Source organism: Streptomyces sp. NPDC002896 (assembly GCF_040295225.1).
In the GTDB taxonomy this organism is placed as follows: Bacteria; Actinomycetota; Actinomycetes; order Streptomycetales; family Streptomycetaceae; genus Streptomyces.
The window spans coordinates 344,531-402,201 of record NZ_JBEOVA010000009.1 but is presented as its reverse complement, the minus strand read 5'-3'; the positions used below and the strand labels follow the sequence as shown (position 1 = coordinate 402,201).

Annotated in this window: 50 protein-coding genes (2 of these 50 running past the window's edge); 23 read left to right on the top strand and 27 right to left on the bottom strand. The window is 71.3% G+C overall.

The window, feature by feature from the left end:
• Positions 1 to 666, bottom strand: partial view of an NAD-dependent formate dehydrogenase gene (locus ABT009_RS19665; protein WP_351295983.1) — the 5' portion only. The gene continues 492 nt to the left of window position 1, outside the view; 666 of the gene's 1,158 nt are visible here — the first part of the coding sequence; its start codon is at positions 664 to 666; its stop codon lies off the left edge, out of view.
• A gap of 424 nt (positions 667 to 1,090) precedes the next feature.
• Between ABT009_RS19665 and ABT009_RS19660 the strand changes: the two genes are divergently transcribed.
• The 4 genes from ABT009_RS19660 (at position 1,091) to ABT009_RS19645 (ending at position 4,909) form a co-directional block, all read left to right on the top strand.
• Positions 1,091 to 1,369 carry an FmdB family zinc ribbon protein gene (locus ABT009_RS19660; RefSeq protein WP_351295980.1) on the top strand — a complete coding sequence of 93 codons (279 nt, stop codon included), beginning with the start codon at positions 1,091 to 1,093 and terminating at the stop codon, positions 1,367 to 1,369.
• Between the two features lie 87 nt (positions 1,370 to 1,456).
• Positions 1,457 to 2,113, top strand: coding sequence for an AmiS/UreI family transporter (locus ABT009_RS19655; RefSeq protein WP_351295977.1), 657 nt, complete (start codon positions 1,457 to 1,459; stop codon positions 2,111 to 2,113).
• Positions 2,114 to 2,317: 204 nt separating this feature from the next.
• Positions 2,318 to 3,565, top strand: coding sequence for a formamidase (gene fmdA, locus ABT009_RS19650; RefSeq protein WP_351295974.1), 1,248 nt, complete (start codon positions 2,318 to 2,320; stop codon positions 3,563 to 3,565).
• Between the two features lie 285 nt (positions 3,566 to 3,850).
• Positions 3,851 to 4,909, top strand: coding sequence for a serine hydrolase (locus ABT009_RS19645; RefSeq protein WP_351295971.1), 1,059 nt, complete (start codon positions 3,851 to 3,853; stop codon positions 4,907 to 4,909).
• A gap of 37 nt (positions 4,910 to 4,946) precedes the next feature.
• Here the strand turns inward: ABT009_RS19645 and ABT009_RS19640 are convergent, their stop codons facing one another.
• From ABT009_RS19640 to ABT009_RS19600, 9 genes are all read right to left on the bottom strand, one after another.
• On the bottom strand, positions 4,947 to 6,245 hold the full coding sequence (locus ABT009_RS19640) for a glycosyltransferase family 2 protein (protein ID WP_351295968.1): 1,299 nt from the start codon (positions 6,243 to 6,245) through the stop codon (positions 4,947 to 4,949).
• Between the two features lies 1 nt (position 6,246).
• Positions 6,247 to 6,411 carry a hypothetical protein gene (locus tag ABT009_RS19635; RefSeq protein ID WP_351295964.1) on the bottom strand — a complete coding sequence of 55 codons (165 nt, stop codon included), beginning with the start codon at positions 6,409 to 6,411 and terminating at the stop codon, positions 6,247 to 6,249.
• 163 nt (positions 6,412 to 6,574) lie between these two features.
• Positions 6,575 to 7,834 (bottom strand): nucleotide sugar dehydrogenase, encoded by a 1,260-nt coding sequence (locus tag ABT009_RS19630; protein WP_351296053.1) that lies wholly within the window; start codon positions 7,832 to 7,834, stop codon positions 6,575 to 6,577.
• A 718-nt stretch (positions 7,835 to 8,552) separates the two neighbouring features.
• The gene (locus ABT009_RS19625) at positions 8,553 to 8,894 is read right to left on the bottom strand and encodes a hypothetical protein (protein WP_351295962.1); all 342 of its coding nucleotides are present in this window, start codon (positions 8,892 to 8,894) and stop codon (positions 8,553 to 8,555) included.
• 303 nt (positions 8,895 to 9,197) lie between these two features.
• Complete coding sequence (locus ABT009_RS19620) at positions 9,198 to 9,929, bottom strand: alpha/beta fold hydrolase (RefSeq protein ID WP_351295959.1); 732 nt, start codon at positions 9,927 to 9,929, stop codon at positions 9,198 to 9,200.
• A gap of 52 nt (positions 9,930 to 9,981) precedes the next feature.
• Positions 9,982 to 11,655: a (2,3-dihydroxybenzoyl)adenylate synthase gene (locus ABT009_RS19615; RefSeq protein ID WP_351295956.1), complete on the bottom strand. Its 1,674-nt coding sequence runs from the start codon at positions 11,653 to 11,655 to the stop codon at positions 9,982 to 9,984.
• Entirely contained in the window at positions 11,642 to 13,801 is a 2,160-nt protein-coding gene (locus tag ABT009_RS19610; RefSeq protein WP_351295953.1) for an acetate--CoA ligase family protein, read from the bottom strand. Before ABT009_RS19610 ends, ABT009_RS19615 begins: the two co-directional genes overlap by 14 nt.
• The gene (locus ABT009_RS19605; RefSeq protein ID WP_351295950.1) at positions 13,798 to 15,363 is read right to left on the bottom strand and encodes an FAD-dependent monooxygenase; all 1,566 of its coding nucleotides are present in this window, start codon (positions 15,361 to 15,363) and stop codon (positions 13,798 to 13,800) included. Before ABT009_RS19605 ends, ABT009_RS19610 begins: the two co-directional genes overlap by 4 nt.
• A 112-nt stretch (positions 15,364 to 15,475) precedes the next feature.
• The gene (locus ABT009_RS19600; protein WP_351295947.1) at positions 15,476 to 16,852 is read right to left on the bottom strand and encodes an MFS transporter; all 1,377 of its coding nucleotides are present in this window, start codon (positions 16,850 to 16,852) and stop codon (positions 15,476 to 15,478) included.
• A gap of 171 nt (positions 16,853 to 17,023) precedes the next feature.
• On the opposite strand from ABT009_RS19600, the gene ABT009_RS19595 reads away from it, so the two are divergent.
• The 3 genes from ABT009_RS19595 to ABT009_RS19585 all read left to right on the top strand — a co-directional run bounded on the left by ABT009_RS19595 (position 17,024) and on the right by ABT009_RS19585 (position 19,748).
• The gene (locus ABT009_RS19595) at positions 17,024 to 17,836 is read left to right on the top strand and encodes a PaaX family transcriptional regulator (protein ID WP_351295944.1); all 813 of its coding nucleotides are present in this window, start codon (positions 17,024 to 17,026) and stop codon (positions 17,834 to 17,836) included.
• Positions 17,837 to 17,971: 135 nt separating this feature from the next.
• A complete protein-coding gene (locus tag ABT009_RS19590) occupies positions 17,972 to 18,100 on the top strand; it encodes a hypothetical protein (RefSeq protein WP_351295941.1) in 129 nt (42 codons plus the stop codon).
• Between the two features lie 151 nt (positions 18,101 to 18,251).
• Entirely contained in the window at positions 18,252 to 19,748 is a 1,497-nt protein-coding gene (locus ABT009_RS19585; RefSeq protein WP_351296050.1) for an alginate lyase family protein, read from the top strand.
• A 32-nt stretch (positions 19,749 to 19,780) separates the two neighbouring features.
• Here the strand turns inward: ABT009_RS19585 and ABT009_RS19580 are convergent, their stop codons facing one another.
• From ABT009_RS19580 to ABT009_RS19570, 3 genes are all read right to left on the bottom strand, one after another.
• A complete protein-coding gene (locus tag ABT009_RS19580; RefSeq protein ID WP_351295938.1) occupies positions 19,781 to 20,881 on the bottom strand; it encodes a helix-turn-helix domain-containing protein in 1,101 nt (366 codons plus the stop codon).
• Between the two features lie 526 nt (positions 20,882 to 21,407).
• Complete coding sequence (locus ABT009_RS19575; RefSeq protein WP_351295935.1) at positions 21,408 to 22,436, bottom strand: alpha/beta hydrolase; 1,029 nt, start codon at positions 22,434 to 22,436, stop codon at positions 21,408 to 21,410.
• 199 nt (positions 22,437 to 22,635) lie between these two features.
• The gene (locus tag ABT009_RS19570; RefSeq protein ID WP_351295932.1) at positions 22,636 to 23,868 is read right to left on the bottom strand and encodes an FAD-dependent oxidoreductase; all 1,233 of its coding nucleotides are present in this window, start codon (positions 23,866 to 23,868) and stop codon (positions 22,636 to 22,638) included.
• 158 nt (positions 23,869 to 24,026) lie between these two features.
• On the opposite strand from ABT009_RS19570, the gene ABT009_RS19565 reads away from it, so the two are divergent.
• The 3 genes from ABT009_RS19565 (at position 24,027) to ABT009_RS19550 (ending at position 27,604) form a co-directional block, all read left to right on the top strand.
• Positions 24,027 to 25,292, top strand: coding sequence for a cytochrome P450 family protein (locus tag ABT009_RS19565; RefSeq protein ID WP_351296047.1), 1,266 nt, complete (start codon positions 24,027 to 24,029; stop codon positions 25,290 to 25,292).
• Between the two features lie 557 nt (positions 25,293 to 25,849).
• Entirely contained in the window at positions 25,850 to 26,032 is a 183-nt protein-coding gene (locus ABT009_RS19555; protein ID WP_351295930.1) for a hypothetical protein, read from the top strand.
• Between the two features lie 258 nt (positions 26,033 to 26,290).
• Positions 26,291 to 27,604 carry an ABC transporter substrate-binding protein gene (locus ABT009_RS19550; protein WP_351295927.1) on the top strand — a complete coding sequence of 438 codons (1,314 nt, stop codon included), beginning with the start codon at positions 26,291 to 26,293 and terminating at the stop codon, positions 27,602 to 27,604.
• A gap of 4 nt (positions 27,605 to 27,608) precedes the next feature.
• Here ABT009_RS19550 and ABT009_RS19545 read toward each other — a convergent pair whose 3' ends face one another.
• Genes ABT009_RS19545 through ABT009_RS19530 form a run of 4 tightly spaced genes read right to left on the bottom strand, consistent with a single transcriptional unit; the run spans position 27,609 to position 31,363 of the window.
• Entirely contained in the window at positions 27,609 to 28,421 is an 813-nt protein-coding gene (locus tag ABT009_RS19545; protein WP_351295924.1) for an ABC transporter ATP-binding protein, read from the bottom strand.
• 3 nt (positions 28,422 to 28,424) lie between these two features.
• A complete protein-coding gene (locus tag ABT009_RS19540; RefSeq protein ID WP_351295922.1) occupies positions 28,425 to 29,354 on the bottom strand; it encodes an ABC transporter ATP-binding protein in 930 nt (309 codons plus the stop codon).
• Positions 29,344 to 30,336 carry a branched-chain amino acid ABC transporter permease gene (locus ABT009_RS19535; RefSeq protein ID WP_351295920.1) on the bottom strand — a complete coding sequence of 331 codons (993 nt, stop codon included), beginning with the start codon at positions 30,334 to 30,336 and terminating at the stop codon, positions 29,344 to 29,346. Before ABT009_RS19535 ends, ABT009_RS19540 begins: the two co-directional genes overlap by 11 nt.
• Positions 30,337 to 30,358: 22 nt before the next feature.
• Positions 30,359 to 31,363, bottom strand: coding sequence for a branched-chain amino acid ABC transporter permease (locus tag ABT009_RS19530; RefSeq protein ID WP_351295916.1), 1,005 nt, complete (start codon positions 31,361 to 31,363; stop codon positions 30,359 to 30,361).
• A gap of 262 nt (positions 31,364 to 31,625) precedes the next feature.
• On the opposite strand from ABT009_RS19530, the gene ABT009_RS19525 reads away from it, so the two are divergent.
• On the top strand, positions 31,626 to 33,176 hold the full coding sequence (locus tag ABT009_RS19525) for an NCS1 family nucleobase:cation symporter-1 (protein WP_351295913.1): 1,551 nt from the start codon (positions 31,626 to 31,628) through the stop codon (positions 33,174 to 33,176).
• A 59-nt stretch (positions 33,177 to 33,235) separates the two neighbouring features.
• Here the strand turns inward: ABT009_RS19525 and ABT009_RS19520 are convergent, their stop codons facing one another.
• On the bottom strand, positions 33,236 to 33,661 hold the full coding sequence (locus ABT009_RS19520; RefSeq protein WP_502989913.1) for an IclR family transcriptional regulator: 426 nt from the start codon (positions 33,659 to 33,661) through the stop codon (positions 33,236 to 33,238).
• 326 nt (positions 33,662 to 33,987) lie between these two features.
• On the opposite strand from ABT009_RS19520, the gene ABT009_RS19515 reads away from it, so the two are divergent.
• The 3 genes from ABT009_RS19515 (at position 33,988) to ABT009_RS19505 (ending at position 37,149) form a co-directional block, all read left to right on the top strand.
• A complete protein-coding gene (locus ABT009_RS19515) occupies positions 33,988 to 34,830 on the top strand; it encodes a helix-turn-helix domain-containing protein (RefSeq protein ID WP_351295907.1) in 843 nt (280 codons plus the stop codon).
• Between the two features lie 152 nt (positions 34,831 to 34,982).
• A complete protein-coding gene (locus ABT009_RS19510) occupies positions 34,983 to 36,395 on the top strand; it encodes a S1 family peptidase (RefSeq protein ID WP_351296044.1) in 1,413 nt (470 codons plus the stop codon).
• Positions 36,396 to 36,483: 88 nt separating this feature from the next.
• A complete protein-coding gene (locus tag ABT009_RS19505) occupies positions 36,484 to 37,149 on the top strand; it encodes a 4'-phosphopantetheinyl transferase family protein (protein ID WP_351295904.1) in 666 nt (221 codons plus the stop codon).
• 306 nt (positions 37,150 to 37,455) lie between these two features.
• Here the strand turns inward: ABT009_RS19505 and ku are convergent, their stop codons facing one another.
• Positions 37,456 to 38,574: a non-homologous end joining protein Ku gene (ku, locus tag ABT009_RS19500; RefSeq protein ID WP_351295901.1), complete on the bottom strand. Its 1,119-nt coding sequence runs from the start codon at positions 38,572 to 38,574 to the stop codon at positions 37,456 to 37,458.
• A 51-nt stretch (positions 38,575 to 38,625) separates the two neighbouring features.
• On the opposite strand from ku, the gene ligD reads away from it, so the two are divergent.
• Positions 38,626 to 39,507 carry a non-homologous end-joining DNA ligase gene (ligD, locus tag ABT009_RS19495; protein WP_351295898.1) on the top strand — a complete coding sequence of 294 codons (882 nt, stop codon included), beginning with the start codon at positions 38,626 to 38,628 and terminating at the stop codon, positions 39,505 to 39,507.
• Positions 39,504 to 40,427: an ATP-dependent DNA ligase gene (locus ABT009_RS19490; RefSeq protein ID WP_351295895.1), complete on the top strand. Its 924-nt coding sequence runs from the start codon at positions 39,504 to 39,506 to the stop codon at positions 40,425 to 40,427. The genes ligD and ABT009_RS19490 overlap by 4 nt, the downstream gene beginning before the upstream one ends.
• 114 nt (positions 40,428 to 40,541) lie before the next feature.
• Here ABT009_RS19490 and ABT009_RS19485 read toward each other — a convergent pair whose 3' ends face one another.
• Positions 40,542 to 41,345 carry a nuclease-related domain-containing protein gene (locus tag ABT009_RS19485; RefSeq protein ID WP_351295892.1) on the bottom strand — a complete coding sequence of 268 codons (804 nt, stop codon included), beginning with the start codon at positions 41,343 to 41,345 and terminating at the stop codon, positions 40,542 to 40,544.
• Positions 41,346 to 41,586: 241 nt separating this feature from the next.
• On the opposite strand from ABT009_RS19485, the gene ABT009_RS19480 reads away from it, so the two are divergent.
• The 3 genes from ABT009_RS19480 (at position 41,587) to ABT009_RS19470 (ending at position 44,989) form a co-directional block, all read left to right on the top strand.
• Positions 41,587 to 41,949, top strand: coding sequence for an SH3 domain-containing protein (locus ABT009_RS19480; protein WP_351295889.1), 363 nt, complete (start codon positions 41,587 to 41,589; stop codon positions 41,947 to 41,949).
• A 134-nt stretch (positions 41,950 to 42,083) separates the two neighbouring features.
• Positions 42,084 to 43,442 carry an FtsW/RodA/SpoVE family cell cycle protein gene (locus tag ABT009_RS19475; protein WP_351295886.1) on the top strand — a complete coding sequence of 453 codons (1,359 nt, stop codon included), beginning with the start codon at positions 42,084 to 42,086 and terminating at the stop codon, positions 43,440 to 43,442.
• Positions 43,439 to 44,989, top strand: coding sequence for a penicillin-binding transpeptidase domain-containing protein (locus ABT009_RS19470; RefSeq protein ID WP_351295883.1), 1,551 nt, complete (start codon positions 43,439 to 43,441; stop codon positions 44,987 to 44,989). The genes ABT009_RS19475 and ABT009_RS19470 overlap by 4 nt, the downstream gene beginning before the upstream one ends.
• Positions 44,990 to 45,119: 130 nt before the next feature.
• On the opposite strand, the gene ABT009_RS19465 is transcribed toward ABT009_RS19470, so the two are convergent.
• Both ABT009_RS19465 and ABT009_RS19460 read right to left on the bottom strand, forming a co-directional pair.
• Positions 45,120 to 47,270, bottom strand: a complete 2,151-nt coding sequence (locus tag ABT009_RS19465; RefSeq protein WP_351295880.1) for a sensor histidine kinase — start codon at positions 47,268 to 47,270, stop codon at positions 45,120 to 45,122.
• Between the two features lie 158 nt (positions 47,271 to 47,428).
• A complete protein-coding gene (locus tag ABT009_RS19460) occupies positions 47,429 to 48,535 on the bottom strand; it encodes a ferritin-like domain-containing protein (RefSeq protein ID WP_351295877.1) in 1,107 nt (368 codons plus the stop codon).
• A gap of 169 nt (positions 48,536 to 48,704) precedes the next feature.
• Here ABT009_RS19460 and ABT009_RS19455 point away from each other — a divergent pair, with 169 nt between their 5' ends.
• From ABT009_RS19455 to ABT009_RS19440, 4 genes are all read left to right on the top strand, one after another.
• Positions 48,705 to 49,634: an AurF N-oxygenase family protein gene (locus tag ABT009_RS19455; protein WP_351295874.1), complete on the top strand. Its 930-nt coding sequence runs from the start codon at positions 48,705 to 48,707 to the stop codon at positions 49,632 to 49,634.
• Between the two features lie 38 nt (positions 49,635 to 49,672).
• A complete protein-coding gene (locus ABT009_RS19450; protein WP_351295871.1) occupies positions 49,673 to 50,347 on the top strand; it encodes a TetR/AcrR family transcriptional regulator in 675 nt (224 codons plus the stop codon).
• A gap of 10 nt (positions 50,348 to 50,357) precedes the next feature.
• Positions 50,358 to 50,633, top strand: coding sequence for a DUF8847 domain-containing protein (locus ABT009_RS19445; RefSeq protein WP_351295868.1), 276 nt, complete (start codon positions 50,358 to 50,360; stop codon positions 50,631 to 50,633).
• A 204-nt stretch (positions 50,634 to 50,837) separates the two neighbouring features.
• A complete protein-coding gene (locus ABT009_RS19440; protein WP_351295865.1) occupies positions 50,838 to 52,031 on the top strand; it encodes a C40 family peptidase in 1,194 nt (397 codons plus the stop codon).
• A gap of 115 nt (positions 52,032 to 52,146) precedes the next feature.
• Here ABT009_RS19440 and ABT009_RS19435 read toward each other — a convergent pair whose 3' ends face one another.
• From ABT009_RS19435 to ABT009_RS19415, 5 genes are all read right to left on the bottom strand, one after another.
• Positions 52,147 to 53,400 (bottom strand): styrene monooxygenase/indole monooxygenase family protein, encoded by a 1,254-nt coding sequence (locus ABT009_RS19435; RefSeq protein ID WP_351295862.1) that lies wholly within the window; start codon positions 53,398 to 53,400, stop codon positions 52,147 to 52,149.
• A gap of 101 nt (positions 53,401 to 53,501) precedes the next feature.
• Entirely contained in the window at positions 53,502 to 54,146 is a 645-nt protein-coding gene (locus ABT009_RS19430) for a GTP-binding protein (RefSeq protein ID WP_351295859.1), read from the bottom strand.
• Positions 54,127 to 54,525: a DUF742 domain-containing protein gene (locus tag ABT009_RS19425; protein WP_351295856.1), complete on the bottom strand. Its 399-nt coding sequence runs from the start codon at positions 54,523 to 54,525 to the stop codon at positions 54,127 to 54,129. Before ABT009_RS19425 ends, ABT009_RS19430 begins: the two co-directional genes overlap by 20 nt.
• Positions 54,522 to 55,007, bottom strand: a complete 486-nt coding sequence (locus ABT009_RS19420; RefSeq protein WP_351296041.1) for a roadblock/LC7 domain-containing protein — start codon at positions 55,005 to 55,007, stop codon at positions 54,522 to 54,524. The genes ABT009_RS19425 and ABT009_RS19420 overlap by 4 nt, the downstream gene beginning before the upstream one ends.
• Before the next feature lie 77 nt (positions 55,008 to 55,084).
• A protein-coding gene (locus ABT009_RS19415) for a sensor histidine kinase (RefSeq protein WP_351295853.1) crosses the window boundary here: on the bottom strand, positions 55,085 to 57,671 show its 3' portion. It continues 524 nt past the right edge of the window; the window shows 2,587 of its 3,111 coding nt (coding positions 525–3,111); its start codon lies off the right edge, out of view; it ends in the stop codon at positions 55,085 to 55,087.

Sequence of the window (57,671 nt, the reverse complement as noted above, 5' to 3'; positions counted from 1 at the left end):
GTTGTAGTGCAGCTTCAAGTCGAACGGCTTGAGCCGACGGAGCACCGCCAGGCCGATCCGTCCGGCACCGAAGACGCCGACGTCCATGCCCTCCAGGTCGTAGTTCCGCGAGACGCAGTCGGCGACGTTCCACCCTCTGCGGGTGGTGACCCACTCGTGGGCCGGCAGGTAGTTGTGGACGAGGGCGAGAATGTACATGACTGCGTGCTCGGACACGCTGATGCTGTTGCTGTAGGTGATCTCCGCAACGGTGATGTCGTGCTCGATGGCGCTGGGAAGGTCCACGTGGTCCGAACCGATCCCGGCTGTGATCGACAGCTTCAGACGCGGCGCGCGCCGGATGCGGTCAGGGGTGAGATAGGCGGGCCAGAACGGCTGCGAGATCACCACGTCCGCGTCGGGGAGTTCGCGCTCCAGCACGGAGTCGGGCCCCTCCTTGTCGGAGGTGACGACCAGCGTATGGCCCCGGCTCTCCAGGAACGGACGCAGACCGAGTTCGCCGGAGACGCAGCCGACCAATTCGCCCGGCTTGAAATCCAGGCCCTGGGGGGTAGGCGCCGTCTGCCCTCCGGGATAGCCGGTGATGACGGGAATCTCGTCACGGGCATACCTGGGCGGGTACCCGTCGACGGGATCCGGATAAAGTACCGTGAGGATCTTTGCCATGGCCGTCCTCCATCGCCGAAGGCCGGCACGCAGACCAGTCCGGTAGCCGTGCATGCGCTCCGGCCGACCTTCCTGTCGAGAGCCAAGTGCCCGGCTCGCCACGCATCAAACGCGCCCCGGACCGGCTGAATCCCCGCGCCGGAAATGCCCCGACCGCGCCGGGGAATTGAACGCACACGGCACGTGCACCACCGCTGCGGCCTGCGGTGCGCGCATTAGCGTCCGCGTCGCCCGGTGGTGTCCGCGTCGCACCCCACCCATTTCGCACGGCGGCACACGGCGGCGGCCGGGGCATTTCAACTCGCCTTGACACGCCGTCGCCTGAGGCGTTGCCTTGAATGAGACGTTGCTGCGGCATTCATCGGCTCGACCAGATCCGCGCCCATGGCCGAGGGTCGGGAGCGCGGCGGGGCGGAGACCACTTATGGCGACGTACGAATATTTTTGCAATCGCTGCGGATCGTTCGACGTAAAGCTGCCGATCGGCACCGCGCCCGCCGAGCAGGTCTGCCCGAAGTGCGCGAATGCGGCTCGGCGTGTCTACTCGCCCCCCGCGACGGCCTTCATTTCGCCTGCCGTCGCGGGCCTGCGCGAGCAAGAGGAGAGGTCTCGGGAAAACCCCGCGGTGGTCACGCGGGTGCCTCCCAAGGATGCCGCGCCGAGGCCGGTCCATCCGGCGATCGCCCGGCTCCCCCGGCCCTGAGAGGCCCTGGAGGCCCAGCTTTTCGGTCGTGTGACCGCCCGGCGGGCGTAGCGCTCGCGAGAGCGGAACAACGGGAGGTGTATCCCCTTGGCCAACGTCGGACTTCTCTTCGTTGGCGCGGTGCTGTTCCTGAACGGGTTGATGCTGCTGGGAAAGGTGGACAGCCGGTCAGCCGCCATATTCAACCTGTTCGTGGGTGGGCTTCAGGTCCTGACACCCATATATCTCATCATCGCCGCGAATCAGGATCCCAGAAGAATTCTGCTGGCGTCGGGCATCTTCCTCTTCGGTTTCACATACCTGTATGTCGGAGTCGGACTGCTCATGGGGCTCGATACGACAGGCGTGGGTTATTACTCGCTGTTCGTGGCCATCGTGGCTCTGGGTTATTCCTTCGTCAGCTTCCGGCTGTTCGACGACGCGCCGTTCGGAGTCATATGGCTCTACTGGGCGTTCCTCTGGTTCTTCTTCTTCCTGCTACTGGGACTGAAACGGGAGACCCTCACGCCCTATGTCGGCTGGGTGACCGCAATCGAAGGCTGGGTGACCGGCGTCATACCGGCATTCCTGCTGCTGTCCGGTTACTGGGTCGCGGAGAACTACTACGAGATCGCGATCGCGCTGGGCGCGTTCGGCGTGCTGGCCTTCGCCTCGCTGTGGTTCGTACTCCGCCGGAGGGGGCCAGGCAAGCCCGCGGAGGAGTACGGCGCCCCTGGCTACCCGGCCGCCGGCAGCCCCGGCTAGCGGCCCGCCCGGACCCGCCCGGACCTGCCCAGACGAGCCGTCCGGACGAGCCGGACCTGGCCGGACGATCGCCGCCGACACCGTCATCGGAGCGCGGGAGGTGGTTGACGAGAGGCAAGAAGCGGCATGAGGGGGCACCCGGGACGCCCCGGGCGCCATGCCACACCCGCTCACCGGTACAGAACACATGAGGAATGAGTTCACATGCCTGAAGTAATCTTCAGCGTCGACCAGTCTCGGTCGATGCGCGACCAGGATGTACCTGGACACAACAGGTGGCATCCAGACGTCCCGGTTGTCGCGATGGTCCGCCCGGGGGACGAATTCCGAGTCGAATGCCGGGAATGGACCGACGCGCAGATCGGTAACAACGACTCCGCCAACGACGTGCGCGATGTCGAATTGGATGCCACACACATGCTCAGCGGGCCGATAGGCGTCGAAGGCGCGGAGCCGGGCGATCTGCTTGTCGTGGACATCCTCGACCTCGGGCCGGTACCGCAGCAGGTCGGTGACGCGCCGGGTCAGGGCTGGGGATATACGGGCGTCTTCGCCAAGGCCAACGGTGGAGGCTTCCTGACGGACTACTTCCCGGACGCCTACAAGGCGATATGGGATTTCCACGGGCAGGTGGCGACGTCCAGGCACCTACCCGGTGTCCGCTTCACCGGCATCACCCACCCCGGTCTCTTCGGCACCGCGCCCTCAGCGGAGCTGCTGGAGAGGTGGAACAGGCGCGAGCAGGCCCTGATCGACACCGACCCCGACCGGGTCCCGCCTCTGGGACTCGCGCCCATCGCCAATGCAGCACTCGTCGGCAAGGCGACCGGATCGGAGGCCGAAGCCATCGCGCAGCAAGGGGCGCGCACCGTTCCCGCACGGGAGAACGGCGGCAACCACGACATCAAGAACTTCACTCGCGGATCGCGCGTCTTCTACCCCGTGCACGTCAAGGACGCGAAGCTGTCGGGCGGTGACCTGCACTTCAGCCAGGGAGACGGTGAGATCACCTTCTGCGGCGCCATCGAGATGGGCGGCTACATCGACTTCCACGTCGATCTGATCAAGGGCGGCATGGAGAAGTACGGTGTCAGCACCAACCCCATGTTCATGCCGGGCAACGTCGAGCCGCGGTACTCGGAGTTCCTCACCTTCATCGGGATCTCCGTAGACCACGACACCGACACCAACTACTACATGGACGCGACGGTCGCCTATCGCCGCGCCTGCCTCAACGCCGTCGAGTACCTGAAGAGGTTCGGCTACACGGGACAGCAGGCCTACCTGCTCCTCGGCGCGGCCCCCATCGAGGGACGCATCAGCGGGATCGTCGACATCCCCAACGCCTGCTGCTCCCTCTACCTCCCCACCAGTATCTTCGACTTCGAGGTCCGACCCTCCGCGGAGGGACCCAAGACCGCGGACCGCGGCCAGTGCGCGGTGACCACCTGAGGCCGACCCTACGACGTGATTGCAGGTGGGGCGGCTTTCCGAGGCGCCGGTGGGAATAGCCCACCGGCGCCGAGTGGTTCATCCGCCGCCTGTCCCCAACTCCTTCTGTGTGAGCCCGGCCCGCTCGCGAAACTTCTCTCCACCTCGCCGCTGAAGCGGTTGTCGGCGGTTCGAATCCTGAGGCCCCTATCGAGGGACACATTTTCACCTCATCGGCTGCCATGGAGAGGAGTGCCGGTAGGCCTACCGACTTACCCGACAAGCCAGGCGCATCCTCAGCTTGTAATGTCGGCACTCGCGGGCCGGATCATCCAGAAGGGAAGAGAATTGGCGCTCAGCAAGATGGCTTTAAAGGTGACCACGGGAGTCGCTGTCGTGGGGGTCTCCACTTCGGCCGCCACTCCGGCTTTCACAGGAACCGTCTCCCATGGGACGCAGGGCGTGAAATTCGCATCCCAGCGGCTCAAGGGCGGGCTGATTGAATGCGCGTCCGAAAAGACCGGGCTGGCGAGCCTTCTCACTCGGGACATAGCGAAGTCGCTGGCGAATCGCGCCAGTCATACCTCGGTGGTGCTGTACGACCGCACCACCCATACCTCCTGCAGATATGGCGCATACAAGCACTACGACTCCGCGAGCACGATCAAGCCCATAATATTGGGGGCTCTGCTCCTGAAAAGAGGCGTCCATCTGTCCGACGATGAGCGGGACATGGCCCGGCAGATGATCGTGAGCTCGGACAACGACGCGATGTACGCCCTGTGGGAGAGCGTGGGCCCCAAGAACATCCAGCGCTTCCTGGACAGGGCCGGAATGACGAACACCGTCCTCGACGAAGCAGGCTTCATGGGCCTGACCCAGATCACCGCACGGGACCAGGCCAAACTGCTTGAGCTGCTCACCGGTAAAGACAACTCCGTCCTGACTGCCGAAGAGCGCGCCTACATCCTCGGCCTCATGCGTGACGTGCAGAAGGATCAGCGGTGGGGAACTCCCGCCGGGGCTCCCAAGGGCGCTTCCGTTCAAGTCAAGAACGGGTGGCTTCAGCGTTCCGAGACCGGGGTCGAAAACCCCTGGGACCGGGGCGACTGGAAGGTCAACAGCATGAGTGCGTTCACCGGCCATGGGTACGACTACGGCCTCGTGGTCCTCACCGAGAACAACAGGGTTCCCGAAGGCGAGTCGCCGCTGGTGGGTTGGAACTACGGCACGGATACGGTTGAGCGCGTGGCCAAGGCCATACACCACGACCTGTACCCGCAGAAGACTCCCCCGGCTACCGGATCCCGGGCGCCAACGGGCGTCCATCGCGTGTCAGTACGGCGGGCTGGGCGGGCTCCGTAATCGCCTGGCCGGCTCTGGAGCCCGCCCGCTGTCGGCATCAGGTCCGTTCCGGCACCGGCGCCGGGACAGGTGCCTTACGGGTGCCCCAGTGCGTGGTGCGGGCCTGCGTCAGGGCCCAGTACATGGCAGGCCTGATGATGAGCAGATTGAGCAGGGTCACCAGAGGGGTGAGGAACAGCCAGGCGGTGATCTTCTGGCGGGCCGACAGCTCGGGCCGCATGGCCGCGTACATGCCTGTCTGCGCGTAGGTCATGATGAGCCAGTAGCCGAGCCCCTGAAGGAACAGCAGCTTGTCGTCGGTGTGGTAGGGCAGTACGAACAGGACCCAGACGTACAGGACGGGCATGGTTGCCGTGACGACCAGGCCGTAGAGGCGGAAGAACAAGGGAGCCGCTGAGAAGTTCGTCAGCTCCCAGCCGACGTACCGCCAGTACGACTTGAACCACCGGACGCGCTGGGTGAACAGTTCGTTGAGGTCGGTGGGCATCTTGCTGTAGACCCACGCCTCGTTGACGGCCACCACCTGGCCGCGCTGGAGTGCGTAGTGGGTCAGGCGCCGGTCGTCTCCCGCCGTTCCGGAGCTGACGTAGTCGTCGAGGTTCTCGAGGACCAGCTCCTTGCGGTACACCGCGAGGATGCCGGAGGTGGGGGCGACGGCCCCGACCTGGGAACGGGCCATCCGGGTGACCAGGCACCAGGTGACTATCTCGACGTCGATCACCCGGGTCAGCAGGTTGTGCGCATAGTTCGAGACGAGGGTCAGCCCGGTGCACGCCTGGACGCGGACGTCCGACATCGCCTTGAGGCAGTGCCACAGGCCCATGCGGTGCACGATCGAGTCGGAGTCGACCGTCATGATCAGGTCGTACGTCGAGGGATCGACATGGCGCAGAACGTAGGCCTGCGCTTCACGCTTGCCCGCGTTGTCCTGGCGGTGCCAGGTGACCAGGGGATGCTCGAACGGAACAACAGGATCCTTGGAGCCGTCGTCGACGACGTGGATGGCGTCGGGCGGACGCACCTGGTCGATGAGCGCCCAGACGGTCTTGTACAGGGCCTCGGGCGGCTCGTTGTACGCCGGAACGATGGCGAGCACGCGTCCGTCGCACGCGGGCAGATGGGTGAAGCTTCTGCCTTTCACCACCGCCGCGAGTGAGTAGATCAGGACTGCGGTGATGGCGCAGTAGAAGACCAGCGCGGTTCCCCAGGGCTGGGTGCTCCAGTGGATGTGGTAGACGATGGTCCAGGCGGTGGCCGCCACGGCGGCGGCCACACAGACCCAGGTCTGCCACGGAGCGTGCAGGCCCCGCTTGGACTTGCGGTGTCGCTCGGGCACGTCAGGCACGCTCTTGCTTGTGCCGGGTGACGGCCCGGTAGGTGAAGGCGCCGACCAGGATCAGCGTCACCGCGACGGCCAGTATCCAGTCCAGCGTGACGCTCACACCGAACAGGGTGAGGGCGCCTACGCCGGTTCTGGCGAGCCCTCCTTCGTCGTAACCCATGTGAATCTCCCCTCCCTGCGGCTCAGGGCCGCTTGTTCTTCTTGTGGTCCCGGCGGATGGCCGGTACGCAGTGGGCGCCGCGGCCCCTGCGTGCGATCCCCCGCCGCGGCTGTAGGGGGCGGACGCGTCGCGCGTGCCCGCCCCTGCCCGTTGTGCGTGCGTGTCAGAGCAGCTCGACGTTGGCGCCGGCGGGTACCGAACGGCGCGTGTCGAAGACGTAGGCGGCGTGCTCACGCACCATCTGCATGTCGAACTCGGGGTGGTCGGTGAGGACGATCACCGCGTCAGCCGCCGTGACCATGGCCGGGGCGAGCTTCTTGACCAGCCGGACATCGGGCAGGGAATGCCACTCCGAGACATGCGGATCCACGACGAGGAGGTCGGCTCCCTTGGCGCGCAGCAGGTGCACGACACGCTCGGCGGGGCTTTCCCGTACGTCGGATGTGCCGGCCTTGTACGTGAGGCCGAGCACGGTCACGGGGGCGCCCTTGAGCGCCTTGCCGCGGGCGTTGAGGCCGTCCTGGAGACGCTGCACCACGTAGGCCGGCTGCTGTTCGTTGACCTCGTTGGCCAGCTCGATGAACCGGAAGTTCTCGCCCAGCTCCTGCTTGACCTGCCAGGAGAGGTAGACCGGGTCGATCGGCAGGCAGTGCCCGCCCACGCCGGGTCCCGGCCGGAACGGCATGTACCCGAAGGGCTTGGTGCTCGCCAGGTCGATGGCGTCCCACACGTCCACGCCGAGGAGATGGGTGAACTTGGCCAGCTCGTTGAGCATGGCGATGTTGACGTGCCGGAAGGTGTTCTCCAGGACCTTGGCGAGTTCGGCCTCGCGCAGGCCCTTCGCCGGGATCGTCCGGTCCACGATCAGGTCGTAGAAAGCCCTGACCTTCTCCAGGCAGGCGGGGGTCAGGCCGGACACCACCTTGGGGGTGTTCCGGAAGTGCCACGTCGCGTTGCCCGGGTCGATGCGTTCCGGGCTGAAGCCGACGTGGAAGTCGGTGCCGGCGACCAGTCCTGAGCGCCGCTCGAGGATCGGGACCAGGACGTCTTCGGTCGTGCCCGGGTACGTCGTCGACTCCAGGACCACTACGGCGCCCCGGGTGATCCAGGGCCCCAGCATGTGGGCCGCGCGCTTGACGTAACTCAGGTCCGGGGTGCGGTCCTTGAGCGGTGTGGGGACGGTGATGACCGCCACGTCGAAGGCCCTGGCCTGACCCATCGAGGCCGCCGTCGAGTAGCGTCCGCTGTCCAGCGCCGCGCGGATCCGCTCGCTGGGCACGTCCTCGACGTACGAGTCCGACGCGTCCAGACGGAGTCTGCGACGGTCGTCGGGTTCCAGGCCGATGACCTGGTGACCTGCCGCCACTGCCTCCATGGCCAGCGGAAGGCCTACATATCCCTGACCGAGGACGACGACGCGCAGAGTACTGGTCGCGCACGTGTCGGGCGGCGGGGCGAGGACGGCGGCACCTGCCGGGACGCCGTCCACGGATACGAATTGAGATTGCTGCATGGGATCCCCCTAGCACCGCGCTCCGCTCCGCGAGCGGAGGCGCGGGATGCTGCCGTGCCGTGCCGGTGGGGTGCGGTCCCCGTCGACCGCCGGGCAGGACACGATGAGCCGGCCTGCGGTCAGCAGGCGGCGCGTTGGTCAAAGTGAGATGACTGGGTGCCGGCCGATGCCGTCACGGTGGTGACGCGTCAGGGCCGCCGACCCGCCAGAGGCTGATCGCGCTATCGCGGCGCGTGCAGATCGCCGCGTTCGGCCCTCGGTCCAAGGGCGCTTGCGCTGTGAAGGCGGTTCATGTGTTTCCCCCCGACTGCCGTGACGGCCCCCCGTCGCGCCGACGCTCGTGGCCCCGGTGCGACAACCGCCTCGCCTCTGACACAGGTACTCGAAGGACGCGCCTGAATCACGCCCCTCGGGTCCTTGAATGTAACCGACAATCTGAAGATTGTGGGGAGTGTGTGATGAAAATGTGAAGCTTAAAATTTGCTGTGAACGGTCACGCGGTGGTGGCGCATCACCGTCACCTCGCGCTCGTCGCCGACGAGTTGGACCGTCGCCTGGACCGGCGTGTCCCCGCTGGAGGAGCCCGCGTGCAGCACGATCTCGCCGGGCTCGACGATCCGTCGGCCGTTCAGGCCGGTGAAGGCCAGGCGGTCGGTGTGGACAGCGAAGCGGACCGTCGCCAGCCGAGGCCGTGCCGCGCGGTCCGGTCGAGGTCGCCGAGGCGCCGGAAGTCGTTGCTGCCCGGGGCCACTTCCGGGCCGGCGGGTTCGATGTCCTCCCAGGTGCTGCTCAGCTGGGCGACCTTCTCCTGCAGGGTGAGCCGGGCGAGCAGCGCCTCGACCCGCTCCGCGGTCGGCAGGGTGGGATCGGCCCAGGGGCGGTCGTCTTCTGCGGCGTCTCCGGGGCGGTCGCTTTCCGTGGCCTCTCCCGGCTGCGGGAGGTCGCCGTGGCCCGGCATGGTGGTCGTCATTCCCGGCTCCTCGGGGTGCATGGATACGCGAGGGGTTGCGGCCGGGCATCCGAGCGAGGCCGGGCGCAACCGCCCGACGGCATGCCGTTGTTGCGCCACATGCCGTCGTGCACCAGGCAGTTCGGAGAGCGGTACGAAAGACTTTCGGGTGCGCCGCCTGCGCGGCCTGCCTGTCGGGTCAGGACACTGACATGGTCGTCACGACCCCGACAAGATTGGGAAGACACCCCATTACGAAACTCTTTCGCACCGCTGAAGTGGGCCGTGCGGATCCCCCTCGGGAGCTACGGGAGCTACAAGGGCCTAACGGGACGCGCAGGCCCTGACGAAGGCGTCGGCCAGTTCGGCGGGACGGGTGAAGCAGCCCTCGTGGCTTCCCGGGGTCTCGATGACCAGCGGATTCTTCAGGCGCTGCGGGAAGCGCTCGCCCCAGGCCCATTCGTCCGGCAGTGAGACGTCCTCCGTGGACAGGATGTAGCTGGTGGGTATGTCGAGCGCCTGGAACGCGGCCGTGTCCGGCTTCTCGGTGAACGTGCCGAGCGGTTGCGGAACGAGCAGCGAGTGGACCGTCCGCTGGGCCTCCTCGCCGGCGTCCTGCATGAACGCCTGCTGCCAGACCTCCAGCGGCAGCAGCACGGTGTCGTTGCCGGATGCGGCGGCCAGGGCGTGGAACATCTCTCCGTAGTGCGGCGGGCACGCCTCGATCAGCGACTCGCCGTCCTCCGGGACGAACGCGCTCCAGAAGACCAGCCGCCGCAGCCGGGTCGCGAGGCGGGGCGCGGCGCCGGTCAGTACGTAGCCTCCCCAGCTGTGGCCGACCAGGGTGACATCGGTCAGACCTGCGTGCTCGACGTACTCGACGAGCCCGTTCACGGTGTCGGTGAGGGTCACGCCGCGAGGGTCGTCGTCGGGGCCGAGGCCGACCAGGGTGGGGGTGTGCACCTGGTGCCCGGCGGCCCGGAGCGCGGTGGCGACCGGGCGCCAGGCCCATCCACCGTGCCAGGCTCCCGTGACGAGCACGAAGGTCTCACTCATGTCGATCTCCCTTGATCGCGTGGCTTGTTCCGTGGCTTGTGCAGTGGCTTGTTCAGGCGAGGTGTTCGGAGCCGATGCGCCGTGTGATGTCCGCGCGCAGCGCCTTCTTGTCGATCTTTCCGACCTTGGTGGCGACCAGTTCGGGGACGGTCACCAGCCGGTCCGGGAACTTGAAGCGCGCGACGCCCACGCGCTCCATCACCTCGTGCACGTCGGCGAGGGTGACGGTGCGGCCGGGTTCCGGCACGACGTACAGGCAGACGCGCTCGCCCAGGTCGGCGTCCGGCATCGCCACCGCGGCGGCACGGGCGACCCCCGGCGTCTGGTACGCGAGGTTCTCGATCTCCTCGGCGGAGATGTTCTCGCCGCCGCGGATGATCATGTCCTTGTCGCGGCCCTCGACGACGAGGTTGCCGTCGGGCCGCAGCCGCACGATGTCGCCGGTGCGGTACCAGCCGTCCTCGGTGAACGCGCGGGCGTTCTGCTCCTCGGCGCGGTAGTAGCCGCGCGGCGTGTACGGACCCCGGGTGAGCAGCACCCCGGGTGTCCCGTCGGGCACCGGCTCGCCGAGTTCGTCGACGACGAGGAGCTCGTCGTCCTCGCACATGGGGCGCCCCTGCGTCGTACAGATGACGTCCTCGGAGTCGTCCAGGCGCGTGTAGTTGAGCAGCCCCTCCGCCATCCCGAACACCTGCTGCAGCGTGCAGCCGAGCTCCGGGCGCACGCGGCGGGCGACGTGGTCGGCCAGCCGCGAGCCGCCGACCTGCAGGACGCGCAGCGAGCCGAGATCGGCGCCCGGGTGGTCCTGCCGGTACTCGAGCCAGCGCTGGGCGATGGCCGGGACCACGGCGGTCGCGGTGACGCCTTCGCGATCGATGAGCGCGAACGCCTTGGCGGGGCTCGGGGAGCCGAGGACGGTACGGCCGCCGCACAGGAGCGCGCCGAGCAGCCCCGGACAGGCGAGCGGGAAGTTATGCCCGAGGGGCAGCGCCGCGAAGTACACCGTGTCCGGGCCGAAGCCGCAGATCTCGGCGCTGCGGCGGGCGTTGTAGAGGTAGTCGTCGTGGGTGCGGGCGATCAGCTTGGGCAGCCCGGTGGTGCCGCCGGAGAGCAGGAAGACCGCGATCGAGCGGCTGTCGGGGCGGTAGGCGTCCACGGCGGCCCGCGCGGCCTCGGCCGAGCCTTCTGCGGGTGGCGCGCACAGTTCCCGCAGGTCGACGGCCCCTTCGCCGATCTTGTCGCCGAGGACGAGGAGATGGCGGACGGTGGGGTGCTCGTCGGCGACGGCGGCAGCCATCCCCTGGTGGTCGAAGTCCTTCAGGACGTCCGGGACCGCGATCCCCACCGCTTCGGAGTGCCCGACGAGATGGGAGATCTCGTGCCGGCGGTGACCGGGCAGGGCCATCACCGGGATGACGCCGAGCCGCAGACAGGCGTACGTCAGGACCACGAACTCGAGGGTGTTGGGCAGCTGCACCACGAGCCGGTCGTCGGGGCGCAGGCCCAGTTCGGCGAGGCGCAGCGCGGTGGCGTCGGCCCGCTCGGCGAGTTGACGGTGTGTCACCGTCTGGTCGCCGTCGACGAGGGCGACCGCGTCGGGCGCGGCGTCCGCGACCGCCAGCAGCGCGTCACCGAGGGCTTCCCCGGTCCAGTAGCCCTTCTCGGTGTAGAGCTTGGCGTACGCGTCGGGCCAGGGCACAGCGCCGTTGCTGCTAGGCCTGGGCATGGTCGGTCTCCTTGTCGGTCTCCGGACCGGTCTCCTCACCGGTGGGCGTGGTGACGGCGCCGGTGTGCACGATGACGGCGTCCAGGGCGATCAGGCCGTCGGCGGTCAGACGCAGCGGGTTGATCTCGATCTCGGCGACGTCCGGCGGACTCGCCGCGAGGGCGTCGGCGAGCGCGGCGGCCACCCGTCCGAACTCGGCGCGGTCGAGCACCGGCCCGCCCCGCCAGCCCTCGAGCAGCGCGCGGGCGGCGAGCTCGTCGGGCATGGCCGCGGCCTCCGCCAGGGAGAGCGGTGCGAGCCGGATCGCCACGTCGGCGAGCGCCTCGGCTGCGGTTCCGCCGAGTCCGGCCAGTACGACGGGGCCGAACACGGGGTCGCGGCGGGCGCCGAGCACCAGGTCGACGCCGGGCGGGGCCATGGCCTCGACGAGGTAGCGGCGGCCGCCCGGTTCAGTGGAGTCGATCCCATCGCGGGAGCCGATGGCGTCGATCGCGTCCAGGGCCGCCTCCAGCTCGGCGGCCGTGCGGATGCCGAGCCGGACTCCGCCGATCTCCGTCTTGTGGAGGATCGCCGCGTCGAGCACCTTCACAGCGACCGACTGCCCGCCGGCAGCAAGGCGTTCGAACGCGCGGTGTGCTTCCTCGCGGGTGTCGCAGGCGGCGCGATCGGGGGTACGGATGCCGAGGGTGCTCAGGAACGTTTTGGCGCGGTCCTCGTCGAGGGGGCCTGCGGGCACCCGGATCCCGTTCGCTTCCAGGGCGCCTCCCGCCACGGCCCCGCGGGCCCGCTGCCGCGCGTCCGCGACCAGCGCCCGTACCGCGTTGGCGGCCGACGTCGGACCCGCCAGCGCGGGGATGCCCGCCTTGTGCAGCCGCGCCCGCTGCTCGGTGACGTCCTCGTGCGGGCCGCCGACCACGACCACCGCGGGCGAGTCGGCGCCGAGGCCCGCGTCCTGGGCGGCGGACGCCACGTCGACGCTGTCGGGCTCGGTCAGCGCGTACACGGCGAGCAGATCCACCGCGGGGTCGGCCGCCGTCGCGCCGAGCACGCGGGCGAAGGTCTCGCCCGGCCGTCCCGTGTCGACCGGGTTGCGCTGGTACGTCAGCGGCGGCAGCAGCCCGCCGAGCGTGTCCTGCGTGGCCTCGGTCAACTCCGGCGTCCGGATGCCGTCCGCCCCGGCCCGGTCCGCGAGCAGCAGGCCAGGGCCAGCTTGGGCGGTCACGATGCCGAGGCCCGGATCGGCGTGCGCGGGCAGCCGTACGCGCGATAGGGCGGTGATCGCGTCGACCAGTTCCCGCTCATCGTCGACGACCACGGCCCCGGCCTGCCGCAGCGCGGCCCGTGTCGTACGCCACGAGGTGGCCAGTGCACCCGTGTGCGAACGGGCGAAATCGCCGACGTCCGACCGTCCGACGACCAGCGCCACGACTGGCTTGACGGCGGCGAGCCGGCGTACGGCGGCCACCAGGCGCGGCCCGTCCGGCACCGTCTCCAGATGCAGGGCCACCGCGGCCGTACCCGCGTCCGCGACCAGGTGCTCCAGCACGTCTGCGGCCGTCACATCGAGCCCCGCGCCGATGCCCACACCCAGGCTGATGCCGTTCCCTGCGTCTGCAAGGTCGAAGGAGAGCGCGTGGTTGACGCCACCGCTGGCCGCGACCACCGCGATGTCCCCGGCGGGAAGGTGCGCCGCGGCCGGTACGAAACTGGCCGTCAGTCCCAGTTGAGGGGCGAAGAACCCCGAGGTGTTGGGCCCGAGGAGCCGGATCCTGGTCCGCTCGGCGACCCCGCGCAGGGCGTCCGCGTACTGCTCGCCCTCCGGGCCCGCCTCACCGAAGCCGCCCGCGCACACGAGCGCGGCCCGGCAGCCGGCGGCGGCCGCCTCGGCCAGGGCGTCGGCGCAGCCGGCGGCCGGTACGCACAGGACGGCCAGGTCCAGCGGCCCGTCGGTGCCCGCGGCGGCCTCGGCGACCGAGGCGTACACGCCTTCGGCCGGCTCCGGGCGGCGCGCGTTCACCAGAGCGCGCGGGCCGGGGAAGGCGGCCAGCGAACGGGCCATGGCGGCGCCGAGCTTGCCGCTCTGACGCGATGCGCCGATCACGACCACGCCCGCGGGCGCGAACATCGGCCTCAGGTTCGTGCTCACGCCCGTGCCTCCCCTTCGCCCAGCGAGCCGGCTGCACTCAGCGGGCCGACTTCTTTCGCCGAACCGACGAGATCGGCGCGGCCCGACAACAGCAGCGTCTCGGCGCGGTCGTCGTCCATGCCGTCCTCCACGATCAGGGCGGGCAACCCGTGCACCAGCCGGGCCTGCTCGGCGACCAGGGCCCGGGTCAGCGGCGTCCCGGCGTGCACGGCGACCAGCGCCGGTGCGTCCGCGCCTCCGACGGCCTCGGCCAGCCGCCCGTACGCCTCAGGCAGCCCTGCCTCCCCGTCCGGAGCGGCGAGCCACAGGCAGCCCGGATCTCCGCCCCTGAGCCTTTCGATCTCCACCCCGCTCAACCGCCGCCCGGCGAACTCCCGCTCGCCCACCCGCAGCGGTGTCTCCAGCGGGCCGCGCCCCTCGTGTCCGGCGCGCCAGTCGTGCTCCACCCGCTCGATGAACTCCGGGTCCCGGCGGGCGATCCGGGCCTTGCCGATGCTGCGCGACATGAAGTGGAAGGCGAACTGCTCGGGCTCGAACGCGTCGTGGTAGCGGCCGAAGTGCTCCCACCACGACAGGCTCGGCCGGGCGGAACCCTGGATCTTCTCCACCGAGGGCCGCCGGGTCGCCTCGTACGCCTCCAGCGCGGACGGCAGGTCGTCGCGGTGCTCGATCAGGCTGTCGGCGAGTGCGACGGCGTCCTCCATGGCCATCTTGGTTCCGGAGCCGACCGAGAAGTGGGCGGTGTGCGCGGCGTCGCCGAGCAGGGCGACGTTGCCGCTGGTCCAGCGGTGGGTGCGCCAGGTGCGGAAGTTGCCCCAGCGGGAGTTGTTGACGAGCAGCTCGTGTCCGTCGATCTGTTCGGCGAAGAGCTTCTCCAGGTACCGCCTGGTCTTCTCGTCACTCGGGCCGGGCGGCTGTGCGGTGTCGAACTCGTCGAGACCGGCCGCCCGCCACGACTGCTCGTCCGTCTCCACGATGAAGGTGCTGACGGTGTCGCTGATCGGGTAGCCGTGCACGGCGAACGTCCCGTGCGGGCCGTGCTCGTGGACGAAGGTCAGGCCGTCGAAGAGGTAACTGGTGCCGAACCAGATGAACTTGGCGGTCGCGACCTCGACCTCCGGCACCAGTACGTCGGCGAGGCGGTTGCGGAAGCCGGAGTTCGCACCGTCGGTGGCGACGATGAGGTCGTAGTCGGCCAACTGGGCGGGGTCGGACGGGATTTCGGAGCTGAACCGCAGGTCGACCCCGACCTCCGCCGCACGCCGGTGCAGCAGCTGCAGCAGGGTCTTGCGGGTGATGGCGGCCATGCCGTTGCCGCCGCAGCGGATCCGCCGGCCCTTCAGCCTGATCTCGATGTCGTCCCAGTGCCGCCCGTGGTCCGCAAGACCGGTCCGGAGCACCGGATCGGCGTCGTGGATTCCGGCCAGCGTCGCGTCGGAGAACACCACGCCGAAGCCGAACGTGTCCTCTGCCCGGTTCCGCTCGAAGACGGTGACTTCGACCGACGGATCGGCCTGCTTGACGAGGGTTGCGAAGAACAGCCCGCCGGGGCCGCCTCCCACGCAAGCGATCCGAGAAACCATGTTGTTCTGCCTCCGCATCGGGTAGGGCTCCGGACCGGTCCCAGGACCGCCCCACCCGGAGCCCAATTGTGTGTCGATCAATTCACGGGCGTCAATGATTTGTAGCGGACAACCTCCGCGCCTGCGCCGGGACCCCCCGCTCCGGGAGTCCCCGGCCCGGGAGCAGCAGCACCAGCGCGGTGGCGACGGCGGCGGGCACGGCGAAGGCGTAGAAGTTCCACGCCGTACTCACCTTGGCGTCCAGCAGGAAGCCGCCGAGCAGCGGACCGGTGATGGCGCCGAGCCGGCCAAGTCCCAGCGTGCACCCGAGAGCCGTGGCGCGGACCTCGACGGGGAAGTGCTGGGCCACATAGCCCAGGACCATGATCTGCGCGCCGATGGTGCCGAAGCCGGCCACCGCGACCAAGGCGTACATCAGCGGCGCGGCCGTCGCGAAAGCGAGCAGTGTGATGGAGACGGCGGCGGCCAGGAAGACGGCCATCGTGACCGGCTTCATGCCGAACCGGTCGCCCAGCGGGGAGATCAGCAGCGAGCCGACGACTGCGCCGAGATTCATCACCAGCAGGAACAGCAGAGAGCCGGACAGCGGGTAGCCCGCTGCGCGCATGATCTGCGGGAGCCAGGTGTTCAGGCCGTACACCAGCAGCAGCCCGAAGAAGCTGACCGCGGCGAAGAGGAGCGCGGGCCCGAGGTGCTCTCTGCCGGCGAGCTGCAGGAGCCCGGCTCGCTTCGGCTGCCCGTCGCGCTCTGCAGCAGATCCGCCGTCCGGCCCGGCATCGGGCGCAGGAAGATCGATCCCGAGTCTCGCCGCCGTGCGGGCCGCCTCCTCGTGCCGCCCCTTCGCGGTCAGGAAGGCCAGCGACTCCGGTACGTAGCGGGCCAGCAGCGGTACGAGCAGCAGCGGGGTGGCCCCCAGCGCGTACATGAACCGGAAGCCGAGTGTGGGCATCAGCGTCATGGCGAGCACGGCCGCGAGGATTCCGCCGACCGCGTACCCGGAGAACATCATCGCGTTGTTGAGGCTGCGCCGCCTGGGGTCCGCGTACTCGGCGGTCAGCGCGACGGCGGTCGGCATGACCCCGCCGAGGCCGATCCCGCCAAGCAGCCGGAAGATCCCGAACCAGGTCGCGTCCGGTGCCAGCGCGCACCCGATCATCGCGGCCGAGAACCAGCCGACCCCGGTCAGCAGCACCCTGCGCCGTCCCACCGAGTCGGTCACGGCGCCCGCGATCAGCGCGCCGATCAGCATGCCGACGAGCGCGTAGCTGCCGATGGCGCCGGCCATGGCGGGGGTCAGGGTCCAGCGGTCGTACTGCAGCAGCGTCGGGACGGTGGCGCCGTAGACGATCAGGTCGTAGCCGTCGAAGACGATCACTGCGAAGCACAGGCCGGTCACGAGGAACTCGGGACGGCGGCGGCGCCCGGCGGGCGCGGTGCGAACAGCGGGTGGAGCAGTCTCTGGCGTCATTGCCGACTCCTGGAGCTCGTCCGGCCTGGACGGCCGGAAGACGCTCGCAGTATGTGTCGTCTGAAACGCGGCCGTCAATGAGATGACACGCATTATTTCCAGTGCCTGCATGGGCTTCCTGCTGAACCGTCTCGTACTTTCGACGGCCGCCCGTGTGTCATAGTCGTGTTCGTGAAGCCTCGCTCGATCGTCTTCGACCTGTTCGGCGACTACGTCCGCTACCGCGGCGGCGCCGCCCGGCTGCGCACTCTCAGCACGCTCATGGACTGCTTCGGCGTCGGCGAGAGCACCGTGCGCGTGGTGCTCGCCAGGCTGAAGAAGGAGGGCTGGTTCGACGCACGGCGCGAGGGCCGCGAGACGCTCTACGCGCTCAACGCCCGCAGCCTCCAGCTGCTCGACGAGGGCCGGTCACGCATCTTCGAGCCGGTACGGAGCGACTGGGACCGCCACTGGTACATGGTCATCTACTCGGTGCCGGAGACCGAGCGTGGCGTGCGCGACCGCATCCGCAAGGAGCTGGCCTGGCTGGGCTTCGGCCCGCTCGCGCCCTCCACGTATGTCTCCCCGCACGACCGGCTCCAGCAGGTGAGGGAGAAGTTCGCCGACGAGCCCGCCGTACGCCTCGACACCCTGCGCTGCCAGTCCGGGGGCCTCCCCGTCGACCGCGAGATGGCGGCCCGCAGCTGGGACCTGGACGCGCTCAACGAGGACTACCGCGACCTGCTGCGCACCTATCGCGTCCGGATGCCGTCCTACCGGGCCGGGCGTCTGACACCCGAGGAAGCGCTGATCGAACGCATGCGGCTCACGTACGACTACCGCAAGTTCCCCTTCCGGGACCCCGATCTGCCGACCGAGCTGCTCCCGGCGGGCTGGGTCGGCCGCGACGCGCACGAGATGTTCATCGAGGCCCACGAACTCCTCGGTCCTCCGGCGGACACGTTCTACGACGAGGTGGCGGGGGGCCGGCCGGCGACCCGCTGACCCGGGGCGCCACAGCCGGCCTGGCGCCGGCCCGCCGGGCCCGTGCACCGGGAGCCCGACCTCGCCGTCATCATCCGGCGCCGGCGGTCGGGAGCAGTGCCAGGACCTCCCAGCGTTGGGCCGGCGCGGTCCGGCGTGCAGCTCGCCGCCGAGGGCGGCGAGATCTCCCGCCGGGCGGCGGACGGCGACCAGGTCGTCTCCCGCAACCGCGTCGAGATCGCCGCCTGGGCCTGGCAGACGGGCCATGCCCGGCCCGGTGCGTGACCGGTTCCGGTCGCCCAACTCGGCCCGCACCGCCCGCTTTTCGGTTTTCTGTTATCGGCCGGGCTCGCCCGCGTCTCCTGTGCGTACGCGTCCGTAGTCACCCGACCGTTAAGGAACCAAGCACGTGACAGCACAGATCAGTCGCCGGGGCATGCTGAGGATCGCCGGTGCGGCCGCGGGCGCCGCCGGGATCGGTGCGGCCGGCGTGACGGCTGCGGCACCGGCGTCGGCGGCCGGCGGGACCTTCGCGCACCCCGGGCTGCTGCACACGCAGGCCGACCTCGACCGCATGGCGACCGAGGTGAAGGCCGGTGCCGAGCCCTACAAGGCCGGCTTCGCGAGGCTGACCGCCAACCGGCACGCGCAGAGCGGCTGGAAGGCCAACCCCCAGGCGACCGTCTACCGTGGCTCGGGCTCGCCCCAGAACTACGTCACGCTCTACAACGACATCCACGCCGCGTACCAGAACGCCCTGCGCTGGCACATCACGGGCGACACCGCGTATGCGGACACGGCCCGCGACATCCTCAACGCCTGGTCCGCCAAGCTGACCGGTCTCGCGGGCAGCGCCGACCGGTTCCTCGCGGCAGGGCTCTACGGCTACCAGTTCGCCAACGCCGCCGAGCTCGTACGCGACTACGACGGCTTCGAACTGGCCCGCTTCCAGAAGATGATGCTCGACGTCTTCTACCCGCTGAGCGAGGACTTCCTGGCCGACCACAACGACGCCTATGTCACGAACTACTGGACCAACTGGGACCTGACCGCCATCGCCTGCGTCCTCGCCACCGGCATCCTGTGCGACGACCGCGCCAAGGTCGAGCGCGCGGTCGAGTACTTCAAGCACGGCGAGGGCATGGGCTCGATCAAGAACGCCATCCCCGTCGTCCACTCCGACGGCCTCGCCGAGTGGGCCGAGGCCGGTCGCGACCAGGGCCACGCGCTGCTCGGCGTCGGGCTGATGGGCACCATCTGCGAGATGGCCTGGAACCAGGGCATCGACCTGTACGGCTACGACGACAGCCGCTTCCTCAAGGGCGCCCAGTACGTGGCGAAGTGGAGCATGGGCGGCGACGTGCCCTTCACCCCCTTCAGCCGGAAGAAGGGCGCGATCAACGGATGGTCGGGAACGGAGACCACCTCCGGGGTGGCGGCAGCCGATCCGAACATGGTCCGCCCGATCTGGGCCATGATCGCCAACCACTACACCAAGCGCCGCGGGCTGTCCGCGTCGTACCTCACCCGTATCGCCGCCAAGGCGGCCCCCGAGGGCGGCGGCGGTGACTACGGGCCCAACAGCGGCGGGTACGACCAGCTCGGCTTCGGCACGCTGGCCTTCACCCGGCCCAAGACAGCCGGCGGCAAGACGACCGCATCGCCTTCGGCCGCAGCCTCGGCATCCCCGGCGGCGTCCTCTTCGGCGTCTGCCGCCGCGTCCGGCTCCGGTGCAGCGGCCGGGTCCGGGTCCGCCTCGCCGTCCTCGTCCGCCAGTCCGCTGGGCGGGCGCAGCGGTGACCTGGCCTCCACCGGTTCCTCCGGCTTCGTTGCCTGGACGGCCGCCACCGGCGTCACCGCCGTCGCCGGAGGGCTGCTCCTGCTCCGGCGCCGGGGGCAGGTCCGCCGTGCCGCGGGCAGCGACGGGCAGTGACGGTTGAGGGCGGCCGGCCCCCTGCTGAACCGTCACGCCGGGGGCGCCGCCTGCCCCACGCCGCTGTCTCCGGTTCGCGCGCCCGGAAGCGCGGTGCGCTGCAACTTCCTTACGGCGAGTGCCAGTTGGAGACGCAGCCTGCCCTGAGGAGAGTGCACCTCCCAGCCGAGGATGTGCTCGGACTGCGCGAGGCGCTCCTGCAGCGTCGAGTGGTGCACCGTGAGTTCGGCCGCGGCGGCCCGCAGGCTCGGTGCGGCGGCCACGGCGTACAGCGTCGCGGCCGCCCAGGGGGCCTCCGCGACCGCGCGTTCCACGGCGAGTACGTCGGGGATCGGCGGCGTGTCCGGGCCCACGGCGGCCGCGAGCAGCGTCAGGGCGCCCAGCTCCTCGGCGTACACCGTGCGCGGCCCGGGGTCCTGTGCCGTGCCCTCGGCGGTGAACCGGAGCGCGGTCCGGGCGGCCGCACACGACTGCGGCAGCTCGGCCGGCTCCACGGCCGGTCCCACACCGGCCCTCCGCACCTCGGGCAGGGGCTGTCCGTCAGGTACGACCTCCGCACCACCCCCGTGGAGGACGACCGCTCGTACGGACTGCCCCTGCCTGAGCCCCAGTTGAGCCGCGGCATGCATCCGTGTGCCCAAGGGCGCGGACGCGTCCAGCACCACCTCGACCAGTGCGGGATCGGGAGCGGGTACGGCAGCGACGGGTGCCCATCCGCGGGTCCGGTCCATGACCGCCCGTACGGCGTGTGCGGCCCGTTCGAGGATCATGGCGTGCACGCCGTCGGGCGGGCCGGACCGCTCCAGCCAGAGAGCGGCCGGGGGCTGCGGGACCGGGGCGGCTGTAGCGGCTGCGGTGGCCGGGGAGTCGACGGGTTCCAGCGGTACCCACGGCCAGGCCGGGTCGACCGGCCCGACGGAGGCGTCGCGCCGCCCGTCCGGCTCGACCCGCACCCGTACGCCGCGCCGCTCGTCGACCAGGCGAGCAGGGCATCCGGACAGGACGGCGGCGCCGCGCACGAGGGCCTCGAGACCGACCCGGCCCTCCATCAGGCGGTCGAAGTACGCGATGACCTGCAGCGCGGCTCCCGCGTCCGGGTCGAGCGCCGCCAGCCGGCCTGCCAGCTCTTTCACGCACACCATCCTGCGACCACGGCCCCGGCGTGCCAAGCACCTGGGTTCGAAGACGGCCGGGCCGGTACGAGGCCCGCGCCCGCGTCGACACCGGAAGTGATCTCGGGCGCCCATCGCCGCAGGGCCCGAGTCACAGCCCTCGCCAGCCGTGAGGCGGCTCTGGACCGCTGCCCCGACCCAGCGGGCAGACCGGCCACCGAGGTCAGCCCTGCCCGCCATTCACGCCAGGCCCACGAATCGATCAGGCCGGCGCCCGGCCGAGCGCGGGCCACCAAGAGGGTGGTCCAACCGGCCGACGGACCGGCCAACCGTCAGGGGCAACGTCTGATCCGAACCTGCGGACCGCCCCCGGTGTACAGGCCGACCGACCCGTCACCCACACCGACCGGTCTGCTCAGGCGCACCGACCAACCTGGTCAGGCGCACCGGCCCGTCGGCCCCGGCCGACGAACCGACGACCGACGGTCGACCCGGGCGGGACGGCCGCCGGGGTCGACCGCCCAGGTCGGCCCGGCGGCCGGACCCCTCACGCAGCCAGTAGCCGCCGCAGCCACCGCAACCGGGTCGCCCGGCACTCCTGGGACAGCGGGACCTGGGGGGCGAAGCCGTCGAAGCCGTGGAAGCCGCCGGGCCAGACGTGGAGTTCGGCTCGGCCGCCCGCCTGCCACAGGCGGCCCGCGTAGGCGATGTCCTCGTCGCGGAACGTCTCCGCCGAGCCCACGTCGATGAGGGCCGGGGGCAGCCCGGACAGGTCGGTCGCCCGGGCGGGGGCGGCGTACGGGGAGACGTCCGGGCCGCCGCGGGCCTCGCCGAGCAGTGCGCCCCAGCCGGACTCGTTGGCCGTGCGGTCCCAGACGCCGCGGCCGGCCATCTGGCGGGCGGACACCGAGTCGTTGCGGTCGTCCAGCATCGGGCACATCAGCATCTGGCCGATCAGCTCCGGCCCGCCGCGGTCCCGGGCCAGCAGGGCGAGGGCCGCGGCGAGTCCGCCGCCGGCGCTGGCTCCGGCGACCAGTATGCGGTCGGGGTCGACGCCGATTTCCTTGGCGTTCTCGGCCGTCCACACCAGGCCCGCGTAGCAGTCCTCGACCCCTGACGGGTACGGGTGCTCGGGGGCGAGCCGGTACTCCACCGACACCACGACCAGGCCCAGCTCCTCGGCCCAGTCGAGCGCCTCGGTCACACCGAGCCGGTTGTTGCCGAGGATCATGCCGCCGCCATGGACGTGGTAGACGGCCGGCAGCGGTCCGCTCGCAGCCGTCGGCCTGCAGATCAGCAGCGAGATGTCCGGCGCTCCGTCGGGCCCGGGCACCGCACGCTCCTCGAACTGGAAGGCTCCGTTCCTGCTCAGCTCCTCGTCCGGGACCTGGAACGCGGCCGAGCCCTCCCGCATCGCGGAGATCATCTCGGGCGTGAAACCGGGCGGGATCTGCTCGCCGATCAGCTCCAGTGCGGCGGCCAGCTCCGGGTCGAAGGGCGGCGGCGGGTACACCGGCTCGGTGTCCGCCGGTGATGCGTCGAGAGGTGCTGCGGAGGCCGTCGGCTCAGCGGTCATGGGAACTCCTCGCGTCACGGCCACGGCGGTGTGGCCAGGGCGTTCATGATGCACGGCGAGGGAACGGCCTGCGTACGCGCCGTTCGGCGGGAATCCCCCGCCGAACGGCGGGGCACCCCCTATTGCCGGTGCCGCGGTCCCGTGCCGGGCGGACTACCCGACCGCCCACCCGGCGAACCACCGGCCGGCAGGCCACCGCTCACCGCACCGCGGCGGCCGGCGGCCTCTCCCGTACGGCACCGTAGGCGAGGAAGTACGCCGGCACCCGGTTCAGCCACCGCGAGGTGGTGAGCAGCTCGGTCAGCCGCTGGGCCCGCCCGGGGTCGCCGAAGGGCGGGCGGCCCGACAGCAACGGTTCGATGACCCGTGCGTGGGCGGTCCGCTGCAGGGCCTGTGTCGCGGCCGTGGTCGGCCAGCGGCGGCGCTGCACGGCACGTACGTCGTGCAGGCCGACCGTGCCCGCGCGCAGCGGCTCGACGAGATGCCGCGCGGCGGCCACGGCGTCCTCGACGGCGAGGTTGATGCCGATGCCGAAGACCGGCGACATCGCGTGTGCAGCGTCGCCGATGCACAGCAGTCCCGGCCGGTGCCAGCGCCTGAGCCGGTCGAGGCGTACGTCGAGGAGCTTCACCTCGTCCCAGGACCGCAGCGCGTGCACGCGGTCCGCGAGCCAGGGGACGGCGGCCGTGAACTCGGCCATGAACGCCTCCAGACCGGCCGCGCGGCGGGCGCCGTCGGTGCCCTTGGGGATCAGCACGGCGCACTGCCAGTAGTCCCCGCGGTCGATCATGGCGGTGAGGAAGCGGTCGCCGGCGCCTCCCACGAGTCCGTGCGGGTCGTCGCCGCGCCGCGGCAGCCGCAACCACCATGCGTCCATGGGGCAGGTGAACTGCCGCAGCCCCAGTTCGGGCAGTGAGCGGGCCAGCGAGCCCCGGCCGTCACAGGCGACGGTGAGGGCGGCGCGCAGCTCGCCGGTGCTGCCGTCGGGGGTGCGGTACCGCACCCCCGTGACCCGGCCGCGCTCCACCAGGAAGTCCGTCGCCTCGGTGCTCATGCGTACGGAGAAGGACGGCTCGCGGCGGGCCTCGTCCGCGAGGAGGTCGAGGAGGTCCCACTGCGGCACCATCGCGATGTAGTTGTACGGGCCCGGCAGCGCACCGATGTCCCCGACGGTGACCAGCGACCGGTCCGGGCCGATCGGCAGCTGGACGGTGGTCACGCGTCGCTGCGGCAGACGCGCGAACCGTTCGGCCAGGCCCAGGTCGTCGAGCAGGGCAAGCGTCGACGGGTGCACGGTGTCGCCGCGGAAGTCGCGCAGGAAGTCGCCGTGCTTCTCCAGGACGGTGACCCCCACGCCGGCCCGGGCCAGCAGCAGGCCGAGGACCATCCCGGCGGGGCCGCCGCCCACCACGCAGCACGCGGTCCGTTCCATCGCGCCCCTCCCTTCCCTTTCGGCGACAATCACAGAGGCGACCATATCGGGGCATATACCCTCAAGATCTGCCAGGATCCACTGATCCGCCACGTGGTCGCGACGCGACTTCGGGAGGCCACGATGAGCAGCACGAGGAGGCCACGATGAGCAGCACCATGAGCCAGCAGCCGGTCCTTCTGCCCTACGCCGACCCGGCCTTCGTGGCGGACCCCTTCCCGTTGTACCGGCAGCTGCGCGAGGAAGGACCGGTGCGGCGCGCGGTCATCGCCGGCGGCCTGGAGGCGTGGCTGGTCACGCGCCACGAGGACGGCCTCGCCGCCCTCTCCGACCCGCGGCTGAGCAGCGACATCCGCGACGCGGCCGACCCCCGGCTCATTCAGCAGCTGCCCGCGTCGCAGCGCGAGTCCATGATGCGCACCATGCTCCGCGCCGACCCGCCCGACCACACCCGCCTGCGACGCCTGGTCTCGAAGGCGTTCACCGCGCGCAGGGTGGCCGAGCTGCGGCCCCGTATCCAGGACATCGCCGACCGGCTGCTCGACGCTGTGGTGCCGTCGGGCCGCGCCGACCTCGTCGCGGACTTCGCGCTGCCGCTCCCGGTCACCGTGATCAGCGAGCTGCTCGGGGTGCCGACGTCGGACCGGTACGACTTCCAGCGGTGGACCGACGACATGATCCTGCGGGGCGCGGAGCCGCCGGACCCGGCCGTAGTGGACGCGGCCTGGCAGCAGATGCGGGCGTACCTGACCAAGTTGCTGGAGACCAAGCGGGCGCAGCCCGCGGACGACCTGCTCAGCGCGCTGATCACCGCCCGCGACGAGGAGCAGCGGCTGGACGAGGACGAGCTGATCGCCATGTCGTTCCTGCTGCTTGTGGCCGGCTACATCACCACGGTCAACCTGATCAGCGGCGGCATCGCGGCACTGCTCGCCCACCCCGACCAGCTGCAGATGCTGCGGGACGACCCGGAGCTGCTGCCGGACGCGATCGAGGAGTTCCTCCGCTACGACGGGCCGGTCAACCCGGGCATCGCCCGCTTCGCGCGCGAGGACGTCGAGATCGCGGGCGTGACGATCCCGCGCGGTGCGACCGTGCTCATCGCCTCCGCCATCGCCGACCGCGACCCGGCGCGCTTCCCCGACCCCGACCGCCTGGACATCACGCGGCAGGACAACGCGCACCTGGCCTTCGGACACGGCATCCACTACTGCCTGGGCGCGCCGCTGGCGAGGCTGGAGGGCCAGGTCGCCATCGGCACCGCGCTGCGCCGCCTCCCCGGTCTCGCCCTGGCCGTACCGCCGGGCGAGCTGCGGTGGAAGCCCAGCGGCCTGCGCGGCCCCGAGCGACTGCCGGTCACCTTCACGCCCGGCACCGCCTCGAGTTCCGCCCCGGACGGTGCGGGCCCGGCCGCCTCAGCCTGATGCACGGGCCCCGCGACGCGGGGAACTCCGTGACGGCACGACGAGGACTGGAGACGACAGGGCTTCGGACGACGAGCCATCCGGAGGTGCAGGGCCGTGACTCCTCGGTCCCGTACCACCGTCGTCGTGATCACCCGCAACCGGCGGGACCAGGCGCTGCACACACCGACCGGCTGGCCGGGCTGCCGGAGCGGCCGCCCGTGATCGTCACGGACAACGCGTCGACGGACGGCACCGCCGAGCCCGTGGCCCGCCTCCACCCCCCGACGTACTCGTCCTGCGCCCGGAGCGGAACCTCGGCGCGCTCGGCCGCAAGGTCGGCGTACGCCGCGCCGGGACGCCGTACGTGGCGTTCAGCGACGACGACTCCTGGTGGGAGCCCGGCGCGCTGACGGCGGCCGAGCGGCGCGGCGGTGGAGGCCGCGGCCCGCCGTCTCGACGGCCCCACCTGCGAGGTACGGGCCGCCGACGAGCCGTACGGTGACCCACCCCCCGCTCCTCTCGCCGCAGCGCCCGAAAGGTTGCAGCATGGGGGTGGACGAGCGAAGGAGGCCGCCATGAAATCCGGAGGAGCCTCGGAGTACGACCCCTGGCTCTACTCGCACACCCCGTCGCAAGCCGAGGGCGAACGCGACGAACCGTCCGAGCGCAGTGCCATGGAGCAGCACCCGGACGTGCCCAGGACCGAGCCGTCCCAGGCGGAGGGCGAGCGGGGCGAGGACGCCAAAAAGACCAGGTGATCGCACCACTGAACGCAACTGTCGCTGCCGCTGTCGGCGATCGTTCCGCAGGGCGACGGGGGTCCCCCTGCTCGAGCGGAGCCGAGAGCTTGGGAGAGGGTGGGCACAGCCCACGACGGCGGGTGCCGTGGCGCCTTACCGCCCCGCAGGGGCACAGCGGCCATGGCCCCGCCGCAGCCTACGGCCGTACGCTCGTCACAGAAGGCGGGCGCAGGCCGGCCTGCGGCCTCCGTCAGCCTCTGCCAAGAGGAGGCGGACATGAAGGCCTCGACACGGCGCTCCACGATCTTCCTGACCGCGGCCGCCCTCCTGGCGGCGTTCGCCGGCGCGACGGCCCCGGCGACAGCCACGGCGGACCCGTCGACAGCCACGCCGGACTCGGCGACCGCCGCACCGACCCGGGACGCCCCGGCCCGCGACGCCGACGGCGAGCTCAAGTTCGGCTACGTCCTGCCGGAGACAGGCCAGCTGGCCTTCCTCGGCCCGCCGCAGATCGAGTCGGTCAAGTTCGCGATCCAGACGATCAACAACGCAGGCGGTGTCCTCGGCAGGCCGGTCCCGCCCGTGGTCTCCGGCGACGAGGCCGGTCAGGAGGCCGTCGCCGCCCAGTCCGCCGACCGGGTCCTCGCCTCGGGCGTGGACGCGATCATCGGTGCCGCGGCGTCCGGCATGTCGCTGGCGTTCATCGACCGGGTGACCGGCGCAGGCGTGGTCCAGTGCTCCGGCTCGAACACGGCCCCCACGTTCACCGACTACGACGACGGCGGGTTCTACTTCCGTACCGCGCCCAGCGACGCGCTGCAGGGCCCCGTCCTGGCGAAGACCGTCCTCGAGGACGGCCACGACCGGGTGGCGCTGCTCGCGCGGGCCGACGACTACGGGCGGGGACTGCTCGAGTCCACCAGGAAGGCCCTGGAGGCCGGCGGTGCGACCGTGCCGGTGGCCGAGACGTACGACCCGAAGGCGACGAACTTCGACCAGGCCGTGCAGCGGGTGCGGAACGCAGGCCCTGACGCCGTCGTGGTGATCTCCTTCGAGGAGGGCGCCCAGATCCTGCAGGGGCTCATCGAGGCCGGTCTCGGGCCCGACCGCGTCGGCGTGTACGGCGCCGACGGTCTGCGCAGCGAGGAACTGCCGTCCCTGGTCGCCCCGCGCGATCCCGCCCGGCTCGCCGGCATGAAGGGGACAGCGCCCGCTTCGGCGGCCAACGAGGAGTACGTGAAGCAGCTGAAGCAGTTCGCGCCCCAACTGAAGGAGCTGCAGTTCGCGCCGCAGGTCTTCGACTGCGTGACCACCATCGCGCTCGCCGCCGAGAAGGCGGGGACGGACGACCCGGGCGTCTTCGCCAAGGAGATCATCGGGATCACCAGGGACGGCGAGAAGTGCAACACGTTCGCCGTCTGCAAGGCGCTGATCCAGTCGGGCAGGGACATCGACTACGACGGCGTGAGCGGTCCGCTCGACTTCACCGACGCCGGCGAACCGGGTCAGGCCACGATCGAGGTGTACACGTACGACGACAAGGGGCAGCTGCGTACCGTCCGAACCGAGGTGAGCAGCTCCCGGCAGTGAGCGGTCAGCTGACCCGCGCGAGCGTGCCGAGGTAGCAGGCGATCACCTTCTCGTCGTGCAGCAGGTCCGTGCCCCGGCCCGTGTACGCATTGCGGCCCTGGTCCAGGACGTAGCCGCGGTGGCAGATCTGCAGGCATCTGCGGGCGTTCTGCTCGACCATGAGCACGGCGACGCCCGCGCCGTTGATCTCCCTGACCCGGTCGAACACATGGTCCTGGTGGAGCGGGGACAGGCCGGCGGACGGCTCGTCGAGCAGCAGCAGTTGCGGCTCGGCCATCAACGCACGCGCCATCGCCAGCATCTGCCGCTCGCCGCCGGACATCGAATCGGCCTTCTGCCTCCGCCGGGCGGCCAGGACGGGGAAGAGCTCCTCGACGGCCGCGGCCCGCCGCGCGTAGTCCCTGGGCCGCAGATAGATGCCCATCCGCAGGTTCTCCTCGACGGTCAGCGTGGGGAACACGTTCTGCAGTTGGGGTACGTATCCCACGCCCCGGCGGACCAGTTCGTGCGCGGGCCGGTTGGTGACGTCGTCGCCGTTCAGCCGCACGGTTCCGGCGCGTACGTGGAGCAGGCCGAAGACCGCCTTGGCCAGCGTCGACTTGCCCGCTCCGTTGGGCCCGATGACACCGACCAGCTCTCCGGGGCGCACCTCGATGCTGCAGCCGCGCAGGACGCCGACGCCCGGGAGGTACCCGGCGACGATCCCTTCGGCGGCCAGCACCGGCGGCCGCGCGTCCGGCGCTCGCTCGTTCGCCGGCTCCGGTTCGTTGGCCGGCTCCGGTTCGTTCGCCGGCTCCGGTTCTTCGTTCGCAGACATCTCCTACTCCTCCTCCCCCGTCGCCTCCGGCTCGTCGTGCCGCCTGCCCAGATAGGCGTCCACGACGGCGGGGTTGCGGCCGATCGTGTGCGGCGGGCCCTCGGCCACCAGGCGGCCGTCGGCCATGACGGCGACCCAGTCGCTGATGCCCATCACCACGTCCATGTCGTGTTCGACGAAGCACACGGTCAGCCCCTCGTCGCGCAGTTCGGTGATGTGGGCGAGCAGTGACTGGGTCAGTGCCGGGTTCACCCCGGCCACCGGCTCGTCGAGCAGCACCATGACCGGCCGGGCCATCAGCGCACGGGCCAGTTCCAGGAGCTTGCGCTGCCCCCCGGAGAGCGTGCCCGCGTGGTCGTCGCGCAGCGGCCCGAGCCGGAACCGCTCCAGCATCTCGTCGGCACGGCGCTCGATCTCCCGCTCCTGGCCGCGCCACAGCGGCGGCAGCAGCGCGGCCGACAGCCGCTCACCGAGCTGTCCGGTGGCGGCGAGCTTCAGGTTCTCCAGCACGGTGAGCCGGGCGAGGGTCCTGGTGAGCTGGAACGTACGGACGAGTCCGCCCCGTGCAACGCGGTGCGCAGGCCGTCCGGTGAGCGGGTGTCCGTCGAACCACCAGCGGCCGCCGTCGGCCCGGTCGAAGCCGCTCACCACGTTGAACAGCGTCGTCTTGCCCGCGCCGTTGGGCCCGATCAGCGCCGTGATGGCGCCCCGCTGCACCTCCAGATGGTCGACCCGTACGGCGGTGATGCCGCCGAAGGTGCGGTTGATCCGGTCCATGACGAGCAGCGGATCGGGTTTGCGTACGCCGGGCTCGGGCGCGACCCCGGCGAGCCGGCCGATGGCCGCGGCACCGACCGAACCGACCGACCCGACCGAGCCGTCCGCGCCCGCAGTGCCCGAGGCGCGCCCCGAGGACGCGCTGTCAGCGTCCACTGAGCAGCATCTCCTCCCTGCTGCCGAGAATGCCCTGCGGCCGGAACGTGATCAGCAGGATCAGGGCCAGCCCGACCAGCGCGAAGCGCACCGCGCCGATCTCCGACGTACTGATCAGGCTCGGCGACACGTACCCGGCGTCGATGGCCTGCCGCAACGCGCTGTCGAGGAAGGTCAGCACGAACCAGAACAGCACCGAGCCCACGACCGGCCCCAGGATCCGCCCGGCACCCCCGAGCACGAGCAGGGTGTAGAGGAAGAAGGTGACGGCCGGGTCGAAGCTGTCCGGATTCACCGACTGCACCTGGATGGCGCCCAGCATGCCCGCGACGGCGCCGATCACTCCGCCCAGCACGAGGCTCTGCATCTTGCAGGCGTATACGTTCTTGCCGAGGCTGCGCGCGGCGGTCTCGTCCTCGCGGATCGAGCGGATGACCCGGCCCCACGGGCTGTGGACCAGCAGGGCGAGCAGCACCCCCGTCACCGCGACCAGCGCCCACCCGACGACCAGCACCCACAAGTCCCGCGCGCTGAACCGCACCAGCCACACCCCGTACGTACCGCGCGGAATCGGGCTCAGGGCGTAGAAGTCGTTCGCGAACCGCTGCAGTCCGAACACCCCGCCGGTGACCGGCTCGGCCCAGCTGGACCGGTAGAAAAGCCGCAGCGTCTCCCCCGCGGCGATCGTGGTGATCGCGAGGTAGTCGGCGCGCAGCCGCAGCGTGGGCAGGCCGAGGAGCAGGGCCAGGACGACCGCGGAGGCGAGCCCGGCCAGGATGCCCAGCCACAACGGGCCGCCCCAGGTCGCCACGGTGACCGCGAGCCCGTAGCCGCCGACCAGCATGAAGCCGACCTGGCCGAAGTTGAGCAGCCCGGTGTAGCCGAAGTGCAGGTTCAGGCCCATGGCGGCGAGCGCGTAGACGGCGGCGATCGGGCCGATGCCGGAACGCAGGGCGTCGGAGACGATGACCGAGAAGTCCATGGCGCTGCTCCCCTGCCGTCCCTCAGCCGACGCGTTCCGCGCGGCCGAGGATGCCCTGCGGCCGCACCAGCAGGACGACGATGAGGACGAGCAGCACCCACGCGTACTGCAGGTCGACCGGGAACCACAGGGTGGACATCTGCGCGACGACGCCGATGACGAGGCTGCCCGCCATCGCGCCGTAGGCGGAGCCGAGCCCGCCCAGGATGATCCCGGCGAACATCAGCAGCAGCAGCTTGAAGCCCATGTCCCAGGTGACGGTCTCGACAAGACCGAAGAAGACCCCGCCGAGCGCGGCAAGACCGCCGCCTAGCATCCACACGAACAGCACCACCCGCTGCACGTCGATGCCCGACGCCTCCGCGAGGTCGCGGTTGGCGGAGACTGCGCGTACGGCCGTGCCGGTCCGCGTCCGCTGCAGCAGCACGGCGACGCCGACCAGCACGAGCATCGCGAGCAGGGTGACCGTGAGGTCTCGCGGGGTGATGCCGACCGGGCCGAGGTCGATCGCGCTCTGGATGTCGTACTGGACGTAGGAGCCGGGCCGGGTCCCGTACAGCACGAGCACGATGTGCCGCAGCAGCAGCGACAGCCCGATCGTGACGATGAACAGGTTGATCAGTCCTGTGCCGCGCGCCCGCAGCGGCCGCCAGACACCCCGGTCGACCGCCGCTCCCAGCAGCGCCCCGAACGCGACCGCGGCGAGGGCGGCGGGGATCAGATGCCATCCGGGCCCGGTCGGCGACGCGTTGAGGAAGAACGCGAACGTGGCGCCGATGGTCACGAACTCGCCGTGGGCGAAGTTGATCAGGTGGATCGTGCCGAAGACGAGCGAGAGCCCGACCGCGGTGATCGCGATGATGACGCCGAACTGAATGCCGTCGACCAGCGCCTGAAGGGCACGCCCGCCGAACGCGGGGCCAACGGGACCGCGCGGAGCGTCCGCGCCCTGCGCCCGCGCGGCGAGGGCGGGCAGCATCACGAGCCCCAGGGCGAGCGCCGCTGTGAACACCCGCTGACAGCGCACGACAGTTCCGAGAGTTCCGGGGTTCCGGAGGTCCGGACGACCTGCTGTCCGGGCGTTCGCGGAGTTCCGTTCCGCGAACGGCTTCTGTCACTCAGTGTAAGCGCGCATTCGGGCGGCGGCACCGGTCGTCGGGACGGCGCCGAGCGGGGGCATTGACATGTCTGTAACAGATCCGGCATCAAGGTGAAAGATGCCGCCTTTTCCCTGTACGTCATCCCGCACCCCGTACGGAGCGGTTCCGCTCAGCAAGGAGAAAGCAACGATGGCGGCGACGGAGAACACGGCCTCGGCCCCACCCCCGGCGGATCACTCACCGCGGCTCTACAACGACGACCTCGCTCCGGCCACCGAACGGAAGTGGGGCGCGTTCAGCATCTTCAACGTCTGGACCTCGGACGTACACAGTCTGTACGGCTACTTCCTGGCCGCCAGCCTGTTCCTCGTCGCCGGCAACACCTTCAAGTTCCTCATCGGCATCGGCGTCGGCTCGCTGGTCATCTACTGGCTGATGACGCTGATCGGCAAGGCGGGCGTCAGGACCGGCGTGCCGTACCCGGTCCTCGCGCGTGCGTCGTTCGGCACCTTCGGCGCCAACGTCCCGGCGCTGGTCAGGGCGGTCGTCGCCACCTTCTGGTACGGGGCGCAGACCAGCGCGGCGGCCGGTGCGATCGTCGCGTTCCTCACCCGCTACGACGGCCCGAAGCACTTCCACGAGACGACCCACCTCTTCGACCACAGCGGCCTCGAGGTGGTGTGTTACCTCGGTGTCTGGGCCGCCCAGCTGCTGATCATCAGCAAGGGCATGGAGACCGTCCGCCGGTTCCAGGACTTCGCCGGGCCCGCCGTGTGGCTGATGATGCTGGTCCTCGCCGTCGGCCTGTCGGTGAAGGCCGGTGTGCTGTCCTTCTCGGTCGACATGCCCGCCGGCGACCTCGCAACGCTCGCCAAGAGCGCCACCGGCCTCGACGTCACCCCGGGCTCGCTGGCCGCGATCGCGGCGATAGCCGCCACGTGGATCACCTACTTCGCGGCCCTCTTCCTCAACTTCGGTGACTTCGCGAGGTTCACGCCGACCGAGAAGGTGCTGCGCAAGGGCAACATATGGGGCCTGCCCGTCAACCTCATCCTCTTCTCGTTCGTCGCCGCCCTGACGACGGCCGCGGCCAGCAAGGTGTACGGCGAGGTGATCCTTGAACCCGCCAAGATCTCCGCCAAGTTCGACAGCGCCTTCCTGGTCCTGCTCGCCGCCCTGACCTTCGCGGTCGCAACGCTCGGCATCAACGTCGTCGCCAACTTCGTCAGCCCGGCCTTCGACTTCGCCAACGTCGCGCCGCGCTACGTCGACTTCCGGCGCGGCGGCTTCATCGCCGCCGTCATCGCGCTGCTGCTGTACCCGCTCCACCCGTGGGACAACGCGCCGAGCTTCGTCAACGCCATCGGCTCGACGATGGGCCCGATCTTCGGCGTGATCGTCGTGGACTACTACCTGATCCGCAAGGCACAGCTCAACATCCCCGCGCTCTACCAGGAGACCGGCGAGTTCCGCTTCCAGGGAGGCTGGAACATACGCGCCTTCGCGGCGGCCGCCGTCGGCGCCGTCTTCGCCAGCATCCTGCCGGTCTACGGCCCCTCGGGCTACGCCGAGACCCTCGGCCCGTACTCCTGGTTCATCGGCGTCATCGTCTCCGGCGTGCTCTACTTCGCCCTGAGCGGCGCGAAGAGCCGCATCGTCGGGACGGACAGCGAGGCCGCGGCCAAGGCGGAGGAGACCGGGGACGGGTCGGCGCCCGAACCCGAACCGGAGACCGCCTGAATCACGTCGGGGGCGATGGCGGACATCGCCCCCGAGATGACAGTTCCCGCTCAGCCCGGTCAGCCGGCCGGGCTGAGCGGGTGTGTGAAGCCCTGGTCGGAGATGAGCTGGGCGGCCTGGTTGAGTTCGGCGGCGAACCGTTCCACGGCCTCGTACGGGAAGCGCTGGCTGGGGCCGCTGAGCGACAGCGAGGCGATGACGGTGCCCGAGCGGCCGAGTACGGGTACGGCGACGGCGGTCAGGCCCTCGTCCCACTCGCTGCTACTGACCGCGTACCCGCGCTTGCCGGCCTCCTCGGACCGCTCCCGCAGCCGCGCCATGTGCGTCTCGCCGTGCGGTGACGTGAGGGCGACGCGCCGCAGCAGCGCGTCGGAGACGTCACGCAGCAGGATCTTCGAGGACGCTCCCGCCCACAGCGGCTGTTCGTCACCGACGTCGACGACGTGGCGCAGGGGGTGCGGGCTCTCCACGTGCGCGACGCACACACGGTGGACGTCGCTGCCGACGCCGATCGTCCCGTCGGGTGTCGCGTTCGCCGAACTCTCCTGCGCCGATGGGAGCCCGTCGCCCGGCAGGGGTAAGGAGCGGCCGACGCCCCCGTGCGGCTTGCCGCCCAGCGGGAGCGGCGGTGGTCGGCGTCGAGCCCGGAATCCGGTAACACGTCCTGAGGTTCCGCGGTAGCCCGATCGAGCGAAAGCACAACAAGCGTCAAAACCGCAGGCACCTCGCGGATCATCATCGGAAGTCAGCGGGTCCACATTCGTGACCGCCTGCCCGCCGACCGACCCCCCACTTGCCGCGGGAGGCACCGATGCAACAGAGCGATGACGTACGCCGCCGCAACCTCAGCCGCCTGTTGATCAAGCAGCGGTCCCGGCTCACACCCAAGGACGTCGGGCTGCCGCAGCAGACGACGCGTCACGACAGGGGCCTCGAGCAGGAACAGGTGGCATTCCTGTCGGGGACCACCCTCCGCTGGTACAGCGCGCTGGAGAACGGCGAGCTCAGCGAGGTCGACCCCGGGCTCCTCTCCGACGTCGCGACCGCCCTGCGCCTCAGCCCCGAGGAACGCACCGATCTGTTCTGCCTGGCCGCCCGCGTCGTCCCTCCGACCCTCAGCCACCGCAAACCCGTACCCGACCCCTGCCACCTCGCCGCGCTCGAAGCCGCCGAACCCAACCCGGCGGTCCTGACCGACCACGCATGGAACGTGCTGGCCACCAACGAGGCCGTGGCCGACTGGTTCGAGGACCCCGGCACGATCGAGCCGCACGACCGCAACGCCCTGCTCTGGCTGTTCACCGGCACGGCCGCCGCACGGATCGCGGACATCGCCGACGCCCGCCGTCTCGCCATCGCCCGGCTGCAGATCGTCTACACGATGTGCCGCGGTGAGGCCGCGCTGGACGCCCTCGTCTCGCGCATCATGGAGCACCCGGTCGCGGAACGGCTCTGGCGCGACGAACGAGCCAGCCTGGGCCCGGGCTTCTCGCTGCGCCGGGTCCGCCACCCGCAGCACGGGGAGAGCCCCGCCCTCATCACCTCGACGGATCTGCCGGGCGGTCTGCGGCTCATCGTCTGCCTGCCGCGGCACCTCCCGCGCCCCGCGACCCCGGCCGCCGCCGTCCCCGCCCCCGTCGACGCCGGGATCTGACGACCCGACGCCCGTACGTGTCGCGTGCCCGGCGGCCGCGGTGAACCGGATCGGCGACCGGCACGTACTGGAGGCGGGTCACACTCCCGTGGCCCCCGCGCGGTCCACGCCGTGCCGGACGACGGATGACGGACGACGCTTGGGGGCCGCGGATGAGGCACGTACGGCGGAGGGTCCACCGGCTGGCGCGGCTGGCGGCCGCCTGCGGGCTGGTCTGCGGCGGCGTGATGGTGTCGAGTGCCATGGCGAGCGAGAACTCCGGGCGGACGACGGCCGCCCCGGCCGGCGTCTCCGGGGCCTCGGCGTCGTCCGACCCCTCAGCGCTGGGCACGCGTATGGTCTCGCGGCTCGGTACGTCCCGTACCGCGGGCAGCTGGATCGGTTCCGACGGGCGGCCCGTCGTGGCCGTCACGGACACGGAGGCGGCGGACGAGGTGCGGCGGGCGGGGGCGCGCGCCAAGGTCGTGGCCCACAGCATGGACCGGCTCCGCTCGGCGACCGAGACGCTCAGCGCGGCGCCCCGGGTGCCCGGCACCGCGTGGGCGCTCGACTATGCGTCCAACAAGGTGGTGGTGCACGCCGACAGCACCGTCTCGGCGGCCGGCTGGTCGCGGCTCTCCGGGATCGCGAAGGGCATCGGCGGCTACGTGGAGACGGAACGGACCCGCGGCGCCTTCACGACCAGGGTGAACGGTGCCGCCCCGATCTTCGCCGCCAACGGCCGCTGCTCGGCGGGCTTCAACGTGACCGACGGCCGGGACGACTTCGTCCTCACGGCCGGGCACTGCGGGCCCGTGGGCACCACCTGGTTCCAGGACGGCCAGGGCGCCGCCCCGGTCGGCACCACCGTCGCCGGCACGTTTCCCGGCAGCGACTTCTCGCTCGTGCGGTACGAGACCGCCGGGAGCGGCACCCGCGGCGGGCCCGGCGTCGTGGACATCGGCGGGGGCCGGGCCGTACGCATCATCGGCGCAGCCGATCCGGGCGTCGGCCAGCAGGTGTTCCGCAGCGGCAGCACGACGGGGCTGCACTCCGGGAAGGTGACCGCGTTGAACGCGACGGTGAACTACCCCGAGGGCACGGTCACCGGGCTCATCGAGACGGACGTCTGCGCCGAGCCCGGGGACAGCGGCGGCCCGCTCATCGCACAGGGCCTTGCGCTCGGAGTGACCTCCGGAGGCAACGGCGACTGCCGCTCCGGGGGCACCACCTTCTTCCAGCCCGCCACCAAGGCGCTGGAGGCCCTCGGGGTGAAGCTCGCAGATCCCGCGTCCGGGACCGGTGCCGGGGACGACGACACGGCGGCCGCCCGCGGGCAATCACCGGCAGGCGCCGCGGCCGTGCCGCCGGCCGTGCCGGAGTCACCGGGACTGACGGGTTCACCAGGGGCCCAGGGAAGCGCAGGCGGACCGGCCTCGCTGAGCGAGATCGTGAACTCCCGCACGCTGGCGCCGGGATTGGCGGTCATCGCGGTGAGCCTGCTGGCCCTGCTCGCCACCCACTGGATCCGCACGAGCCAGGACCGCCGCCGCTTCCGCTCCTCCTACTCCCAGAACTGGGGCTGACCTTGGTACGCCTTCGCTAGGGTGCGACGCATCCACGACCTGCACGGATGACGGGGGCGGAAGTGACCGGAACAGCCGAGAGCCCGTCGTGATCGGCGAGTTGCTGCCGCATGCGGTGCACTCTTCGGAGACCCGCACCGACCACCCCGAGGCCGGTGCGCTCTTCCCGCAGGAGGAGTCGCTGCTGAAGAAGGCGGTGGCCAAGCGGCGCAACGAGTTCCGGACCGTACGGGTCTGCGCGCGGCTGGCCATGGCCGACCTCGGGCTGCCGCCGGTTCCGGTGCTCCGCGGACCGCGCGGCGAGCCGCAGTGGCCGGACGGAGTGGTGGGCAGCATGACGCACTGCGACGGCTACCGGGCGGCGGCCGTCGCCCGGGCCGAGGACATCCGGGCGCTCGGCATAGACGCCGAACCGCACGGGCCGCTGCCCGAGGGCGTCCTCGACGTCATCGCGCTGCCCTCCGAGCAGGCGCGGGTGGCCCGGGACCGGCGGGACGGCGGCATTCACTGGGACCGGCTGCTGTTCAGCGCGAAAGAAAGCGTGTTCAAGGCGTGGTACCCGGTGACCGGCGTCGATCTCGGCTTCCGCGATGCCGACCTGGCGTTCCGGCCCGCCGCCGGAGCGGCGACGCGCGGGGTGTTCAGCGCGCGCCTGCTGCGGCCGGTGCCGGGGGCGCAGGAGGAGTTCGAGGGGCAGTGGCTCGTACGGGATGGTCTGGCGCTCACGGCTGTGGTGATCCCTGCAGCGCGCTGAGCGCCCCGCCGGACGGTGCACACGCCGTACGTGACGTACCCGCCGTCGTGGGTTGTGGCCACCCTCCCCCAGCTACGGGCTGGGAGGTGCCCCCAGCCCTGAGGAACGCCTGCCCACAACAGTGCATGCCTCCTCCGTGACGTCACGCAGGTTTCGTACGGTTCGGCGCCAGACCGAGGACGTACATCCCGGCGCGGCCCCGACCCAGCCACCGGCAGGTGGCGCACCAGCCGACGACGGCCCGCAGACGCTTACGCCCCAAGCCACCCACCGGCGGGTGGCGAACCACGCCACCAGCCGGAGGCTTCACGCCGACGTCCGCCGACGTGAAGCCGTCTTCTTGGCCGCCGCCCCGGCCGCTGCCCCGCCCCGGGCCCCGGCCCCCGCCTTGGCCTTGGTGCCCGACTTCGAGGCGGCGGCGCCGCTCTTCTTGGCCGCCGACGATGACGACGAAGCCGACGCAGTCGACCTCGCCTTCTTCTCCGCCGTCTTCTTCGCCGCCGTGGCCTTCTTCGTGGCCGTCGACTTCTTGCCGCTGACCTCCTTGGGCGCGGCAGGCGCGGACCGCCGCGCCCTGCGGGCGGGCAGCGGCTTCACCTCGGCCTCGCCCTCTCCGCCGCCTCCGGCGGCCTCCGCGGCCTCTTCGCCACGCGCGGCCTGAGCGGCACGCACGGAGTTCTCCAGGGCCGCCATGAGGTCGATGACCTTGCCCGGCCGCTCCTCCGCCACGGGCTCGCGCTCGAGCGGGGCGCCCGAGATCTTGGAGGCGATGAGCTCCTCGACGGCCTCGCGGTAGTCGTCGTGCAGCATGGAGAGGTCGACCTCGCCGAGCGTGTCCATGAGGGCGTCGGCAAGGTCCAGCTCCGCGTCGCGCACCGTCACATGCGTGGTCGGCGCGGCGTCCTCGGCGGCGCGGATCTCGTCCGGCCACAGCAGCCCGTGCATGGCAATCGCGTCGCCGACGACGCGCAGCATGCCGAGCCGCTCCCGGCCCCTGAGCGCGAACTTGGCGATGGCGACTCTCTGGCTGCGCTTGAGCGCCTCACGCAGCAGCGTGTACGGCTTGGCGGCGGGTACGCCGTTCGCGACGAGGTAGTACGCCGCGTCCATCTGGAGGGGGTCGATGCGCTCGGCCGGGATGAAGGCGACGATCTCGATCGTCTTCGCCGTCGGGATCGGCAGCGAGGCGAGGTCCTCCTCGGTGATCGGGATGATGGATCCGTCCGCGTCCTCGTACCCCTTGCCGATCTCGGCCTGGGTCACCTCCTTTTCCTCCAGTTCGCACACCTTGCGGTAGCGGATCCGGCCTCCGTCCTCGTTGTGGATCTGGCGGAAGGCCACGGAGTGGCTCTCGGTGGCGTTCACGAGCTTGATCGGGATACTGACCAGCCCGAAGGAGATGGCTCCGTTCCAAATCGATCGCACGTTAAGCACCTTTTAGGTCGGTTTCATGTCATTTCATGCGATTCTCATCGTATGACGCCCATCACGGAGGTGGAGGGGCGGCGGCTGGCGCTCAGCAACCTTGACAAGGTCCTGTATCCGGCTAGCGGCTTCACCAAGGGCGAGCTGCTGCACTACTACGCGACCACGGCCGACGCCCTGCTGGGCCATCTCGCCAACCGGCCGCTGTCCTTCCTGCGCTTCCCCGACGGACCCGACGGCCAGCAGTTCTTCGCCAAGAACGTGCCGCCGGGTACGCCCAGCTGGGTCAGGACCGCCGATGTGCCGCACTCGGACGGGTCCGCGCGGCAGATCGTGGTCCAGGACCTGGCCACGCTGATGTGGGCGGCGAACCTCGTCACCGAGTTCCACACGCCGCAGTGGCAGGCCGACGCGCCGGGCATCGCGGACCGCCTCGTCCTCGATCTCGACCCGGGGGAGCCCGCGACCATCGTGGAGTGCTGCCGGGTCGCGCTCTGGCTGCGCGAGCGGCTGGCCGCCGACGGGATCGAGGCGTACGCGAAGACCTCCGGGGCCAAGGGGCTGCATCTGCTCGCGCACCTGGAGCCGACGCCGTCCGAGCAGGTCACGACCTACGCGAAGCAGCTCGCCGTACAGGCCGAGCGGGAGATGCCGGAGCTGGTCACGCACCGTATGAAGCGGAGCCTCAGACCCGGCAAGGTCTTCGTCGACTTCAGCCAGAACGCGGCCGCGAAGACCACCGCGACGCCGTACACGCTGCGGGCCCGGGCGGAGCCGACCGTGTCCGCGCCCGTCACCTGGGACGAGGTCGCGGAGTGCACGGATCCCGCGCGGCTGGCGTTCCTGGCCACGGACATCGCCCCCCGCCTGGACCGGTACGGGGATCTGCTGGACCCGCTGCTCGACCCCGCCCACGCGAGGCCGCTGCCGTGACGCCCCGCGTGACGCCCCGGTCGCGTTCCGCCGCCGTGACCCCGCCGGTGCGGGTTGCGCTCGCCGAGTCGGTCACGGTGCTGCCGGAGGGCGCGGGGTGGGCGTACGAGCCGAAGTTCGACGGGCACCGCCTCGTCGTCTTCCGCACCGGAGGCGGGGTGACCCTGCAGGCGCGCTCCGGACGCATCGTCACCAGCGCCTTCCCGGATCTGGCGAAGGCGGCGGAGCGGCTGCCGGCGGGCACCGTGCTGGACGGGGAGGTCGTGGTCTGGTCGGAGGGCTGCGTCGACTTCGCGGCGGTCCAGAAGCGGGCGGCCGCCACACGCGCGCGTGCCGCCGCGCTGGCACGCACGCTCCCCGCCTCGTACGCGGCCTTCGACCTCCTCGCAGAGGGGGGCGCCGACCTGCGCCCGGCGCCGTACGCACGGCGGCGCGAGCGGCTCGTACGGCTGCTGGAGCCGCTGGGGCCGCCTCTGCAGCCCGTACCGGTGACGACGGACCGGGCAACGGCGCTGACCTGGTACGAGACGCTGGTGGACTGCGGCGTGGAGGGGCTCGTGATCAAGCGGGTCGACCAGGGTTACCGGGGCGGCACGCGCGCGTGGCTGAAGCTGCGGCACAGCGATACGCGCGACGCGGTGGTCGTCGGGTTCACCGGCCCCCGGACGCGCCCGGGGGCCCTGGTCCTGGCGCTGCCCGGGGACGGGGCACCGGTCGTCTCGTCGCCGCTGTCCGCGGGGGTGCGGACCGCCGCGGCGGGCTTCCTGCCGGAACCGGTGGGCGAGGGCACGGCGACCGCGACCGGGATCGGTGACGTGACGTACCGGGTGCTGCCGGCGGAGCCGCAACTGACGGTGGAGGTGCGGCAGGACACCACGCGGCACGCGGTGGCGGTGGTGGCGGTGGAACGGTTCCGCTGAATCGACGGCTGAAATTTCAGCCCGTCCGGCGTTTGAGGACGAGCCCGAAGGGCGATCTCGGGGGTCCAGGGGGCGGAGCCTCCTGGTTACGGGAAGGGGCGGGGTGGGGGAAATTCACACCCGAAGCCACGTGTGGCGGTCGCGCGCCATCGCGTGGAGCGCCTCCACATCCGCCGGCTTCAGCACTCCCCCCGTCCGCCCCAGCCCCGCCAGCTCCGTGTCCTGCAGGACACGAACCTCCCGCGGCACCCCCGCAACGTCGACATCCGCAGGCCCGGCCACCACCAGAACGCCCCGCACCTCGGCGGTGAGCGCGAACGACGCGCGGCTCGCATCGCTGCGCACCTGCCGCAGCAGCGGCCGCGGCTCCCCCCGGCCCACCACGACGACGGGATCGGCGACACGCAGCCGCTGCTTGCGCGCGTACACCGTGTGCAGCGCGAAGAGCCCACCGGGCCCGATCACCAGATGGTGGATACGGTCCCCACCAGGGAGCGGAACCGAGTGGAGGGTGCGCCAGCCCGCACCCTCGAGGCCGTCCAGCACCTCGCCCACGGCCTGTTCCGCGGCGAGCGCCCGGCGCCGCGGATCGGGGCGCAGCCGCCGCGCGGGCGCGGGATCGCGGTCGAGGGATATCAGCAGGGCCTCGCCGGGGCGGTTCGGGGCGAGGTCGTCGTCCGGGTGGAGGGTGAGACGGGCGATGTCGGCGGGCGTCGGCACGGGCGGCGGGCCCACGCTGACCCGGCCGGTCAGAAAGGGGCCGAGAACACCCAGCACGTCCTCTCTCCGGTCCTCGCTCAGCAGGTTGACCCGGGCCGCCTCACGGTCGTACCAGGCGATGTTCCTGCCGTCCGGGAGGAGGACGTGGAGCCGCTCCTGGCCGTGCGTCCAGATCGGTACGACACGCAGTCCGCTCATGGCCATCACCCCATGACCATGGGAACAGGCGGGCGCTCCGGGGGCAAGAAGCCGGAGCGGGACCGGGGCCGTACGCGACCGGCTCGCTCCCCAGTCCGCATCACCGGCGACCTGCCGGACGACAGCCGCCCGGCCCCGATGGCGCACTGTGACCTGCGCAAACGAAAGGCCGCTCCTAGTGTGGCGATTGATCGGCGATCGTCTGGATGCGCCGCGTTCCCCAGCCCCCCACGGAGGTCCCATGTCCGCCCGGTCCACCGCCGCCCGGCTCGCCATAGTCGCCGCCGGCGCAGCACTCTCCGCCCTCGCCGCCGGTACGCCCGCCCTCGCCACGGGCGGTGACGACGCCCCGGCCGCCGGGGCATACGGGACGTACAAGGGCCGGGTCATCGCCCGCACCGGGCTCCTGCTCCGCGACTCCCCGACCCGCGGCGGCCGCGTCCTGCGCATCGAGCCCTACGGCGCGACCGTCTCGATCTTCTGCAAGACGGCAAGCGAAGAGGTCGACGGCAACGACCGGTGGTACCTGCTCACCGACGGCACCTGGGCGTGGGGCGCGGCCCGCTATATCGAGAACGTCGGGAAGGCTCCGCGCTGGTGCTGACGGGCCGACAGCGACGCACATGTTGGCGAGCCGCGCGATGGGAACGCGGCACCCTCCCGCCAATGAACCACCAGAACAGCCCGATTATCACGACATAACGGGACATCAGGCGCACCGCTTGCTACGTTCCCGCCATGACCGGAACGACAGCGGACACCGTCGCCCCCGCCGCGGTACCCGCTGTCCGCCTCCCCCGGCGCCGCGGCACCGAACTCGGCCTGCTCGCCCTCGCCGTCCTGCTGCCCGTGTACGGCTACTGCGCCGTCGGGCTCGCCAAGAGCGGTTCCGTCCCGCCCGGCGCCGTCGGTTACGGGGCCGGGCTCGGGGCGCTCGCGCTCCTCGCCCATCTCGCGGTCCGCTTCCGCGCCCCGTACGCCGATCCGCTGCTGCTGCCGATCGCCGTGCTGCTCAACGGCATCGGCCTGGTCCTGATCTACCGCCTCGACCTGGAGACCCCGGCGGACCGGGCCGCGCCCACGCAGCTGGTCTGGTCGACGCTCGGCGTGGGCCTGTTCATCGCGGTCGTCGTCCTCGTGCGCGACCACCGGGTACTGCAGCGCTATGCGTATCTGTCGGTGGCCGGGGCGCTGCTCCTGCTGATGGCGCCGATCTTCTTCCCCGCGGTGAACGGGGCGAAGATCTGGATCCGGCTCGGCGGGTTCTCCATCCAGCCGGGCGAGTTCGCGAAGGTGCTGCTCGCCGTGTTCTTCGCCAGCTATCTGGCGGCCAACCGCCACGCCCTCGCGTACACCGGCCGCCGCATCTGGAAGCTGCAGCTGCCCACAGGGCGGGTGCTCGGGCCGATCGTCGCGATCTGGCTGTTCAGCGTCGGCGTGCTCGTCGTGGAGCGGGACTTGGGCACGTCGATGCTGTTCTTCGGGCTCTTCGTGATCCTGCTGTACGTCGCCACGGGCCGCACCGGATGGGTCGCGGTGGGCCTGCTCCTCGCGGCGCTCGGCGCGTTCGCCGTGGGCGGCCTCGAACCGCATGTGCACAGCCGGATCGAGGACTGGCTGCACCCCTTCGCCTCCATCGAAGCGGGCCAGGGACCGAGCCAGCTCGCGCAGTCGCTGTTCGCGTTCTCCGCGGGCGGGATGCTCGGCACCGGTCTCGGCCTCGGCCACTCGATCCTCATCGGGTTCGCCGCGAAGTCGGACTTCATCCTCGCCACGGCCGGCGAGGAGCTGGGCCTCACCGGCCTGTCCGCGATCATCCTGCTCTACGGGCTGCTGGTGGAGCGCGGCTTCCGCGCCGGGCTCGCCCTGCGCGAGCCCTTCGGCCGACTGCTCTCCATGGGTCTCGCCTCGATCGTGGCGCTCCAGGTGTTCGTGATCACGGGCGGCGTGACGGGGCTGATCCCGCTGACCGGTATGGCCATGCCGTTCCTCGCACAGGGCGGCTCGTCGCTCGTCACCAACTGGATCATCGTGGCGCTGCTGATCCGTATCAGCGACTCGGCGCGCAGCCAGTACGACGGGACGGCACCGCCGTGACGAGCTGTATCCGCCGCGCGGCGATCGTGTGCGCCCTGCTGCTGGTCGCGCTGCTTGTGAACGCCACCCGCATCCAGGTCTTCCAGGCCGGGACGTACGACGGCAATCCCGCCAACCGCCGTCAGGCGATCGCCCGTTACGCCCAGGCGCGCGGCGACATCCTCGTTGGCGGGTCGCCCGTCACGGCCTCGGAGGACACCGGCGAGCAGCTCCGCTTCGAACGCCGGTACAAGAACGGCCCGTTGTACGCGCCGGTGACCGGCTTCGCCTCGCAGGCGTACGGCACGTCGCTGCTGGAGAACACCGAGGACGAGGTCCTCGCCGGCACCGATCCCCTGCTCGGGCCGGTTCCCGGGTGGAACGACCTCACGCGCGACCGCAGTCCGGGCGGCCGGGTCGTCACGACGATCAACGCGGCGGCCCAGGAGGCCGCGTACCGGGGGCTCGGCAGCCGGAAGGGCGCGGTCGCCGCGATCGAGCCGGCCACCGGCCGGATCCTGGCGCTGGTGTCCACACCGTCGTACGACCCGGGCCGGCTCTCGGGCAACGGCAACTCGGTCAAGGATGCCTGGACGCAGCTGAACGCCGACCCGGAGAAGCCGCTGCTGAACCGGGCCATCCACCAGACGTATCCGCCCGGCTCGACGTTCAAGGTGGTCACCGCGGCGGCGGCACTGGAGGAGGGCGTGGTCGCGGACGTGGACAGGCCGACCGACTCCCCCGACCCGTACACGCTGCCCGGCAGCGAGTCGCGCCTGAGCAACGAGGTGGACGGCTGCGAGGACGCGTCCGTGCGGTACGCCTTCGAGTGGTCGTGCAACACGGTCTTCGCCAAGCTCGGCGTGGAGACCGGCCTCGACCCCATGAAGGACATGGCGCAGCGGCTCGGCTTCAACGACACCCGGCTGACGATCCCGCTCCCGGTCTCGGCGAGCAACTTCGACACCAGGATGGACGGCGCGCAGCTCGCCCTGTCCTCCGTCGGCCAGTTCGACACACGGGCGACACCGCTGCAGATGGCGATGGTCGCGGCCGCGGTCGCGAACGGCGGCTCGGTCAAGTCGCCCCGCCTGGTGGACCGGACGACCACCGACAACGGCTCCACGGTGCGGACAGCGGGTGTGCGGACGCTGCGTCAGGCGATGTCGCAGTCCACCGCGATGCAGCTGCGCGAGCTCATGACGGACGCCGTCGAGGAGGGCACGGGCTCGAACGCGGCGATCCCCGGCGCGACGGTCGGCGGCAAGACCGGCACCGCGCAACACGGCGTCGGCAACACCGGCACCCCGTACGCCTGGTTCATCTCCTGGGCACAGGCCGACGGTGCACGGGAGCCCGCCGTGGCGGTCGCCGTCGTCGTGGAGGACGCGGCGGCCGACAGAGCGGAGATCAGCGGCGGCGGATCCGCGGCACCGATCGCGAAGGCGGTGATGGAGGCGGTCCTGAACCTCCCGGCCACGCGCCCCTCCGACCCTCGTCGCGACACTCCGGAGAAGCCGTCCCCGGACACCCCACAGGGCAACCGCTGGGCGGCCCGCCGCCACTGAGCCGACGGCCCGTAGACGCCGAGTCCCCCATCCCGCCACTTCCCGTAACAAGGGGCTCCGCCCCTGGACCCCGGTCCTCAATCGCCGGACGGGCTGGCAAATCCAGCCCGTCCGGGGCGAAGCCCCCAGCTCACCCCGGTGCCGGCGCCGACGCGGCCGGCTGCTGGTCCGGGCGCTGGACGATCGCGGTGGGCAGAGCCACGTATGCCGTCGTGCCCGGCCCCTGGGAGCGGCGGAGTTCGACGTGGGCGCCCAGCCGGGCGGCGAGTCTGCCTACGACGTAGTGGCCGAGGGTGCCGCCTGCCCGAGCGGCGGCACCGGCGGGCGTGATCAGGAACGACTCACGGCCGGACAGCCGCGCGTTCGCGCGGGCCAGCTGCTCGTCGCTCATGCCGATGCCGTGGTCGACGATCGCGAGGCAGTACTCGCCCGCGTCCCGCCAGCCGTAGATCTCCACGGGCCGCGTGGGCGGGCTGAACACCAGGGCGTTCTCGACGAGTTCGGCCAGCAGGTGGGAGAGCTCGGCGACGGCGTGGCCGCGGACGCGGGACTGCTCCAGGTCCGGGACCTCCACCCGCTGGTACTGCTCGACCTCGGCGACCGCCGACTGCACCACCTCCGACATGGTGACCGTGCCCGGCCAGGAGCGGGGCGGGTTCTCCGCGCCGGCCAGCACGAGCAGCGACTCGGCGTTGCGGCGCATACGGGTGGCGAGATGGTCGAGTTCGAAGAGTTCGGCGAGGGCGTCGGGGTCCAGCTCCTGGCTCTCCAGGGTGGTGATCAGGCCGAGCTGGCGGCCGAGCAGCGCCTGGTTGCGGCGGCCGAGGCTGGCCAGCGACTCGGTGGTGTTGCGGCGCAGCACGGCCTGCTCGCCCGCCAGGCCCACGGCGGTGCGCTCCACGTTGCGCAGGGCGGCCGCGAGGCGCGTGATCTCGCGTGCGCTGCCGGGCACCTCGGCGTCCTCCTTCGTCCGAGGGGCGACCGGTTCGTCTGCGTCGTCGGGACCGGCCTCCTGGATCCGCCGGACGGCCGCGGGCAGCCGGTTGCGGGCGACCGCGTCCGCCTGGTCGGCGAGGGCGCTCAGGGGACGGGTGATGGAGCGGGCGGCGAGGACGGCGAGGGCGGTGGCCACGGCGAGGATCAGCGCCCCGAGCGCGAGGAACCCGCCGAGCTGGCGTGTGGCGGTGGACCCGGCGTCGGCGGCATGGGCGCGCACGTCGTCGCCGACCTTCCGCTGGGCGCCGTGGAGGTCGTCGACGAGGGTGGTCATCGTGTTCCACCACGCGGACGGGTCGACGGAGAGCGCCGACCCTCCCCCACTCTCGGCTTCGCTCGAGCGGGGGGACCCCCACGCGCCGCCCTCGGCCCGCTTCTCATAGGCCGTGGCGCGACGCGCGGCCGCCGTGTCGAACGCGGCGTCGAGCGCGGCCTCCTGTCCGGGCGTGGCGAGTTCGGCGTACTGGTCGAGGGCGGCGACACGGGTCGCGCGGATCTCGGTGAAGTCGAGGTATTCGCCGGTACGGAAGCGGCCGGCGGCGAAGACGCCGTTGAGGGAGCCGCGTTCGAGGGCGACGGCCTCGGTGGCGCGGGCCAGCGCCTGGAGCGCCTGGATACCGTCGGTGACACGGCGGTCGCCCGCGGGCGTGTGCGCGGACCCGCCGTCGATGAGCGCGGTGACCGCCGTGGTGTAGAAGGCCAGGGTGCGGGCGCGGTCCGCGGAACCCGCGTCGACCTCGTCGCGCGTGGTGCCGAGGCTGTCCAGCGGCGTCAGGGCGTCCTCGAGAGCGGTGGTGGCCGCGGTGGTGTGATCACTGCTCTGCTCGTGGAGCACTGCTTCCACTTCGGCGAGGACGTCATCGGTACGCACGCGCTGCGCGTCGACGTCGTCTCGGTACTTACCCGCCCCGCCCAACAGCCCGTTGGTCAGGCCGCGTTCGCGCTGCAGCTCACGTACCAGGTCCTGGGCCTGCACGAGGAGACCGACCTGGTCCACGGTGTCACGGGCGGCGGCCCAGTCGGCCGCCCGGTCGGCGACACCGAGCCCCGTGAGGGAGAGCAGCAGACAGGTCGGCACGGCCAGTACGACGGCGACACGGCCGCGGATACTGCGCCAGCCCGGCAGGGACCGGAACCGACGGCCGGGGCCGAAGGGGGAGCGGGATCCGGAGCCGGAGCCGGGGCCGTTTCCCGCGCCGGCCAAGGAGGGTACGAGTCGGAGGAGCCGGGCGGTGGTCGTCCGCCCGGCGGGCATCTGCCTGTGGTGGGATGTGTTCCCCGTCATGCCGCGCGACGCTAGGGCCTGCCCGGCGAGGATGCGGTTTCCCGGCCGTAAGACGTCGGTTCCCAGGTACTCACCCGATCGACTCCCCGGCGGTGAGGACAGGTTCGAGCGCGCTGTGCGAATCCGATGAACCGGTGGCCACCGGAGCGCCGCATCCGTCAGGTGGCGGCCCCCGCGTCGATCGCGCCCTGGACCTCCGCCACGCGCTCGGCCTCCTCCGCCGCGAAGCGCTCCGCGTCCAGTTTCTCCGCGATCTCCTCGTCCTGCGCCATCAGCAGGTCGAGGTTCGAGTCGCCCATCTCGAAGACGCCCATGTCGACGTAGGCCTCCTGCAGGCGCTTCCCCCACAGGCCGATGTCCTTGACGCACGGGACGATGCGGCTGAAGAGCAACTGGCGGAAGAGGTGCAGGAACTCGGACTGCTCGCTGTATGCCTCGGCCTCCGCCTTCGGGATCCCGAAGTTCTCCAGGACCTCGACGCCGCGCAGCCGGTCGCGCATCAGGTAGCAGCCCTCGATGACGAACTCCTCGCGTTCGCGGAGTTCGGCGTCGGTGAGCTGCTTGTAGTAGTCGCGCAGCGCCATCCGGCCGAAGGCCACGTGCCGGGCCTCGTCCTGCATGACGTAGGCGAGGATCTGCTTGGGCAGCGGCTTGTCGGTGGTGTCGCGGATCATGCCGAACGCGGCCAGGGCGAGGCCCTCGATCAGCACCTGCATGCCCAGGTACGGCATGTCCCAGCGGGAGTCGCGCAGGGTGTCGCCGAGGAGCGACTGCAGGTTGTCGTTGATCGGGTAGAGCATGCCGATCTTCTCGTGCAGGAACCGGCCGTAGATCTCGGCGTGCCGGGCCTCGTCCATGGTCTGCGTCGCGGAGTAGAACTTCGCGTCCAGGTCGGGGACGGACTCGACGATGCGGGCGGCGCAGACCATGGCGCCCTGCTCGCCGTGCAGGAACTGGCTGAACTGCCAGGCCGCGTAGTGCTGCCGCAGCTCGCCCTTGTCCTTGTCGGTCATCTTCGCCCAGTGGGGGGTCCCGTAGAGGGTCATCGCCTCGTCGGGAGTGCCGAGCGGGTCGTGCGGGTCGACCTCCAGGTCCCAGTCGATCCGCGTCTGGCCGTCCCACTGCTTGTCCTTGCCCTTCTGGTAGAGAGCGAGGAGCCGGTCGCGTCCGTCGTCGTACTCCCAGCTGAAGCGGGCGGCGCCGGACGCCGGGACCACCCAGTTCGGTTCGCCCGGGTCGCTGGTGTAGAGCTGCTGCGTCGACATACACAGCAGGCTCACACCTCACAGTGACCCGGTCAACAAGTAGACGTCCAGTCAACAAGTCCTGCGCAAGGGATTGACGACCTTACTGACAGCCAGTCTCATAAGACGCGACCGCCGGTAACCTCCGCGCTGCGGCGCGGAAAACCCTTACGACGAGGTGGGGACAGCCATGACGACGGCGACGGAGGCCGAGGTGCTGCGCGACGCGCTCGGCGTGCTGAAGGACCGGGAGCAGGTGGCGAAACGGCTGCTCGAGTCGTCCGCCCGGCACTCCTTCGACCCGGACAAGGAGCTCGACTGGGACGCGCCCTTCGAGGAGGGCAAGTGGTTCTGGCCGCCGGAGCTGGTGTCGCTGTACGACACACCGCTGTGGAAGCGGATGAGCGAGGAGCAGCGGATCCTGCTCTCCCAGCACGAGGCGGCGGCGCTGGCCTCGCTCGGCATCTGGTTCGAGATCATCCTGATGCAGCTGCTCGTACGGCACATCTACGACAAGGCGGCGACGAGCGCGCACGTGCGGTACGCCCTCACCGAGATCGAGGACGAGTGCCGGCACTCGAAGATGTTCGCGCGCCTGATCAGCCGCTCCGGCACCCCTCACTACCCCGTGAGCCGCGCGCACAACAACCTGGGCCGGGTGTTCAAGACCATCTCGACCACCCCCGGCTCCTTCACGGCCACGCTGCTCGGCGAGGAGATCCTCGACTGGATGCAGCGGCTGACGTTCCCCGACGAGCGCATCCAGCCGCTGATCCGCGGGGTCACGCGCATCCACGTCGTGGAGGAGGCGCGCCACGTCCGGTACGCGCGCGAGGAGTTGCGCCGTCAGATGATGACGGCACCGCGCTGGTCGCAGGAGTTCACGAGGATCACGTCCGGTGAGTTCGCCCGGGTCTTCTCGGTCGCCTTCGTCAACCCGGAGGTGTACACCAACGTCGGCCTCGACAAGCGCCAGGCCGTGGCCCAGGTCCGGGCCAGCGCGCATCGGCGCGAGGTGATGCAGACCGGCGCCCGGCGGCTGACGGACTTCCTGGACGACATCGGGGTGCTGCGGGGCGTGGGCCGCAGGATGTGGCGGTCGTCGGGGCTGCTGGGCTGACGGGCGGCCGGCTGCGGGCGGACGTTAGGCTTCCGGCCATGACCTCGGCAGCCGGCACCCGTGCGTACCGACGGCTCAGCGTGGAGGAGCGGCGCAGCCAGCTCATCGACGCCGCGCTGTCCCTCTTCGCGCACCGCGCGCCCGAGGACGTCTCGCTCGACGACGTCGCCGAGACGGCGGGCGTGTCGCGCCCGCTCGTCTACCGCTACTTCCCCGGCGGCAAGCAGCAGCTGTACGAGGCCGCGCTGCGGTCGGCCGCTGACGCCCTGCAGGAGTGCTTCAACGAGCCGCCGGACGGCCCGCTGACGCAGCGGCTCTCCCGCGCGCTGGACCGCTACCTCGGCTTCGTGGACGAGCACGACGCAGGGTTCAGCGCCCTGCTGCAGGGCGGCAGCGTCGTGGAGACCTCGCGTACGACCGCCATCGTCGACGGCGTGCGCAGGGCCGCAGCCGAGCAGGTCCTGTCCCACCTCGGGGTGACCGAGCCGGGGGCGCGACTGCGGATGACCGTACGGGTGTGGATCACCGCGGTCGAGGCCGCGTCGCTGATCTGGCTGGACGAGGACAAGCAGCCGCCGCAGGAGGAGCTGCGGGACTGGCTCGTCGAGCAGTTCGTCGCGGTGCTCACGGTGACCGCGGGGCGGGACCCCGGGACCGCCGACGTGCTGCGGGACGTGCTGGCGCGGGAGGCCGCCGACGGCCCGGGTTTGTGACACTGGTGCCGTGAAGAGCGAGAACACCTCCTTCGTGGGCGGGCCGCTGGACGGCCGCGTCCTGCCGGTGCTGCTCGGGATCACCGGCCACCCACCGAAGGTGTACCGGGTGCCGGTGCCGGACGCCGCCGGCGGCCCGCCGACCGTGCTCGTCTACCGCCGGGTCCCGGTGGAGACCGGCGGCCGGGCGCTGTCGCTGCACCGGGGGTGGCGGTACGAGTTCGATCCGGAGGGGAAGGCCGGCCGCGGGCTGCGGTGGCCCTGGTCCAAGCCGGGTCAGGGCTGACGCGACCGCCGCCAAGTCCCTTGCGCTGGCGCCGGAGCACATTTTCGCCTGGTGGGAAAGCACGCTCACGGCGCTCCCCTCGGAGGAGCAACCGAAGGGATGACCGATTTGATCCACATTGCCCAGTTATAGGGTATTCCCTCCCTTGCCTGGTTGCATGCTCACCCTGGGTGGACTGCCCACCCCGCAAGCGGAGGTGATGACGTGTCAGGCAAACTTCTGCGGCTGGTCTGCACCGGGGCGACGACGGCGGCACTGGCGGTCGGCAACACGGGCATGCTGTGCGCTCCCGCCTCCGCCGCCGGTTCCGCGGCGGCGTCCGCCACCGCGGCGCTCACCTCACCCGGGCCCGGCGAGCGGACCGTCTCCCAGCTCCTGAAAGACCTTCAGGGGCTCTACCGCGACGCCGAGAAGGCCACGGAGACGTACAACGCGACCGCCGAGAAACTGAAACGGCAGCGCGCCGAGGTCACCAGGCTGGGCACCCGGCTGGCCAAGGCGCGTCTCGACCTGTACGACAGCCGTGAGGCCGCCGGACGGCTGGCCCGGCAGCAGTACCAGGGCAGCAGCGACATCTCCCCGTACCTCCAGCTGCTCCTCGCCCGCGATCCGCAGCAGGCACTCGACCAGGGGCATGTGATCCAGCGCGTGGCGAAGCAACGCGCCACCACCGTGGACCGGCTGGCCCGCGGCGAGAAGCAGGCCGACACACTGGCCACCCGGGCACGCGGCGCTCTCGACAGGCAACTCACCCTCGCCGAGCAGCAGAAGAAGGACCGCGACACGGTGCGGAAGCGGCTGGGGGACGTCGAAAGGCTGATCGCCTCCCTGAAGGCCGAGCAGCTCGCCAGGTTGCGGCGGGCCGAGGAGGCCGAGGCGGCCAGGGCTCAGCAGCAGTTCCTCGCGGCCGGGCTGCTGAGCGGTTCGCGGACGCCGTCCGGGAGCGGGGCCACCGCGCTGCGGTACGCCGTACGGCAGATCGGCAAGCCGTACCAGTGGGGGGCGGAGGGGCCCTCGTCGTTCGACTGCTCGGGGCTGACCTCGCAGGCGTGGGCCTCCGCGGGGCGGGCCATTCCGCGGACCAGCCAGCAGCAGTGGGCGCAACTGCCGCGGGTGTCCCTGCGGAACGTCCGGCCCGGGGACCTCGTCATCTACTTCCGCGACGCCACGCATGTGGCGATCTACCTCGGCAACGGCCTGGTCGTCCAAGCCCCGCGCCCCGGCGCGAAGGTGAAGGTCTCCCCCATCGCGTCGAACCCCGTCCTGGGCGCCGTCCGCCCGGACCCGGGCCGAAAGGCCCTGGCCCGGAAGTCGTACGACCCGCCGGAGCTGCCTCGGGGGGCTTCGGCGGGGGCGGACACGGGGTATGGGTCGGCGGGGGCGCCGCGACAGCGGTGAGGCCTTCGTGCCGTCACGGTTGTGCCCACGACGTACGGCGCCCTCGCGTCGTACCTGTGCGCAGCTTCCGGGGCACAGCCCGGTACCGGGAACCCCGGGTACCGGAACGGGCAGGCTACGCCTGCGCCACCGAAGCGAGGTACGCCTCCGTCTTCGCCGGCTCATAGAAGAAGTTCTCGAAGTCCGCCGGGTCGTTGAACCCGTTGGCGAACCGGTCAGCCACAGGCTGAAGCTGCCCCGCCGCACCGATGAGGTTCAGGACATGCTCCGGCGGCACGCCGAGCATGGCGTTGGTCCACTTAGTGACGTGCTGCGCAGTCTCCCAGTACCGGTCGAACGCCCCCTGCATCCACTCCTCGTCGAACGGCTTGTCCCCGTGCTCGAGGATCGACGCGAGATACGACGCCGCGCACTTGGACGCGGAGTTGGAGCCCTGACCGGTGATCGGGTCGTTGGCCACGACGACGTCGGCCACGCCGAGGACCGCCCCGCCACCGGGCAGACGCCCGATCGAGTTCCGCACGGTCGGGGCGTACCGCCCGGACAGCGTGCCGCCCGCATCTGTCAGCTCGACCTTGGTGGCCCGCGCGTACTCCCAGGGCGTGAACTTCTCCATGAGCTCCAGCGTCAGCGACAGGTGCTCGGACGGGTCCTTGACGCCCTGGAAGGCATCCAGCGGACCGCCGGGGATGCCCTCCCAGAAGAGGATGTCGGCCCGGCCGGACGTGGTGAGGGTCGGCATCACGAAGAGCTCGCCGACGCCGGGCACCAGGTTGCAGCGGACGGCGTCGAAGTCGGGGTGCTCCGGGCGCGGGCCGAGCCCGTGGACGTAGGCGACGGCGAGGGCGCGCTGCGGCTCCGCGTACGGGGAGCGGGAGGCGTCCCGGCCGAACATCGACACGAGCTCGCCCTTGCCCGCCGAGACGAGCACCAGGTCGTACGTGCGGGAGAAGTAGTCCAGGTCCGATACGGCCGCACCGTGGATGACCAGCTGGCCGCCCCGCTGCGCGAACGTCTCCATCCAGCCGGCCATCTTCACGCGCTGGTCGACGGACTGGGCGTAGCCGTCGAGCTTGCCGACCCAGTCGATGGCGCGCTGCGACGGGCCGGGGTCGAAGGAGCCGGGGGCGGCGACGGAGACGCCGAGGCCCTCGATCTTCGGGGCCTGCGGCTCCCAGAAGTTCAGCTGCAGGTCACGCTCGTGCTGGAGCGCGGCATGGAACATGCACTGCGTGGACATGACCCGGCCGGACCGGATCTCGTCCGCCGTACGGTTGGACATCAGGGTGACCTCGTACCCGTGCGACTGGAGTCCGAGGGCGATCTGGAGCCCGGACTGGCCGGCTCCGACGACGAGTATCTTCCGCATGGCGGGGTCTCTACTTCCTACTGGGGGTGAACAGGCCGGACCTGCCGTGGACGTGGTGGGGGGTCAGGTCCTGCGGGTGGTGGCGCCGGCTGGGCGCTGGATCATTCGGGGGCGACGTCCAGCGCGTGGCCGACCAGCGCAAGGAGCGTCTCGACCACGGATATCCGCTGCCGCGCGTCCATGATCAGAACCGGTATGTGCGGCGGTATCGTCAGCGCCTCGCGCACGTCCTCGACCTCGAACCGCTCCGTGTCGTCGAAGTGGTTGACGGCCACGACGTACGGCAGTCCGCAGCTCTCGAAGTAGTCGAGCGCCGGGAAGCAGTCCGGCAGACGCCGGGTGTCGGCGATGACCACCGCGCCGATCGCCCCGCGCACCAGGTCGTCCCACATGAACCAGAAGCGCTGCTGGCCGGGCGTACCGAAGAGGTACAGGACGAGGTCGTCGTCGAGCGTGATGCGGCCGAAGTCCATCGCGACCGTGGTGGTCGTCTTGTCCGGGGTCGCGGCCAGGTCGTCGGTGTCCTCGCTGGCCTGGGTCATCAGCGCCTCCGTCTGGAGGGGCTGGATCTCCGAGACCGCGGTGACCAGCGTGGTCTTGCCGACGCCGAAGCCGCCCGCGACCACGATCTTCGTGGCGATGGGGGCGCGCGTCCGGTCGGTCTGCCAGGCCTGCAGTTGCTCCTCGGGTTCGTCACCGGCCCCCAGTGGGCCGGAGGGGAGCAGTTCAGAGACGGCGGAGTCCACCCAGCACCCTTTCCAGCAGCGCGCGGTTCGGCTGTCCCGGACCGTGGCCTGTTCCGTACACGCGGATCTTTCCCTGGTCCGCGAGGTCGCTGAGGAGTACGCGGACCACGCCGAGCGGCATCTTCAGCAGCGCGGCGATCTCGGCCACCGTGCGCATCCGGCGGCAGAGCTCGACGATGGCCCGCATCTCCGGCATGACGCGCGTGGACAACGAGCCGTTGGTCAGCTCGAGGCGTTCCTCGGGGGCCTCGAGTGCGGCCACGAACGTCTCGACGAGCAGCACGTGCCCGAAGCGGGTGCGGCCACCGGTGAGCGAGTAGGGGCGTACCCGGGCCGGTTTGCGGTCGCCGCCTCTGGTCGGCAGCTTCGACGTGGTCACTTGGCGCTCTCCATCGGCTTTCTCCCTATCGGCTCACTGTGCATCGACTGGCGCAGCTCACGGCGGAGTTCGGGGGTGAGCACATGCCCGGCACGGCCGACGAAGAGCGCCATGTGGTACGCGACGACGCTCATGTCGCAGTCCGGGTTGGCGTGCGCGCCGAGCAGGGAGCCGTCACTGATCGACATGACGAAGAGGCTGCCCTCCTCCATCGCGACCATGGTCTGCTTGACGTTGCCGAAGCCCATCACCTTGGCCGCACCGATGGTGAGGCTGCCGACCCCGGAGACGATGGTGGCGAGGTCCGCGCTGGAGCCCCGGGGGCCCTCCGGCCTGGCGGCCGGCTGCTCCGCGTGGTGTCCGGGGTCGGAGGAGAGCAGCAGCAGCCCGTCGGAGGACACGACGGCGACGGACAGCAGCCCTGGCACCTCCTCGACGAGGTTGGCGAGCAGCCACTGCAGGTTGCGGGCTTCGCGGCTCAGTCCCTGCCGGCTCGGGGATCCGTCCGTAGGGTCAGTGGTGGGCGTACTGGGAGTGCTGGGCGTACGCGCGGGCGCAGTCAACTGCTTGCCTCCTCGACTGTGTCCCCCTTGGCTTCGTCGGTAGTACGTGCGATGGGTCCCGGCTGCGGAGCTCCGTACGCCGGCTGCGCCGATCCGGGCGCCGCCTGGGGCGCCTCGACCGTCGGCTCCAGCGACCAGGCCGCCCGCTCCGGCCCCTCGGCCAGTCGCTGCACAGCCTGTGTCCTCGGCTCTGCCGACTCGGCCGTCGGCAACTGCGGCGATCGGGACGCCCCCTGTGGCGCCTCGCCCGTCGGCCCGGGCGACCAGGCCGCCCTCTCCGGCCCCTCGACCGTCGGCTCCGGCGACCAGAACGCCCGCTCCCGCGACTCGGCCACCCGCTCGGGCACCTCGACCGTCCGCTCCCGCGACTCGGCGGCCCTCTGCTCCGGCAACTCGACCGTCGGGAGCTGCGGCGACTCGCTGATCGGCGCCGGCGCGTGGGCCGTGGGCGCCGGAGTCTGGGCGCTCTCGCCGGCGAGTTCGGCCTCGACGTCGCGTCGGCCGGCCTGCGCGCCCTGCTGGAAGCCGCCGAGGCGGCGGCGCAGCGCTTCGGCGTCCACGGAGCCGCTGCGCGGCTTGGGCACGGAGGCGGCAGGTGCGACCTTGGGCGTCCGCTTGGGCAGCCCCTTGTCGGTGACCCGGTCCCAGGTGGGCGGCCGGAGCGGGGATCGCGGCTCCTTCTCGGGCGACGCGGCCCCCGGCTGCTCCGCAGGCGACTGGCGGCCGCCGGCCCCGGGCTCCTCGCCTTCGTCGGCGGTCCGCTCGTGGGTGTCACGGTCGTCGGCGGCACGCCGTGCGTCGGCAGCGGCCCGTCCGTATGCGTCCTCGGCGGCGGCCCGTACGGACGCGTCACCGTCGGCGGTCGGCCCGGACGCGTCGTCTTCGCCGCCGTCGCCCTGGCCTTCGCCACGGCCCTGCTCGGCCGTTGCCCCGGCCATCGCCCCGGCCTCCCGCAACGACTGCTCCGCCGCGGAGATGAGCGGATCCCGCCCGGGACGCCCCGGCAGCACGTTCGAGTTGGCCTCGGCCTCGGAGCCGGGCAGGGCCAGGGAGGGCGCGCCCCCGACCACGGGGGCGGCCGTCGGCGCCGAGATCCCGGGCGCGGCCGCGAGCAGGGACTTGGGCAGCACGGCGACGGCCGTGACACCCCCGTGCTTCTGCTCCCGCAGCTGCACCCGCAGCCCGTGCCGCGCGGCCAGCCGCGCCACCACGTACAGACCGAGCCCGAGCCCGTCGTCGCCGTCCTGGTCGTAGTCGACGTCCGGGTCGAACGCGGCCAGCCGGGCGTTGACCTCCTGCAGCCGCTCGTCGGTCATGCCGATGCCCTCGTCCTGGACGGAGAGCATCACCTCGCCGTTCTCCAGCAGCCAGCCGGAGACCTCGACGGAGGCGTCGGGCGGCGAGAACGACGTGGCGTTCTCCAGCAGCTCGGCGATGAGGTGGCTGAGATCGTCCGCGGCGAATCCGGCCACATGGGCGTGCGGCGGCAGCGAGGAGATACGGACGCGCTCGTACCGCTCGATCTCGCTGACCGCGGCGCGGACGACGTCGACGAGCGGTACAGGACCGGGGTTGTGGTGGCCGTGCTCGGTGCCCGCGAGGACCAGCAGGTTCTCGCTGTGGCGGCGCATGACGGTCGCCAGGTGGTCGAGCTTGAAGAGCGTGGAGAGCCGCTCGGGGTCCTGCTCGCGCTCCTCCAGCCGCTCGATGATCGCGAGCTGCCGTTCGACGAGGCCGAGCGTGCGCAGCGAGAGGTTCACGAAGGTGGAGTGGACGCTCTGCCGCATGCGCTCCAGGCCGGACTTGGCGTCGGCGAGCTGGGCCCGCAGCGCCTCGCGCTCGTCGGCCATGGTCTGCCGCTGCCCGACGAGGTGCTTGCGGTCGGCTTCGAACGTGGCGAGGCGCTCGTGGAGGCCGGCCGCATGGGCGTGCAGCGCGTTGACGGAGCGTACGACCTGGGCGAACTCGTCGTTCCGGCCGGTGAACCGGACCGGTTCCTCCGCGGTCGGGTCGGCGGCGACACGGGCCGAGCCGATACGCAGGACGGCGAGCGGGCGCGTGAGCGTACGTGCCATGGCCATGGAGACGCCGACCGCGGCCAGCAGGCAGACGCCGACCAGCGCGATTCGGATCTCCAGCGCGGTCACGTCGTCGTCACGCAGCTGGCCCAGGTCCTTGGTGCGCTGGGCGTTGAGGGACGCCTCGACGCCGCGCATGAGGTCGACCCGGGCGGAGAGGGCGGCGTCGAGCTTCTTGCTGCTGTAGCGGAGGTCCCCGGCGGACAGCGTCGGCTGGTCGGTGAGGCGGGCGAGGTACTTCTCCGCGGTGGTGACGTCCAAGCCGGTGACCGTGGAGTCGTACGAGGCGCGGTCTGCGGCCGGGGCGGAGTCCCGGAAGTCGGCGAGGGCGGCCTGCTCCCGTACGCGGGCCTGCTGGGCCGCGGCGCTGAGCTCGTTCCGGGCCTTGACGTCGGCGGCCGACTCGGTGGTGACGGTGGTGGGCAGCCCGGTGACCGGGTCGATCGTGGTGGTGGTCGTGGTGTTCCGGGGCACCGCGTAGGCGGCGAGCAGGAGCCCGCGGGCG

Coding starts and splice junctions, on each gene's coding strand:
- ABT009_RS19660 (WP_351295980.1), top strand. CDS start 1,091: ATGGCGACGTACGAATATTTTTGCAATCGCTGCGGATCGTTCGACGTA.
- fmdA (WP_351295974.1), top strand. CDS start 2,318: ATGCCTGAAGTAATCTTCAGCGTCGACCAGTCTCGGTCGATGCGCGAC.
- ABT009_RS19645 (WP_351295971.1), top strand. CDS start 3,851: ATGTCGGCACTCGCGGGCCGGATCATCCAGAAGGGAAGAGAATTGGCG.
- ABT009_RS19635 (WP_351295964.1), bottom strand. CDS start 6,411: ATGGGTTACGACGAAGGAGGGCTCGCCAGAACCGGCGTAGGCGCCCTC.
- ABT009_RS19625 (WP_351295962.1), bottom strand. CDS start 8,894: ATGACGACCACCATGCCGGGCCACGGCGACCTCCCGCAGCCGGGAGAG.
- ABT009_RS19620 (WP_351295959.1), bottom strand. CDS start 9,929: ATGAGTGAGACCTTCGTGCTCGTCACGGGAGCCTGGCACGGTGGATGG.
- ABT009_RS19615 (WP_351295956.1), bottom strand. CDS start 11,655: ATGCCCAGGCCTAGCAGCAACGGCGCTGTGCCCTGGCCCGACGCGTAC.
- ABT009_RS19600 (WP_351295947.1), bottom strand. CDS start 16,852: ATGACGCCAGAGACTGCTCCACCCGCTGTTCGCACCGCGCCCGCCGGG.
- ABT009_RS19585 (WP_351296050.1), top strand. CDS start 18,252: ATGCTGAGGATCGCCGGTGCGGCCGCGGGCGCCGCCGGGATCGGTGCG.
- ABT009_RS19575 (WP_351295935.1), bottom strand. CDS start 22,436: ATGACCGCTGAGCCGACGGCCTCCGCAGCACCTCTCGACGCATCACCG.
- ABT009_RS19570 (WP_351295932.1), bottom strand. CDS start 23,868: ATGGAACGGACCGCGTGCTGCGTGGTGGGCGGCGGCCCCGCCGGGATG.
- ABT009_RS19565 (WP_351296047.1), top strand. CDS start 24,027: ATGAGCCAGCAGCCGGTCCTTCTGCCCTACGCCGACCCGGCCTTCGTG.
- ABT009_RS19555 (WP_351295930.1), top strand. CDS start 25,850: ATGAAATCCGGAGGAGCCTCGGAGTACGACCCCTGGCTCTACTCGCAC.
- ABT009_RS19550 (WP_351295927.1), top strand. CDS start 26,291: ATGAAGGCCTCGACACGGCGCTCCACGATCTTCCTGACCGCGGCCGCC.
- ABT009_RS19545 (WP_351295924.1), bottom strand. CDS start 28,421: ATGTCTGCGAACGAAGAACCGGAGCCGGCGAACGAACCGGAGCCGGCC.
- ABT009_RS19535 (WP_351295920.1), bottom strand. CDS start 30,336: ATGGACTTCTCGGTCATCGTCTCCGACGCCCTGCGTTCCGGCATCGGC.
- ABT009_RS19525 (WP_351295913.1), top strand. CDS start 31,626: ATGGCGGCGACGGAGAACACGGCCTCGGCCCCACCCCCGGCGGATCAC.
- ABT009_RS19515 (WP_351295907.1), top strand. CDS start 33,988: ATGCAACAGAGCGATGACGTACGCCGCCGCAACCTCAGCCGCCTGTTG.
- ABT009_RS19510 (WP_351296044.1), top strand. CDS start 34,983: ATGAGGCACGTACGGCGGAGGGTCCACCGGCTGGCGCGGCTGGCGGCC.
- ligD (WP_351295898.1), top strand. CDS start 38,626: ATGACGCCCATCACGGAGGTGGAGGGGCGGCGGCTGGCGCTCAGCAAC.
- ABT009_RS19485 (WP_351295892.1), bottom strand. CDS start 41,345: ATGAGCGGACTGCGTGTCGTACCGATCTGGACGCACGGCCAGGAGCGG.
- ABT009_RS19480 (WP_351295889.1), top strand. CDS start 41,587: ATGTCCGCCCGGTCCACCGCCGCCCGGCTCGCCATAGTCGCCGCCGGC.
- ABT009_RS19475 (WP_351295886.1), top strand. CDS start 42,084: ATGACCGGAACGACAGCGGACACCGTCGCCCCCGCCGCGGTACCCGCT.
- ABT009_RS19465 (WP_351295880.1), bottom strand. CDS start 47,270: ATGACGGGGAACACATCCCACCACAGGCAGATGCCCGCCGGGCGGACG.
- ABT009_RS19460 (WP_351295877.1), bottom strand. CDS start 48,535: ATGTCGACGCAGCAGCTCTACACCAGCGACCCGGGCGAACCGAACTGG.
- ABT009_RS19455 (WP_351295874.1), top strand. CDS start 48,705: ATGACGACGGCGACGGAGGCCGAGGTGCTGCGCGACGCGCTCGGCGTG.
- ABT009_RS19450 (WP_351295871.1), top strand. CDS start 49,673: ATGACCTCGGCAGCCGGCACCCGTGCGTACCGACGGCTCAGCGTGGAG.
- ABT009_RS19435 (WP_351295862.1), bottom strand. CDS start 53,400: ATGCGGAAGATACTCGTCGTCGGAGCCGGCCAGTCCGGGCTCCAGATC.